This window comes from bacterium (assembly GCA_030697795.1).
Lineage (GTDB): Bacteria > Patescibacteriota > Minisyncoccia > JACQLN01 > JACQLN01 > JACQLN01.
Map to the genome: position 1 here is coordinate 1 of JAUYOV010000016.1, position 54,540 is coordinate 54,540.

The window sequence follows — 54,540 nt, forward strand, 5'->3', positions numbered from 1 at the left end:
GACGCTACACCGCAAGGTAAGTTTATGTTAAATATTGCTTTTGGGCAGAGCAAATACTATGTTGATAATCTTTCAGAGAATGTGAAGCGTGGACTTCGACAAAAAGTAAGACGAGGCGAACAAAGTGGTCAAGCTCCGACGGGATATTTGAATGACAAGTTAAACAAGAAAATTATTCCCGATGTGGAAAGGTTTCGCCTCGTCAGAAAAATGTTCGAAGTCTACGCTACCGGAAATTATTCTCTGAAAGATACAAGGAATTTGCTCGCCCAAAAGGGCTTGGTGTCTAAAAATGGTAAAGTTCTTACTGTTTCAAACACGCAGATGATATTGAAAAATCCTTTTTACTATGGAATGTTTTTATTTAACAAAGAACTTTACCAAGGAAAGCACGAGCCAGCGATTTCAAAGAAACTTTTTGATAAATGCGCGGAAGTATCGGCGAGGAATGCTCATCCGATGAAGCGAGGAATTAACAAACATATTTTCCGCGGAATATTTTTGTGTGAAGAATGTGGCTGTGGTATCACAAGCGAAGTGCAAAAAGGTCACACATATTATCGTTGCACCAAAAAGAAAGGTGTCTGCACACAAAAATATATCCGCGAAGAATTCCTCGCCGAACAAGTAAATGACATTATCAAAAAAGTTTCTTTGCCGTCCGAGTGGAAAGAATTCATGCTCGCTGAACTGGACAAGGAGCAAGCGAGCAGTTTCCACTCTGACGCCCTTTTCATTCAAAATCTGAAAAATCAAATCAAAAGTGTTGAGGAGACGCTAGATAGGCTTCTTGACGCTCATTTAGACAGCACAATTACGAGCGAGGAGTATACCGCCAAAAAGCAAAAGCTCCTCAACCAAAAGATTGATTTTTCAGAGAAATTGAAAGATTTTGAACGAAAAGGCAATCGCTGGCTCGAACTTTCTAAACAATTCATTTTAGACAGTAACCAAGCCATAATTATCGCTTCCGAAGAAAATCTCGAAGCCAAAAGAGATTTTCTTAAAAAGATTGGCTCGAACCCCCGCCTCGCGTCCCGCTCGCTCCTTTTGGATTTCAAAAACCCTTGGCGGATTCTGGCGGAAACCCCCGTCGCGTCGCTTTGCGACGCTCCGAATTTTGGCGAAAAAACGAATTCTGAAACTTGGCTGCGGGACTTGGACTCGAACCAAGATACCATGCTCCAGAGGCATGTGTCCTACCTAATTAGACGATCCCGCAATAATGTAGAAATTAACATAAAATTGCTATTTACGAAAGGGTGTTTTAAGCTATTAGAATAGTAATTAATATATGAGAAAAAGGCTCAAAAAGAAACACCACTCCTGTAAATTATGCAAGCCTCATAAAATGGGGCTGTGCGGAAGGTGGAAAAATAAAGAATTATCACTTTTAAAAGAATTTGAAAAGACTAAATCTATTGAAGTGGAACTTCGATAGATTTTAAGCAGTGTCCTTTTTTGGAATGAGTCAATATAATGATTATAGAAATGAATCCATGAATAGAGAAGACTGGCAAAAATTTTATAGATGGCGCGCAAGAATTCAGTGGGTAATGATCATCATAACGATATTAATGTTTTGGTATTTAAGTAAGCATTAATGATCTAAAGTGATATACCAAACTGAAGGACCGTCCTTCAGTGCAGAAATTATTAAGCAAAAATCAGATGAATGAAAAAATAAATAAATTAGATAGAAAAGAAAAAGAACAGCTTTATATTAAAAAGATGACTGAACTTCAGACTAGATGGGGTAATCCGATTGACGACGATTGGAATCTTAGTGAATGGACAGACAAAGAACTAGATAAAGGATTAGCAGATACGATTGGACAACTAAGATTTGAAAAAAGTGTTTCATTTCTAAAAAAACTTTTCTTATACCCAATCTATATTTTTATTGTACTGGGTATTATTGGGCTTTTAGTTTTTGGCGTAAAACAGCTTAATTAGTTAATCTACCCATTTAGCAAGGGGTTCTTAAGGGTTTATAAATATATCGTGAATCCAAATAAAACTGAAAAAGAAATTTTAGCAAAGCGAGCAATTTTTCGAGCCAGTTCCGGTCTTCATTTTTTAGATCAGTGCCTTATTCATATTCATCGAGGAGCCACTGACCCTGCTTTTTCTAGATCTTGTTACATTCTTTTCTCTTTCAATTTTGAGCTTATCTTAAAATCTTATCTATTACTTACCAGCAAACAGACAGAAAAATCAGAACTAATAAAAGAAATCAAGTCACACAATCTGGATAAGCTATCGAAAAAATTATCAAAAGATGAACTTGGAAATATTGGCATAAAAAATATCCGCACAAAGAAAGATTCCGGTTTTAAAGAGTATTTAATAGCAATGACTACTGGAAATAATATTGTTATCCAAGACTTGATTGATGTACGATATGATTTTGAGAAAGGAAATCTTCGTAATATTGATAAAAATGAATCAACTAGAATGAATAACGAAGTGGATATTTTACTTGAAATGACAAAAAAAGTTATGAAAATGTTGGAATATCAAAATGACTGAATCAAAAACCAAAAAAATATTAATGGGGCTCGGGGTTGTTTTTGTTTTAGCTTTGGTTTCGTTGGTATTGCAATTCTCTACCCCGAACATCGCCGACCCCGATGCTTTTTACCACATGGCACACGCCAAGGTGTATGCCGAACGTGGAGTATTTTATAGCGAATTTCCGTGGGCGCAGTTTTCTATAATTAAAGATTTAAAATCCGATATCTGGTATGGCTTTCATCTTTTCTTAATTCCATTCACCTACATTAAAAACGCTGGAATAAGCATAAAACTAGCCGGCGCGTTTATTACTTTTCTTACGCTAATCGGATTTTATTTTGCCTTAAACAGGTTAAAAATAAAATGGCCTATTTTATGGGCGTTAGTTTTTGTGCTCGCCACACCCGATGTTATGTATCGTTTAATAATGACACGGCCTCATAATTTATCTTTTGCTTTGACCATAGTAACTTTTTCACTATTTTTGACTTCGAGTAAAAAATGGCCACTGATCTTACTGGGATTTACCGCCGCATTTTTACATTCAGCTTTAAGCTGGCTACCTTTAGCCGTTGTTATTATCGCTAGCCTAGTATCAAAATTCCGCCGTGAGCCTATCAGATGGCGTAGCCTACTCTATCTAGCTCTAGGCCTAGTTGCAGGCTTAATCGCCCGCCCAAACCCGTTAGCTGGCTTAAAACTCGTTTATATTCAAGTGATACAGATTATATTCGTTAAAACTCAAAATATTCCATTAACATTTGGCCGAGAATTAAAAACTCCAAATTTTGATTCTATTATAAAAAATATATTGCCAGTTATTTTAATTGGCCTAATTGGGATTGTTTTATATAAAATTGCCATTAAAAAATATCGCGCAAGCGAAATTGGTAATTATAAAAATATCTTTGTATCGGCCTTAACTGTTTCTGCTTTCTTTTTACTAATAACTCTATTTGTCGCCCGCCGCAGTTACGACATCTTTACGGGTTTTACTTTAATAACATCTTCCATGGCTTTAACTCTTTACTTAAATAAAATATCAAACACAAAGCATAAAAATACTGTTGTTTCGGTTTTGATAATAAGCATAGGCATTTTGAGTTTAAATTCTGTGCCCTTGTTTAAAAAATATAACAACGATGCTTGGTCGCCCAACGATCTTAAAGAATCTTCACTCTGGTTAAAAGAAAACGCTAAACCGGGCGAGATAGTTTTTAATACCAGTTGGGATCAATTTGGTAGTTTAATGTATTGGAACCCCCAAAATTATTATATAAACGGTATGGATCCTATTTTCCAATATGCTTTTAGCCCAACACTCTACTGGAAGAATCACTTTATATTGGCCGATGCGGGCTACACCAACACCTGTGGTTTAATTCGCTGTAAAGAGGAAGAAATAGAAACCACGCCTTCGGTTTTGGTAAACGATTTTAAAGCTTCGTATGTGGTGCTTAAAAAATCTCGTAATCCTAAAACATATTTCTATTGGCTAAAAGATAAAACTTTTCCCTTGGTTTTTGAAAATAGCGTTGAAGCGGTATTTAAAATTTCTCCGTCAAATCAAAAATAGATATGTGGATAAGTGATCTATCTATAATCGCCTATACTGCTAAAATTAAGTTATTATAAGCATCTTAATTGCAACAAGTTTTGGTGTGTTTAAACCAAAGCCTATTGTTTAAATAAAAATGGAAGAACAAACAAACTCAAAAATGACTATCGGGGGTATTGTTTTATTATTAGTCGGTGTCGTTATCGGCTACTATGTTGGCTGGACGCGAGCCGGTGGCAGTGCCGCCGCGGATACTAAAAACAAAGCCGAAGCGGTGGCAGAAGCCGCAGAAAAGGTCGCTGCGGAAGCTGCCAACCCATTCAGCAATACCGAGTCTAATCCTCTAAAGGGAGTTCAAACAAACCCGCTGGAAAATGTAAAAATTAATCCATTCGCCCAATAAAATATATGCGAACAATTAAGATAGCTATATTCTCTTTAGCAATTTTTTCAGTTTTTTTGATTTCTGATGCTTCGGCTCAAAATCCTTTTAATGTAAGTTTCCCCGTAGCCGAGCTGGGCAATTGCGGTTCGATGGCAGAATGCAAAACTTACTGCGATGACTCCGCTAATGGCGGAGACTGTTTGGATTTTGCCGAAAAGAATGGCTTGATGAAACCGTCCGAACTTAAAGTGGCCAGAAAAGTTGTAGGTAAAACTGGGCCGGGCGGTTGCCGAGGCATAGAGTGCCAAGAATATTGTGAAGATGTAAGTCACCAAGATGAATGTTTTGAATTTGCGGCTGGCGCAGGTTTAATTCCCGCAGCTGAAGTTAAAAAAATACGGCAGATTAAAGAAAGAATCGGTAGCCTAGAGGGACCGGGCGGGTGTCAAAGTGAAAGCGATTGCCGCGAATACTGCGAAGATACCGGCCATTTGGAAGAGTGTTTAGATTTTGGCGTTAAAGCCGGCTTTATGAGCCAAGAAGAAGCCTCAAAGATTAGAGGCATTGCCGGTAAAGGGCCGGGTGGATGCAAAGGCGAGCGTGAATGCCGCCAGTATTGTGATGACCCGAAACATGGTGAAGAATGTTTGGTTTTTGCCGAAGAGCACGATCTAATGCCTAAAGCAGAAATCCAGCGCGCTAGAAAATTAATAAATCAAGAAGGGCCGGGTGGTTGCCGAGGTATAGAATGCCAAAAACACTGTGAGGATGAAGATAACGCCGAAGCTTGTTTGGATTTTGCCGAAAAAGAAGGCTTGATGCCCCGCGAAGAAATTGAACGCGCCAAAAAGTTTATAAATATAGCTGGGCCGGGTGGTTGCCGCGGCCGAGCCTGCCAAGATTTTTGTAGCGACCCTGCTAATCAAGAAGAATGTTTTGAATTTGCTAAAAAAGAAGGTTTAGTCCCGCAAGCGGAAATTAAAAATATGGAACGCGGGCTTAAATTGCAACGCGAAGTGGAACAAAGCGGCGGGCCGGGCGGTTGCCGTGGCGAAGAAGAGTGTATGGATTATTGTTCCGACTCTACTCATACCGATGAATGTTTGAACTTTGCCGTGGAGAAAGGTTTTTTTTCCAAAGAAGAAGCTCGTGAACAGTTAGATCAATTTACTAAATTTAGAGAATATGGAGATAAAATAAGATCCAACCCTGGAGAGTTTGAAGAATTTGGCGATTTCGGGGGCGGATTTGATCGCGAAGAAATAGAACAGCAATTCCGAAAACAGATAGAAGAGTTTGGTCCGGCAGGGTTTGATCCGGGCAAATTTGAAGAACAATTAAAATTTGGTCCCTCTAGTGGCAAGTTTGGACCACAAGGTTTTATGCCCAGAGGCGGAGGCCTGCCGGCAGGCTTTGATATTGATGAAAACTTGGATCCTCAACAGATTGAACAGCAAATCAGACAACAATTTCAAAAACGTGGTGGCAGCTTCCCTGGTGGACCCGGTTCATTCCCAGGCCAAGGACGTGGTGTTGAGGGCGGGTTTCCTGGCCAAGGCGGTGGTGGTTTCCCCGGTGGTCCTAATTTTGAGGAAGGAGATTTTGAGGGCGGAGAAGGTTTTGATTTTGACGGAGGTAATCTTCCAGAAGGTTTCCATCCACCATCCCCCGAAGACTTTAAAAATTTTAACCAGCAGCAAAATCAAGGCGGGAATAATTTTCCCCAAGCGCAACCTAGCGGGATTAAGGGAGAAATTAATAAACAGATTCAAGGAGAATTCCAAAACCAAGTTCAGCAACAAAACCAACAGCAATTCCAGCAAGAGTTTAACCGACAGTTTGAACAGCAATCCGGTGGAGCTTTTCAAGGCCTGCCCGGTCAGGGTGGAGGTTCACCTGGGCCAGCGCCATCTGGAGGAGGATCATTTCAGCCCCAGCCGACTGGCGGTTTTGAATCAGGCGGTGGGTTTGTCCCAAGCAGTGGCGGAGGTTTTTCTCCTCCCCCGGGAAGTGGCTCATTTAGCCCGCCACCCGGTGCTTTAGCTCCAACCCAACCACTCGGTTTTATCTTAAGCCCGATACTAGATATATTTAGATAAATAAGCGTAAAAAATGCCCCGGATATCAATCGGGGTGTTTTTTGCTTTCGTGATATAATTATATTTAATATTTAATATTTGATTTTTTATTTTATATCGTGCCTCACTATACCTTCGCCTTAAAAGAGAAAAAAACTGTCGCCAAAGAAACTATGTCTTTTGTTTTTGAATATGGCGATCAAGATTTTAATTTTAAGCCCGGCCAGTTTATAGATATTTCTATAGAAAATCCAAAATATAAAGACGATAAAGGCAATGTCCGCGCTTTTTCTATCGCCTCTTCTCCACTGGATAGTTACCTAATGATAGCGAGCCGTTTAACCGATAGCGCCATGAAAAAGAGTTTGTCCGAGCTAGCAATTGGCAGTTTGGTGCACATAGATGGTCCTCTGGGCTCGTTTAAGTTACACAGTGATAAATCCGTACCTGTTGTTATATTAACCGGCGGTATTGGCATTACGCCTTTTAGAAGCATTGTAAAAGATGCCACCGAAAACAATTCCGAACAAAAAATAATTTTAATATATTCTAACCGCACGCCCGAAGACGCTGCTTTTGTGGACGACCTAGAAGAATGGCAAGCCTACAACAATAATTTTAATTTTGTAACGCGCTGGACCAAAGAAGATGGTCATATAGACGAGAAATTTTTAAAACAGCATATTAAAAACCTAGCCGCGCCGTTTTATTATGTCGCCGGCCCGCCCGGCCTGGTGGCAGGCACCACCCAGCTTTTAATAGAAATTGGTGTTAAGGAAGATAATATAAAATTCGAAGAATTCGCTGGGTATTAATCTATGTATAAATGAGCAAAATCCAGTCTTACGAACATTCACCCTTTAACTGTAAGTTTTAGAAGATCGCCTTTCCAAATTGAAAATTGAAATAATTTTATCTTTCGTTACCAAACGATAAAAAATTCTGTAAGAACCAACACGTCTCCTCCACACATTGTCGTAACCTTCCATCTTTTCTAAATCGCCGTAATAAGGATTGAGAGGTAACGAATAGACCACTGCCCGAATTCGTCTAACATCTTTCTGGGGAAGTTTGTTAATAAATTTAAGGACAGCCGGATCAATCCTTAATTCCCAACTTCCTAGTGAATTCTTCAAATGATAGAGTTTTACCTTCTTTTAAGTTTTTAATAGATCGAGCCAACGCTCTTTTGTGGGCTGGTGTAGGTGTGAAAGTTTTAATCTTCTTAAACTTCAAAAAGACCTCGTATTCTCCCCGAGGAACTACTATTAAATCTTCCTTCTCCGAAAGTTTTTTAAGTATAGTTGTGATTGACATACGCCAATACTGTAACAAAAGACAGAGCAACTAGCAAATAATGTGGAATACTACTAAGTGTTTTATTGAATCTCATTGAAGCCGTTGTTAACGAAGACAGCATCCGCTTTGAAGAATTCGCGGGATACTAGGGGTAGCTTTTAGCCACTAGGGGTTAGCTTATTAGAAAACCACGAAGTCGGACTTCGTGGTTTTGCGGAGTTTAATTAAAACCCCCCGAGAAAGCGTTCGCTTTCTCGGGGGGGCGATTTACTCCAACGGAACATAGCGTTGAGGGAGAGCTTTTGCCAACCTATCTGGCAAATTCTTGTTATACATAAAGCGATACCCCAGAGCTTCATGCCACAAATTATACTCTAGCGCCATTCTATGATAATCGGACATCAGCCTAAAATAGCTTTCTCTGGCTTCATACCAATCACTGATTTCTTTTTTCGTCCACAAAGATTTTGGTACGCTTCTTCTATTCGATTCTAAAGAAATCATTTTTTGCTTATGCATTCGTATGCTAACTTTGAGCCCAAAAAGATTACCCGACATAGTTGATAGTTCTTGGTATTCTTTGACAAGAAATCCTTGACCTACCTTAACCTCTGGCTTATCACTAACAAATAAAAAGAAAGCTCCACAGACCAAGGCAATCGATAAAAGAAGAAAGAAAAAAATCAAAGATATTTTCCCAGCATCTCTTAGCAAACCGCCTAAACTAGCCATCCTGCCGACACCCAAAGCGTTCATACTGGCCTCCCCGCCAAGTAAGTTAAAGAACTATAGCGACTACTAACTATTAAGGAAACACCGCTCCGAACAGTATCCCGCCATAGGCGGGCAAGTATGGAGTTTACCTGCCGTAGGCAGGAAGACTATTTTAATATAAATAAAGAGGCTCCATATCGTCTGTGAGGGGCGATGTTTCCTTAGAAATAAATTAAATCTTAAGGTATCGCCTCATGGCAATCAAGCTAGAGATGACGCCTAGAAATACTCCTACTAAAGTTTGAAGCAAAAATATCTGCCAAAAATTATTTCTAAAATACCCAGCAATATCTATACCTGAAAGAAAAGCCGAAATTTTTGGTGAAACAAAAACCAAAATTGGGTAAAAAATTATGGTAGTTACCAAGGAAGCAACTAATCCGTGTAAAATACCCTCTATAATAAACGGCCCGCGGATATACCAATTAGACGCGCCCACTAAGCGCATCACGCCAATCTCTTCGCGCATAGAATAAATTTTTAAGCGAATAGTATTAAATGTAACCAAGACCGCTATAAAACCCAGCACCACAATAGCTATAAAACCCGAACTTCTAACTGTACCCAAAATACTGGAAAGTTTTTCTATAACTTTTTGGTTTTGCCTGTAATTAACTGTATCCACCATACCCGAAAACCTGGTGCTTTCTAAAAACGAAGCGATAGATTCATAGTTATCTATAAGTTTAGCCTTGATGTTGAGCGAAGCCTCTAAAGGATTATCGCCTAGTTCTTCCAAAGATTTAATAATTAAGGGATTATTCTCGTGTTCGGTTTCAAATTTGGCTAAAGCCTCGGCCCGAGAAACATATTCCACGCTTTTTACATCGGAGATTTTTTCTAGTTCGGCTTTAACTTTTAAAACCTCGCTTTCGGTTGTGCTTAATTTAAAGTAAACAGAAATATCAACTTTTTGTTCTAAATCGGTCAGAATACTGCCTGCCACCACCGAAAGCAAAAACAAGCTGGTTATTAAACTTAGGGTAATAACCATAACGCTAATAGTAGCGGTAGAAACCCATTTATTGCGCCAAAAAGAATTAAGGCCTGATCTAGTAACTCTATTTAAAGCCGTTAATATTTTTTCTTTCATTATTTTTAGAAATTAGAAATTAGATATTAGAAATTAGTTTTTTAGATAAGATACTTGCCCTTAAGATCATCTTTAACCACTCTGCCTTTTTCCATTAACACCACTCGGCGTTCCAAATTATTAACAATGCTATTATCGTGCGTAGCCAAAATAACCGTAGCCCCCAATTCGTTTAATTTAAGCAAAAGATTAACAACTTCCCAAGTATTAACAGGGTCCAAGTTGCCCGTGGGTTCATCGGCTACCAAAATATCGGGCCTGTGCACTAAAGCGCGTCCAATGGCCACGCGTTGCCTTTCACCGCCAGAAAGCTGGTAAGGAAAATGGTTAGCCTTATCTTCTAAGCCAACTAAACCCAAGACCTGTGGCACATCTTCTTTAATTTCTTCGTCGTCTTTACCCGCCACCTCCATGGCAAAAGCAATATTTTCATAAGCTGTTTTTGTAGGCAGTAATTTATAATCCTGAAAAACCGTACCTATTTTTCTTCTTAAATAAGGCATTTCCTTATGGCTTAGAGAATTTATAGATACGTCCCCCACAATTATTTCGCCCATACTGGGCGCTTCCTCGCCTATTAACATTCTTAAAAGTGTTGATTTGCCCGCGCCAGACGAGCCTACTAACGAAACAAATTCTTTGGCTTTTATTATTAAATTTATATTTTCCAAAGCCACCATATGCGGCGGATAAATTTTGGAAACGTTTTTAAAATGAATCATGCTTTATCGATAAATGTCTAATATCTAATTACTAATATCTAATCAATATCTAATTTCAAATTTTAAAATTAGTCATTAGGCCTTCGTAATTGATTAGAAATTTGATATTAGTCATTAGATATTTTTAACTCCGCTTCTATAAACCCCTCCAATTCTCCAGCTAAAACTTTTTCCGCTTGTGTAGTTTCAAACCCCGTGCGGTGATCTTTAACCATTTTATAGGGATTTAAAACATAGGAACGTATCTGGTGCCCCCATTCTATTTTTACGTTCTCGCCCTTAAGTTCATCTACTGTTTTTTTATGCTCTTCGTCTAATCTTTGCTGAATTTTCGCATAAAGCAATTTCATCGCTTTATCTTTATTAGAGGCTTGCGAACGTTCGGCTTGCGAAGTTGAAACTAGCCCCGTAGGCAGATGCGTTATTCTTATAGCCGATTCTGTTTTGTTAACATATTGCCCGCCGGGGCCACCGGCTTTATAAGTATCTACTCTAACATCTTGAGGTTTAATTTCTATATTGCCAACGTCTTCTATTTCTGGCATTACTTCAATTAACGCAAACGAAGTATGCCTTAAACCCTGCGCTGAAAATGGCGAAATTCTTACTAAGCGATGCACTCCGCTTTCGCGCCTTAAATAGCCGTAAGCATATTGGCCACGTATTTCTATTATAGCATTTTTTAAACCGGCTTCTTGGCCAGAAGTTACCGCCACCACCTGCGCTTTAAAACCAGTTTTTTCGCAATATTTAAGATACATTTTTAAAAGCATTTCCACCCACTCTTGAGCATCGGTTCCACCTGCGCCAGAATATATGCTTAGTATGGCGTTATTTTTGTCGTATTCACCCGAAAGATAAATTAAAAATTTTTCTTTCTCTATTCTTTCTTCTAGTTTTTGTAAAGATCTTTCAAATTCCTTGTTTAGAGAGTCGCCTTCCCCCACACTCTCCAACAAGCTAACAACCTCATTTAAATGCTTAAAATCGCTTTCATAATTATGCCATTTTTCTATAACATCTTTTATATCGGCCAGTTCCCGGCTAATTCTTTGGGCTCTTACCCTTTCTTGCCAAAAATTTTCTACTACAGTTTCTTTTTCTAACTCTTTGGCTCTTGATTTTTTATGAACAAGGTCAAAGACAGTCCAACAAATGCTGGAGCTTATTTTTTAATTCGACCAATCTATTTTTAAAATCAAGAATCATTAGAATAAGTATAACAAATTATACTCTCTTCAACATCCTAAAATTCTCTTCTACTATATCTTTGGCTCTGTCTAAATCTGCCTTAGCTGGCAGTTTAAAATAAAATAGGCGGCCCAATGGAAAAATTTCCATAGTCACGGCTCCAGTATAATTAAACTTTTTTATAAAAGAGGCAAAACCAGCCCAATCAAATGTGTCTTCTAAAAAACTCTTATGAAAATCACCCTGGTGATCGAACCCGTGGGCATGAATCACCTTTATATTGTTATGGTTTCTTTGAAAAAACTGATATGGATCAAAACCTTTTAAAAAAGATTTAGCTACATCCAGCGTCAGGTTTATATTTCTTGATTTTATAAAACTCTCCAGCTTTTCTGGTTGACCACAATAACTTGGCCAATCTTCTAAGCTTCGCGGAGCGGCATTTTCAAAAGCTATATTTATTTTGCTTTCCGCTTCCCTTTGTTTTACCCAATCAAAAAATTTACTATTAAAACTTCGTCTGACTGTGGCCAAATGCACCACCAAATTCTCGGCATTAAAATCTTTGGCGATAGCTATCATTTTATCCAACTGTTTTTTACCAGTAAAAAGAACATACCAAGGTGGTTGGTGGACATTAACTACAGGCACTTGGTATTTTTCTGAAAGTTTTTTTATGGCCTCAAAACCTAACTTTACAGCCTGCGGAGTTATTACTAATTCTATGCCATCCGCCTTAATATTATGGGCAAATAAAAATACCTCTTCCAAAGGAAAGGGTTCGAAAGTGTAGCTGGATATTAATAGTTTCATAGACTGAGCCGACCCCGGGAATTGAACCCGGAACCTACGGTTTACGATACCGTCGCTCTGCCAATTGAGCTAGGTCGGCCATATAATTGCTTTCATAAAGTAACATTTTACTGCTAGAATGAAAAGGATATGTTTGACTTGATCAGTCTTATAAAAACAGCTGGATATTTAGGCTTATTCGGTATAGTTTTTGCCGAATCTGGTCTTTTTATTGGCTTTTTTTTACCGGGCGACAGCTTGCTTTTTACGGCCGGATTTTTGGCTTCGCAAAATTTTTTAGATATCAAAATTCTAGCCCCGTTAACATTTTTGGCGGCTATTTTAGGCGACAGCTTCGGTTATGCCTTTGGCAATAAGGTTGGCTATAAACTCTTTACCAAAGAAGATTCTTTTTTGTTCCATCGCCATCACTTAGAACGAGCCGAAAAGTTTTATAAAAAACACGGTGGTCAAGCCATAATACTTGCGCGGTTCATGCCTGTGGTTAGAACTTTTGCACCAATACTCGCCGGAGTTGGCAAAATGAAATACTCCACATTTCTTTTTTATAACATAATTGGCGCATTTTTATGGGCTATAGGTTTAACCAGTATGGGTTACTATTTAGGCAGTGCCATTCCCAACATAGATAAATACCTTCTGCCTATAATCGCGCTGATTATTTTTCTTTCTGTTTCACCCTCGTTGATTCATATTCTAAAAAACAAATCCGACCGAGAAAAAATTATCGGGTTTATAAAGTCTAAACTAAAACACTAAAAATGTGACAAGATTATTTACATTATGCAAAAAGATTTTGATAAGTGGAATGAAATAAAAAAAGAAACTCATTCAAGCGACGACTATCTGCCGTTGTATCGTGAACGGCAGATACGATAGTGTCGACTTGGAATAAATGTAGGATTTGAACAAGATGGTACAGGAGAAGGATTTTCACGCCCCGTTTTGATATTAAAAGGATTTAGCCGCCAAGTTTGTCTTGTTGTTCCTCTTACAACCTCAACGAAAAAGAATATTTACCATGTGTCGGCTGGAGTTGTTGATAGGCTCCAAGCAGTAGCAATTATTTCACAAGTTCGTTTAATTGATACTAAGCGTCTATACAAACAAATTGGAACCCTTGATAAAGAGGTTTTTGAGAACATACGAAAAGCCGTCAAAGACATGCTTTAACGGCTTTTCTCTTTTTTGTCCCTCTTTTGCAAGAGGGCCGGCCCGAAGGCATTTGTATGCTTAGTGTAGCGCGGGGGTTACTTTAAGTCAATACACACGGCAGTGTGCTACTATAATCACTTGTCCACTTTTCAGGCGATCACATTAAAAGTGGACATTGTTACTATTTTACTATCAAGGTTTAATCTTAATACGAGCTTTCATTCCACTTATCAAAATCTTCCTGCATGATACTCTATGTCTCGGGCAAAAAATTGCTGGATTTTTAAAATCTAAGTTTACTAATTACCAAGGTTAAATCTAGGTAACAAACTGTTCTATGCACACACATTTGACAAATATCTCATTACTGCATTACACTGTTTAAATCAAACTTTAACCACCATGCTCTTTACATAAAGGAGAAGTAGCTATGAAAATGTTCATTTACACGGAACGTCATAGGGCATTTTGTGGAATAGAAAGGGGGGCACCTAATGGTCCCCGCCATGAAGAATTGATTGTAATCGCAGAAAACAGAAAAGAAGCAAATGAAGCCATCAAGAGAAAGTATATTGAGATAGAGCAAAAAAATAATTTGGGAGCTTATGACGATGATGAAGACGACCAGTTAATCCTATTTACATTTTTTCAATTTGTATCAAGGAAGCTTCCACCAGAAGACAAGAAGAAAATAAAAGTCTACGAGTTCCCTATAGTAAACGGTCTGATCATGGAAATAAGTGAACATTGTGTAGCAGAAATAAAATAAACTCCAATGTACAAAAATTCAAAAACCGATCAATAGATCGGTTTTTTAAATTGAGCGGGTAACGGGAATCGAACCCGTATCTCAACCTTGGGAAGGTCGTATACTACCATTGTACTATAACCGCATTCTAGCTAATTATTAAATACTAATTACAAACTACTTAGCCTTAAGCTCTCCATTCTCCCACTTATACGCCGAAAACCAAACCTTAACCTTGGCTTCTAACTTAGCCGATTTTAGCCAATTATCAAAGTCCTCGCCTTTTTCTTGTGAAACCACTTGCAACAAAGCCTGTGGTTCTAAAATTCTTTCTTTAAATTTATCGGCATCCCATTTATAAACATTTTTTAAAACACCAGAAAGATTAGCTTCGGCCTTAGAATCAAAAGTAACTTCAACTTCTTTTTCGGCTTTTTTAATTTGATCATTGCTAGCCGAAGATTTTACTATTTGATTTATTATAAGACCCTCCAAAGAATTTTTCATAAGTTCTTTTTCCGAACTTTTTTTAAAAAGATCATCCATTTCCTTACTAGAACCAACTAAGCCTTGGCTGTATAATCTGCGCGAAACATCGGCGTTTTCTTTGACCGTGCGCTGGCTTATAAAATTTCCATCTACCGCCACCACCGGAAAATAGCCATTTTGCACCAAGGTATAGCTTAAAAGACCGCCCATCAAAAAAACTAGGGTCAAAATCAAAACTCCAATGTGGTGACTTTTCATGTTATTTTTTTATATTAAAGTATTTTAGCCAATTTTTAAGATTAAACCAAATGCTATTCGGATTATTAAAGGTATCACCAACTTCTGCCTTTAAAAAATTTTCTTCGGGAAAGTTATCTTCGCCCACCACCACCAAAACCGACTCGCCTTCCTTTTTTAAATTTAACCTAGACCTTGCTTCTTTTTCTAACACTTCTGGTTTAGAAAGACTGTCTATTTCGGTTTGAAGTTTTTTGGATTCTTGTTCGTAAGAATCAGTTTTGTTTTTTACTATTTTATATTCGTTGTTTATGCCGTACCACCTATAAAATTCCCGCCCGGCTAAAAATAAAGAAAATAAAAACACTGCGCCCAAGCCCAGCCAAACCAGCCATTTCTTTTTTAATAATATAGCAAATTCTTCGCGCGGCATGATAGTATAATAATATCGTATATGCTTAAATCCAAGAAACTAATTAAAATCTTCTGGCTTATTGGCGCCATAACAATAGCCATCTCTATGGTTCTTTATACTATACTGCCTTTGTTGGTGTATTAAAAAAATGAGCCATTCCGATACCAGATCGGGAATGGCTCAAGCGTCGAGCCTAAGCTCGAGATATTCTGCCGCTCTAGGCGGCTTGGTTTGCCTGCCCTAAGGCAGACGAAAGAACTTATATAGCTTTGGAGTTTTTGGGTGCGTTACCTAAACTTCTAGGCACGCACCCTCATATCTCCATTTTTAATGGACACCTCATCATACAGACTCCCCTCTGTGATGGGCGCATCCTGACGGCGGCTTCCTCTTGATGTCTGGAAGTCCCCGCAAGCTTGATCCTATTCTAACGCAAATAAAAAATCATTGCAACTCGGCAGTGCACCGAGCTTACGATCGTAAGCTCGGTGCACAAAATAACTAATGGTTAATTTGTATCACAAAAACTCAAGGCTAAAAATTATCATACTCTCTAAGCGTTAACTGTGCATTTATCTGGCGCATTGTTTCCAAAACAACCGAAACTACAATCAATAAGGCCGTACCGCCCAAAGTTAAAGTGGTTATGCCAAAAGCTCTTTGGACAATAAGAGGTAAAATAGCTATCAAACCCAAAAATAAAGCGCCCACCAAGGTTATACGATTAACCACGTGGCCAATAAAAGTTGCGGTGGGTTCGCCTGGTCTTATGCCCGGAATAAACCCGCCCTGCTTTTGAACATTCTCGGAAATAGCTTTAGGATCAAACGTCACTGCGGTATAAAAATATGTAAACACCGTAACCAAAAAGAAATATAAAATTCCGTAAGTTAAAGGCTGTTGTAAAAACGCGGCAATGCTTTTCGAAATATTAGCCAGCCACGCAATACTGGAGGTAGATAAAAATTGCGCGATCAAACCTGGAAAAAGCAAAATAGATAAGGCAAAAATTATGGGAATAACGCCGGCTTGGTTAACGCGCAAGGGAATGTGGCTAGAAAAACCGCCAAAAGTTCTTCGTCCCCGCACCCTTTTAGCAAAAGCCACCGGAATATTGCGCTGGCCTTCGGAAATAATTACAATTCCAGCGATAACCACAACCGCCACCGCCATAAAAACTAAATATGTGAAAATTTGGCTAGCATCAAAGGCGATCAAGCTTTGACCCACGCTGGTAGGCAAACCAGCCACAATACCCGCAAATATCAAAAGAGAGGTGCCGTTGCCAATACCCTTTTCGGTAATAATTTCTCCTATCCAAACCAAAAACATAGTGCCTGCCGTCACCGTAATTATTAATGTAATTAAATTGAAAAATGGCAGATCGGTTATTATGCCTTGGCTTCTAAATATAGAAACGGTGGCCAACGACTGAAGCGCAGCCAAAGGAATGGTTAACAATCTGGAAAATTGATTAAACTTGGCCCGGCCTTCCGAACCCGATTCCATATACATTTCCCTTAAGTTTGGGAAAATCATTGTTAAAAGCTGCATTATAATAGACGCGGTAATATATGGCCCTAAACCCAAAAGAATAACTGAAAAATTACCTAGTGTGCCTCCGGTAAACAAACTAACTAAACCCAATAACTGGTTTGAAGAAAAAAGTTCGGCTAGTTTAACTCTATCTATACCGGGCATGGGTATAGCCGAAGCTAATCTAAAAACAACCAACATACCCAAGATAAAAAATATCTTTTTTCTTAGATCTGAGATTTTAAAAATTTGTAGAAATTTATTCATACACAATAGCTTTTTAGGATATTAGCTTTTAGCTTTCTAGTAGGCTAAGAAGCTAGAAAGCTGGCTGGCTTATTTAGCTGGCTTTCTTACTTCCCCACCCACTGCCAATATTTTAGCCGCGGCTTTTTCGGAAACAGCTAAGTTTTCTAAAATTAGTTTTTTGCTAATAGGCCCACCATCAAGAATTTTCACCTTTGGCAAAACTCCTTTGCCTACAACTATTACGCCCTTATCTTGCAGAGTTCTTGGATTAACTTTTTCTCCATTATTAAATTTTTTATCCAAAATAGAAAGTTCAACTGGAATAAAACTCTTTTTAAAACTTTTAAAACTATAGCCCCGAGATTTTGGAATCCTTCTCATTACATCCCTAATGGCTGGCCTTATTCTATGCCCCGCTCGAGATTTTTGACCCTTGGTACCACGACCCGAAGTAGTGCCGCGCTTACCGCCACGGCCAATTCTTTTTTCGTTTTTACCCTTTGTTCTTGGGCTTAAATTATGTAAATCCATATTTTTTATCTTTTGGCTTTAGCAGTAATCAGCTCTAAAGCCTTTAGCGTGGCTCTGGTATTATTTATCTTATTGCCAGAACGGGAAAGAATCTTGCCAATAATATCTTTTAAGCCGGATAGTTCGGAAACAACTCTAACTGCGCCACCAGCGTTTATGCCTCTGCCAGCCGGAGCTGGTTTTAAATAAACAACAGCAGAACTATATTTAACCTTAATTGCCGAAGGAATCGTGCCATTAACAATAGCTATATTTATTAAATGTTTTTTGGCTTGATGCACAGCTTTGGCCACAGATTGAGCCACATCGGAGCCTTTGCCCAAACCAAAACCCACTCTGCCCTTTCTATCGCCAATCACAACAGCCGCCCTAAATTTAAAGCGCTTGCCTCCTTTAACGACTCTAGTTACACGAGCAATTTCTAAAACTTTTTCTTCGAACTCTTTGTCTCTTTTTTCCTTATTAAAGGGCGGTCTGCCACCAGGACCTCCGCGGCCACGGCCCCGCCCACCAAAGCCTCCGCCTGCTGGTCTGTTGTTGCTATTACTATTTGAATTTATTGGTTTTGTTTCCATATTTAAAATTTAACTCCTGATTCTCTTAGCCCGTCTGCCAAAGCTTGTACCCGGCCGTGATATTTATAACCGCCTCTATCAAAAACTATTTTCGTAAAACCCTTTTTAATAATTTCGCCACCCAAAGTTTTTCCTACATCCTTAGCTTTCGTTATACCACCCGTCTTGTTTTTAGCTTTGATTCCTTTTTTAACTAGGTCGCTAAATTGAGCCAATGTTTTTGAATTATCATCGTCTATTAACTGCGCGTAAATATGGTTTATAGATCTAAAAACAGAAAGTCTGGGGCACTCCTTCGTGCCTTTTACTTTTGCCCTTACCCTAACGTGGCGCTTAATTCTATTTAATCTTATTACGTTTTTCATTTCTTTATTCTTTAGGCTCCGGCGCTTGCTTTCTTACCAGCTTTGCGTCTAATTATTTCACCAGAATAGCGTATGCCCTTGCCCTTGTATGGTTCTGGTTTTTTAAAATTTCTTATTTTAGCAGCAACATGTCCCACTAAAAATTTATCAAACCCGCTTACAAAAATACTATTTTTTTCAACTCTTAATGTAACACCAACCGGAGATTCAAATTCAACAGGATGTGAAAAACCAATATTTAATATCAACTTATTGCCCTGAAGCTGGGCTTTAAAACCCACGCCTTCAATATCAAGTTTTTTTTCATAACCATTAACAACTCCGTAAACCATCCCATCTATTATAGATCTAGAAGTACCCCACGAAGGATTAGTTTCGTTTTTAGCGGTAATTGTTAATTCCTTTTCTTTAAGAGATATGGCTATACCTCTTGGCAACCTAAAAGACAAATCGCCTTTTGGACCCTTAATCAAAACAAAACCATCCTTCTCTTCTACAGAGACTTTTTCTGGCAAAATTATTATTTTTTTACCTATCCGGCTCATAATTTTAACTATGAAATCTCACAAACAACTTCCCCACCCAATTTACTTCTTCTGGCTTCGGCATCCACCATAATACCCTTGGAAGTTGAAATTATTTTTATTGTTCCATCCTTTTTTGGAAAAATTTCGTTATGTTTAATATAAATTCTTTGGCCTGGTTTAGATATTCTTTTAGCGCTAGCTATAGCCGGATACGATTCTATATATTTCAATTTTAATTCCAATTTCTTACCAGAAATATTTCTGCCTTTCTTTTCAAAATCTAAAATCAAGCTAGCCTTTTTTAAAACATTGGCTATTTCTTGTTTCATTTTAGAAAAAGGCATACTAACCGTTTCTTTATTAACGGCTCCAGCGTTCCTTATTCTTGTTAACATGTCTGATATGGGGTCTACCATGATGATTTTTTAATTCCTGGTATTTCGCCTTTGTTCGCTAACTCTCTAAAGCAAATCCTGCACAAACCAAAATCTCTCATAAAGGCTCTTTTACGGCCGCACTTCCAACACCTATTAACCTGTCGGGTTGAAAACTTAGGCTTCTTTTTGGCTCTAGCAATAACGGATGTTTTTGGCATAATTTTATTTCGTTTTCTTTTCGAATGGAAAACCTAATGCTTTAAAAAATTCTAAACTTCTTGCCTTATTCGAATTCAAAACCTTAACTGTAAATTGGAAACCAAACGAGTGAGCCGCATCGGCCGAAGTTTCAGGAAAAACCGTATGATCTTTAATTCCAACGTTAAAATTACCATGACTATCTACACAGCTTTCTTTTAGGCCTCTAAAATCTCTGGTTCTGGGCAAAGCTGTTCTTACAAATTTTTCCAAAAAGTCATACATTTTAGAACCATGCAGAGTTACTTTAACGCCCAGAGGCATACCAAGTCTTGTTTTAAAAGAAGCGATAGCTTTCTTTGCTTCTGTGGTCACTGGTTTTTGTCCGGTTATACGCGAAATTTCTTCCGAAACTCTTTTAATAATATCTTCGGGTTTGGCACTGGCTACCACAACCCTGCCCAAGCCAACATTAACCACAATCTTGGTGATTCTGGGCAAAGCCCAAATATTGGCTGTTTTTAGCCTTTCTTGTAAAACCTTGGTTTCCTTTTGAATTTTATCTTTTAAACCTGTCATATGCCTGTTTTGTCTAAATTTTAAAGCTTCTTTGTAGCGAATAAAATTTAGCTACAAAAGAGAGCACCCCGCCCTTTATGTTGGTTATTTGTGATTTAACTGAATTGTTTTCTATTAAATTTGATTTCATGATTCCTTATTCTATATTTTGCTTAAAGGGCGGGGTAAGGTTTGGCCACCAATCGCTTTGCCCGGTTCAGCTGGGCTCCGCTCTTGGGCCAAGCCCTTACTTATAACGTTTGTTTACATTTTTTGCAAATCCTTGTTTTATCTCCAGCAGTAACCGAATAACCAATTCTGGTGGGCTTATTACAAGAAGGGCAAACAATCATAATCTTGGCAACAGCAATTGGTTTTGGAATTAAAATAATTTCACCTTTTTTATCTTGCTGACGAGATTTGGCATGTTTTTTAAACAAATTCAAACCTTCCACTAAAACTTTATTGTCTTCGGGGAAAACTTTGGTAACTTTTCCAGATTTACCTTTATCTTTACCAGACACTATTTTTACTTGATCTCCTTTTTTTATTTTCATGCCAATTATTTGAAGCAAACATCATTCCGAGCAGCATCATGGAGATGACCAATTACTACAATTGAGAGGACTCCATGTCGTCTGCGAGGAGTGATGTTTGCGGAAATATTTATACCACCTCTTCCGCCAAAGAAATTATTCTATCAAAACCTTTTTCCTTAAGCTCTCTTGGTATTGGACCAAAAATTCTTCCGCCCTTAGGTTCTTTATTATCCACTAAAACAACAGCGTTATCGCTAAACCTAAGATATGTCCCGTCTTTTCTTTTAAATTCTTTTCTTTGACGAACAATAACCGCTCTAACCACCTCTTTCTTGTGTACCGATTTTCTTGGTTCAGCCTCTTTTATAGACACAACAATAATATCGCCCACTTGAGCAATCTTTCGGCCGGACCCACCCAAAACCTTAATACACTGGACCAATTTGGCTCCACTGTTATCGGCTACATTTAACATTGTGCGTAACTGTATCATTATTTTTATTTAATATTTTCTTCCGAACTAGATGAAATACTCCTGACCACATCCTTTAAAATCCAGTTTTTATTTTTAGATATAGGCTTTGATTCTTCAATCATAACGGTGTCTCCAATATTTAAGGCTTCACCCTCGTAATGAGCCTGATATTTTTTTGTTGATTTAAATCTCTTTTTATATTTTGGATGCGCCTTAATAGAAGTAACCGCCACCACTACGGTTTTTTGCATTTTATTACTTACTATTTTTCCGGTTAAAATTCTTTTAGGCATTTTTTTCGTTTATTATTGTAGCTAAAACCGCAATATTCTTTTTTATCTTGCTAAATTCACTAACATTCTTAAGTTGAGCGCCGACTAATTTAAAATTAAGATCACTTAACCTAACCCTTTCTTCGTGTAAGGTCTTGGTTAGTTCTTCAATATTCCTTTGTCTTAACTCTTTGGCTTTCAACATAAATTTATCTTGAAATTATTTTTGTCATTACCGGTAACTTGTGCGCAGCTAATCTTAAGGCTTCCTCTGCTGTATCTTTGGCTAAACCATCTATTTCGAAAATTACATGACCCGGCTTTAACGGAAAAACAAAATGATCCACCGCGCCTTTGCCTCCGCCCATACCTACTTCTGCGCCTTTCTTTGTAACTGGTTTAGACGGAAAAACCCTAATCCAGACCTTACCACCTCTTTGCATATGATGCGTCATAGCGCGTCTAGCGGCTTCAATTTGTCTTGAAGTTAACCAACATGTTTCGAGCGATTTTAAGCCAAAACTACCAAAATCTAGTTTGTTTCCGCGTGAAGCTACACCGCGACTGCGGCCCCTATGCCATTTCCTGTGTTTTACTCTTTTAGGTAGTAACATATGCCTATTTTGTCTAAATTTTAGAGCTCATCTGTAGCGAATAAAATTTAGCTACAAAAGAGAGCACCCCGCCCTTTAGACTAGTTATCCTTGAGTTAACTAAATTGATTTTTATTAAATTTGATTTCATGTCTATTTCTCAATATTTTGGCTTAAAGGGCGGGGTTCTCGACAATATAGCCATCACTACCGTTCTTGGATATTGTCGGAAAACTTATCGCCTTTATACAGCCAAACCTTAACCCCAATAACACCATAGGTTGTATGTGCTTCTTCGTGGGCGTAATCTATGTCGGCTCTAAGATTTTGCAACGGAATCTTACCTCTTGTCAACTGTTCTCTTCTGGCAATCTCGGCGCCACCCAGTCTGCCTTTGGCCAAAATTTTAATACCTTTAATACCGGGTTCGGCCATAACCTTCTCTGCCATCATCTTCATAGCACGCCTAAAGGGAATTCTTTTTTCTAACTGTTCAGTAATATTTTTTCCAACTAATCTGGCAAATAATTCTGGTTTTTTAATTTCTTCTATTTCTAGCTTTATGGTGGAATTAAATTTTGTTTTTCTCTCGGCGTGTATTTTCCCAAGAACTTTTTTTATACCCTGCTGTAATTCGTCTAAACCCTTGCCACCTCGGCCAATAATCATACCCGGGCGAGCTGATCTTATACTTATAGAAATAGAGTTGCCCGATCTAACAATATCAACACCATCCACCGAAGCTTTAATCAATTTCTCTTTTAGAAATTCTCGTATAGAAAAATCTTCACGCAAAAAGATTATGCGATTTTTTTCGCTATACCACCTCGAGCTCCAATCTTTTTGTATGCCTAGTCTAAAGGCAACTGGATTTATTTTATGTCCCATCCTTCGCTCCTCGCTTCGCTCGTAGCTACGGATGGCAAGCCATCTCTTGTTGAAGGAATCAATCGCCTGTACTTTTGGCGAAGGATGTCCTTCCGTAGCTTTAGCGAAGGAGGACTACATTAATTTTTTAAATTGCCTTACGCTGAAACATTCTTTTAACAAAACTCGAACCTTTTTGCTTAGAACCTTTTCTTGCACCTAAATCTCTCTTCTTGCTAATTTCCGATGTTTTTGTATTTGATATTTTTTCGGAAGAATGTGAATAACCTTCGTGCTCATCTGTTTCTTTTTTAACCCCATCTGTTTTAATTCTTTGACCTTCCAAAACTAAAGTTACATGCGATGTTCTTCTTTTTAATGGAGCAGCTCTACCTTTAGAAGCTGGCCTAAATCTTTTAAATACTGGACCACCATCTACTTTAAATTCTGAAATTTTAAGGCCAGCCACATCTAAAGAAAAATTATTTTCAGCATTGGCTATGGCCGATTTAATTAATTTAGTTAAAGGTTGAGCCGCAATATTTGGGATAAATTTAAGTTGAGACATAGCGTCTGCCGGATTCATTTTTTTAACAACGTCAACCACCGCCCTAACTTTTCTTGGGCTTATATGCAGATAATTTAATTTGGCGATGACCTTCATTTTCTTAATTACTTAATTACCAATTACTTTTTACCAGCTGGCGTTTCGACAGATTTCGTAGCTTGAGCTTTAGCAGTATCGGCCGCTTTTTGAGTAGCTTCTAGTTCGCGTTGCATTTTACCGCCATGTCTTACGAATTTTCTGGTTAAGGAAAACTCTCCTAATTTATGCCCAACCATTTCTTCCCCAATTGAAACAGGGATATGCACCTTACCATTATGAACACCTATAATGTAGCCCACCATTTCAGGCGTTATGGTTGAGGCTCTCGCCCATGTCTTAATAACCTCTTTGCCACCAGGCTTTATGGTCTTTAACTTCTTCATTAAGTTTTCGTCCAAATATGGACCCTTTCTTAAACTTCTGCTCATGATAGTTATTTGCGTCTTTCAATTATAAAAACATTTGATCTCGCCTTTCTGCGTCTAGTTTTGACTCCGCGCGTACCCTTACCCCAAGCATTCTTAGGTCTTCTTAAACCTCTCATCTGTTTACCTTCACCGCCACCATAAGGGTGATCCACCGGGTTCATAGCCGAACCTCTAACTGTTGGCCTTGTACCCATATGACGCGCTCGGCCAGCTTTACCAATAACAACCATTTTGCTTTCTGGGTTAGAAACAGAACCTAAAGAAGCTAAGCACATATCTAAAACTTTTCTGACTTCACCCGAAGGCAATTGCAAACTTATATAATTTCCTTCTTTGGCCATAACCTTAACGGCGGTACCTGCGGATCTGGCCAACTTTCCACCTTGGCCTGGTTTTAGTTCAACATTATAAACAAAAGAGCCTAAAGGAAAATCTTTTAAGGCCAAACGATTGCCAATTTTTATATCAGCAATGTCGTTAGAAGTTTTTACAATATCGCCCACGTTAAGTCCTTGTGGCGCAATAACGTAACTTCTAGCTCCGTTGGTGGAAAGAACTTTAGCAATAAAAGCGTTGCGATACGGATCGTATTCTATAGTTTCAACTTTAGCGGACTGGCCCAAAATAGATTGTTTAAAATCAATAATACGATAACTTCTCTTAGCTCCAGAACCCTGATGCCTCACAGTGATCCTGCCTTTATTGTTTCTACCGGCTTTAGCCTTTAATTTAATGGTCAGAGCTTTTTCTGGGTTTTTTTCCGTAATAAACTTACGGTATTCAATACCGCTCATTTGTCTGACTGCAGGGGATGTAGGTCTATAAAATCTCATGATAAAATACGAAATTCGAATATCGAAATCCTAAACAATAACTAAACTCTAAATAATAAATTATAAACTGTTTGGGATTTGTGATTTTAATCATTGGAATTTGTTTCGGATTTAGTGCTTCGTGCTTCGGATTTAATTATTATTTAGGTAGGACTTCTATTTTATGCCCAGCCACCAATTTAACCATCGCCTTTTTAAATCCTGTTCGTTCGCCAACTTTACCTCTAAACAAAACTCGTTCTGGTTTGTAAACCATCATATTTACCTTTTCAACCTTAATGCCATATTTCTTTTCTACTTCTTTTTTAACTTCTGGTTTGGTAGCAAAAGATTCAACCATAAAAACATATTTTCCGTGAGATTCCAAACCTAAAGCTTTTTCAGAAATTATTGGTCTTTTTAAAACCTTTAAAGTCATAACATTATTAACACCTTTTTCTTTTCCGACGCTTCGGCTCGCCTCGCTGTAGCTTTGGCGAAGCGGGTCGGAACCCCGACTCTTTGGCGTCGGGGTGGTAACAATAGATGCTTTGCTTTCTTTTTTATTTGATCCAAATAATGACATGTTATTTATTTAAAGCTTCAACAGCTGTTTTAGTAAAAACTATCTTCTTAGCCTTAAGCACATCCAAAAAGCTTAAGCCCAAAACGCTGTTAACCGAAACCTCCAAATTTCGGCTAGCTTTCAAAATATTCTCGTCTCTTGAAGGTAAAACAAAAAGCAGGCTTCTGGCATCACCGCCTGCGATTTTATTCGACAATTCTTTAAATGATTTTGTTTTGGCATCGTTTAAAGAAAAATCTTCTACAACTTTTATTTGACCACTCTTAAACTTCGAACTTAACAAAGTATTCAGAGCCTTCTTCAACATTTGGGCGTTTATTTTTTTAGTATAATTTTTATCGTTTCTTGGCCCATGCGCCACCCCACCCCCTACCCAAATAGGCGATCTTCTAGAACCGTGTCTAGCGCGACCAGTTCCTTTTTGTCGCCAAGGTTTTTTACCTGTACCACTAACTTCGGCCCTGGTTTTGCTGTGAGCTACTGGTTTTCTTCGATTAGCTAACATGCCCACTCTAACTTGATGGATTAAATCTAAATTTTGTGGCAAACCAAAAACTCGCTCGGATATATCAACGTTCCCAGTTTCCATTCCTTCCTGATTGTATAATTTGGTTTCCATAATTTTATATAAACAATGTCCAATATCTAATTACTAATATCTAACCAATTTCTAATGCTCAAATACCTAATGTCAAAAATATTTTTAACTATTTGTCATTAGACATTAAGGTTTGATTAGAAATTAGAAATTTGTCATTTATGTCCTTATCTCCACTACTGTTCCATTCTTACCCGGCAAAGCGCCCTTTAAAGCAATAATTTTTCTTTCGGCGTCAACTTTAACAACTTCAATATTTTTTGTTGTGATTCTATTTTGACCCATGCGTCCTGCCATTCTTTTGCCTTTTAAAACTCTCTGAGGAAAACGTCCGCCAATAGAACCTGGTTTACGTAAAACATCGCGGTGACCATGCGAAGCCGGACCACCTTTAAAACCGTGTCTTCTAACTCCGCCCTGAAAACCTCGGCCAATAGTTTTACCACTTACCTTTACATAGTCCCCTACAATAAAATTAGAAACAGCTATTCTGTCGCCTACATTATATCCAGAAGTATCTGCAATTCTAAATTCCTTAACGACTCTAAAGCTACCCAAACCTTTAAAGTGTCCCATCATAGATTTATTTACATTCTTTTCTTTTTTAGAAATAGAACCAACTTGTACGGCTGTATAACCATCTTTTTCTTGAGTCTTGATTTGTAAAACAACAGCGTCTTCAGCGTTAACCAAAGTCACAGGGGTTATTTCACCCTTGTTGTTTAATATCTGTGTTGAGCCAATTTTCTCTCCTATTATATATTTCATATTTTTGTCTCCGACGTCTCGTCGGAGCTACAAAATATGACCCCGCCCTTTAGAGGCGAGGCCATCGCTGCTAAGCACAAAAGTCACACACTACTCCAAACTCATTTTCAATCGGCGATAACCATAGGTAAAGGGCGGGGTAAGGTTTTGTTCCTAAAAATTCGCCTCGTGAAACACGGGACAAATTTTTAGGCAAAGCCCTTACATCTTAATCTCAATATCCACGCCCGCCGGCAAATTCAAGTTCATCAAGGCGTCAATAATTTTGGGACTGGGATTTAAAATATCAATTAATCTTTTATGCGATCTCATTTCAAATTGTTCTCGGGAATCTTTATGCACGAAAGTTGATCTGTTCACTGTATATTTATGAATTTCTGTCGGCAAAGGCACGGGACCTACAATTTCTGCGCCATTACGTAAAGCAATATCAACTATCTGGCGGCAAGACGAATCTATTATCTTACTGTCGTAAGCTTTTATTTTAATGCGTAATCTTTGTTTAACTTCTTCAACTATTGTCTTCTTTGTTGTCGTAGCCATTTTAGTAAAGTGCAACTTTCGCGTTTAGCGTTACTTTATTATTTTAGTAACTGCGCCCGCGCCTACCGTCTTACCTCCTTCTCTTATAGCAAACCTTTGCTTTTCTTCCAAAGCCACCGGAGCAATCAATCTGACCGAAAGCTTAACTGTATCGCCCGGCATAACCATTTCGGTACCTTCCGGTAAAAGAACTTCACCCGTAACATCTGTGGTTCTTACATAAAATTGAGGTTTATAGCCCTTAAGAAAAGGTGTATGCCTACCGCCTTCTTCTTTGGTTAAGACGTATATTTCGGCTTCAAATTCGGTGTGAGGCGTAATAGAACCGGGTTTAGCTAAAACCTGTCCGCGTTCAATTTCTTCTTTTTTAACACCACGCAGCAAAATACCAGCATTGTCTCCGGCTTGACCTTCGTCTAAAGATCGATTGAACATTTCAATACCGGTCACCACTGTTTTTTGAGTTGGACGCAAACCTACAATTTCTATTTCTTCATTTATTTTAACTTTGCCACGCTCAATTCTACCGGTAACCACCGTGCCTCGGCCTTCAATAGAGAAAATATCTTCGATAGGCATAAGGAAAGGCTTGTCGGCTTCTCTTTTTGGTTCTGGAATAAATTCATCCATGGCTTTTACCAATTCCACAATTGGCTTAGCGCTTTCATCATCGGCAGTTTTAGCTTCAAGAGCTTTTAAAGCCGAACCTCTAATTATAGGCGTGGTATCGCCTGGATATTCGTATTTATTTAATAGTTCTCTTATTTCAGCTTCTACCAAATCTACTAATTCAAGATCATCAACTTGATCCACTTTATTTAAAAAGACAATAACCGCCGGCACGCCCACTTGGCGAGCTAAAAGAATGTGTTCTCGGGTTTGAGGCATAGGACCATCAGCCGCCGAAACCACTAAAACCGCGCCATCCATTTGAGCGGCACCAGTGATCATGTTCTTAATATAGTCGGCGTGGCCCGGAGCATCGATGTGGGCATAGTGGCGCTTTTCTGATTCATATTCGGAATGGTGCAAAGCGATGGTAATACCGCGAGCTTTTTCTTCTGGAGCGTTATCAATATCGTCAACTTTTTCAAGCCTTTTCACAAGGCCTTTCATATGTTGGACATGCAAAATAGCCGCGGTTAATGTGGTTTTGCCGTGGTCGACGTGTCCTATTGTGCCGACGTTAACGTGCGGCTTAGTGCGTTCAAATTTATCTGCCATATTTGTCTAAATTTAATTTATTAAATTTAGTTACAAATATGTGTCCTGCGAAGCTCCGAAGGAGCGAAGTAGGACCATACTTATAACTATTTCTTTTAATTTGACTTTTATACGATGCAATGGACACCCCACAAAATTTAAGCGGAAAGCCATTCTCTAATTTAATATTTATTGCGATAAAAAAACGAGGTAAAAACTACCCTATCCCAGATGCTTGATGCCTATTTATACCAGCGAAATATTCGCAAGACAATTGTAATATATCAGACCCTCCCTAGTCAACCCAGTAGAGCAACCTTGAGCGTCGCCTCGGTGTTAGACCTCCACCAAGCCTAAACTAATTTCTAAAGCCCGATCAACATCTATCATTAGACTCTCATTTATGATACCTACCTTTTTTATCAGCCGTTGTTTATCAATGGTTTTAATTTGATTCAATAACACCACTGAATCTTTTTCTAAACCACTTTCTGACTTTTTAAGAAAAACATTGGTAGAATAATCTCTGCCACCAATAACAGAAGTAATGGCGACCACAATCGTTGTTGGGCTATATTTGTTGCTGATATTGTTTTGCACAACTAAAGCCGGCCTCGTCTTTTTTATTTCAGAACCAAAGGCTAGATCAAACTCAACTAAATATATTTCGCCTCTAGCGGGTGTTTTTATTTCTTGGGCCATACCTCTTCTTCTAAATGAAACCATTCCTTGGCAATATCCAAATCCCTTTGAGCGTTTCTAATGCAACCCTCTTTTAAAAGGCGCTTGAGATTTGTGTACCCTTTCTCTTTAACATAAAAATTAACAGCTTCATTAAGAAAACGGCTTCTTTCTCTTTTTTGGGAAAGTTTATCAATAAGTTTAAGCGTTTCTTTGGGCAGAGTTATATTAACTCTTTCGTATGTTGAGGCTTTGTTCATAATATTTATATTATACACACTGGCAGTGTGTAGTCAATCCAATGTTATGGTTTAACATCAATGTTAATACACCAAACGATCGTTTATTATATTAACAATGATATTTTTATGCTTTGGCGATGATTTTTAAAGGATAATTAAGCGTTTCTTCTATGGTGGTTTGATTTTCGGCAACAGCGTCAAAAAGATTGTTAACCAAAGATTCCCGCTGGTGATACAAACTTAGTTGGGCACGACGCGGGAGGGTAGGATCGTCTAATAATGCTTTGACTATAAAAGGCATAACCATGGAATAATCTGCTTGCAGGCTTTCGGTTTGTTGGCGGTATGTTTCGGGGTTGACCTTGCCCCATGAGACGGCTTCGGAAGGAAAACACGAAGACAAACTGCCATCGGTTACTGGTGAAGAAACAATTTGAACATCATAATCGTAGCCGCGAATATTGTTTAGTAAAAATATTTGAGACAACGTAGGTTCGGGCTGTAAACTATAATTTTTTGGAACTCCGCCACCTAAAATTAACGCACCTAATGATTTTGATTCAGAATTAAACAAACCCCAATAATGGTAGGCACAAGATTCAAAAACATCAGCATGCAAATCGTAATCAAACCAGTACGGCCGATTAGATATCCGATTGAGTGCCCAAAGTTTAACCGAATTTAAAAAAGCACTGCCATCGGCCGGCGCACCCACAAAAACAGGCAGGCCTAAACGCGAACAAGTAGAAAGCAATCCTGGGCGAACACCTACCTCTTTTTCTTGAACTTCATAGTATTTACCCAATAAATAATTTCTTTCGGTGGTGGTCATTCTTTTTTGAAATTCTGGACGCTGCAAAATCGCGCTTATCATTCTGTCTTGATCAAAAAGAACTTCTTCTTTAAAACCAGTGTCGGCCACACGAATAATTCCGGCTTCGCGATAAGCCCCGTCGTCGCCAAAAATATCTACTTCTTTTATAGAACGATTGCCCGCTTCGGCCTTATACAAAGCATCATGCCCATCGTGATAGCAAATAGCATCGGTAACTGTTAGGTAAGCCACCCAGCCTGTCTCTAAGAGCGGAATCAGCCAAGCGCGATGTTGGTCGGAAACGGTTATGGGGCCTGCCACCGTAATTACCAACGGCACATTATTTAAAATAGCTTCGCGCAAAATTGAATAGACTCTTCTTAAATATGCCCCACCGAAAGCTGGCAAGGCATTTTCAAAAACCTCTCTTAAAGAATCTAATCTATCTACAGCTTGCGCAATTACGGGCTTACCTTGTAATTCCTTTTCATCTAAAAAACCACTTTCAGAATTATAGTCCTCTGCCCTAACTTCTTGATATGAATCTTCTGAATTATTAAATTCAAACTCTGCCTCGTCTTTTGCCTTATCCATATTTTTTCTTGTTTTGTAAGCTATTAAAGAATAACAAATTTGAGCCGCGCCATATTCTGTCAAAGTATCCCCTGCGCGTGGAGCAACTTCTACAATATCGGCACTAATAATATTTTTAAATCTGAATAATTCGTCTAATAACCCATAAAGATATTCCCAATCCAGCCCGCCCTGAACCGGCGTACCAGTTGCTGGCATATGCACCGGATCTATGCCATCTACATCTAGTGTTAAATAAACCTTGTCTGTTTTTATGGAATTGATAATTTCGCGATACGATGGCACATATCCTTTGCCCCACTCAAAAACTTTTAAATTATTTTTCTTAGCAAAATCATATTCATCTTGAGAGTAAGCTCTTATACCCACATGAACAGTGTCAAAACCATTTTCAAAAACACGGCGCATAACACAAGCATGAGAATATTTTCCGTAAGGCATATCGTTAAAATCTGCATCTGTATCGCGCAAATCAAAATGCGCGTCTATTTGCAAAACCGTAACGCTCTCGGCTAAACCTTGCCGAGCTAAAGATTGTATCGGACCATTCGCAACAGAATGTTCACCGCCCAAAACAATTACAAATTTTCCTAAGGCAAAATAATGTTCGTGTACACTGCGCACATATTCCACCATTTCTTCTGGCGATAAATAATTAGTATCGCCTATATCGTGGTAAGCAATTTTTAAACTTTCGGCAGGAGAGGTTTGGGTCTGGCGTTCAAAAAATTCTACTTGCGTATGCAAACACTCAACTATGGCCCACGGGCCTTTGTCGGCACCCTTGCCAAAAGACGACGTGGCGTCATAATTAGCGCCAATCAAAACCACATCGGCTTCTTCGGGCTTAGCACAGTTTATAATTGAGGCAGACATTTTCGTTAAAGAATACTATAACGAAACGTATTGTGATTTCAACTCTCCAAATTTACCCTCGGCTATGGACCGACGGATTTTTTCCATCAAATTATTAAAAAAATAAATATTATGAAAAGAAGCCAAATAGCCAGCTTCAAAGTTTTTTGTTTTAAAAAGAGAATGTAAATATGCTTTGGTAATTTTTTTTGTTGCGCAAACTTCGCAACTACATTCGAGATCTAAAACAGAATCATCTTCGCGATATAAACCCTTGGTCATGTCTAGCCTGCCCTGCAATGTATAAATATTGCCGTGTCGGCCTTCGCGTGTGGGCACCACGCAATCAAACGTGTCTATGCCTTTCGAAACTCCAATAAATAAATCTTGAACCAAACCTATGCCCAATAAATGCCTTGGTTTGTTTTCCGGTAAATGCGGAATAACCCAGTCTAATTCTCGGAAGGACCGCCCTTCCCCACCAAATGATGTACCGAAAGACCCGCCTATGGCTACACCATCAAAATCCAGCGAACCGACAAATCTTGCGCTTTTTTCTCTTAAATCTTGGAATAAACCTCCTTGAACAATTCCACATAAAAACTGGTTAGATTTTTTGACCTTGAGTGATTCCACTGCCCAGCGATGTGTCCGTGCTAACGCTTGTTGATTATATTTGTAATCGTGTAGGGGCGAAGTTGGTTCGTCAAAAGCTAAAATAATATCGGCGCCAAGTTTTTCCTGAATCCATATTGATTTTTTAGCATCCAAAAATTGTTCTTCATCCTCCGAAGCTTCAGCGAAGGAGGACTTCCTTACTTTAAAATAAACTCCATCTTCTGTGACCCTAACCAAATTTTCTTTATAATTTGTTAAACCTCCGACGTTTAACATCTTACCTGCGCCAGATTGGCGCGCAAAACCTAAACTAAAAACTTGAAACCCGCCTGAATCTGTCATCAGCGGGCGTGGCCAATCCATAGCTTTATGCAAGCCAGCATATTTTCCTAAACCAGCGTCACCCAACACCTGCCACATGTGGTAGGTGTTGGCAATAATTAATTGAGTTTTTGTTTTTTCTAAATCTTCTGTAGTTAACTCTCTAACTTTGGCGTGCGTGCCCACCACTACATAGCTGGGAGTTTCTACTATGCCGTTGGGAGTTTCTATAACACCTAATCTCGCTCTAGACAAAGAATCCTTTTTTAAAACCTTAAACATTTCTATCTATAAGATCAGCACGAGGATCATCGGCCTTAATTAATTTTCGGATAGCGCGCATAACCGTAACCTTTTTATCTATTTCGTCTTTGCCTAAACCCCTATTCCTTAAAAGTTCTTCATACATACCAATATATTTTTCGAAAGATTCGTCACTACCAGAAAGAACGGTTTTCTTTTCATATGTAGCAAGTTTCTCCCAAACCTTAGCCACTTGTTCGGCATTTATGTCTTTAACTTTTTCTTCCACTGCTAAATCATAATTCTCTAACATACCCTCTAAATCAGCATCGGATAACACTTCTGGCGCTCCAGTCTTGGGTTTTTCGTCTTCACCAAAAATTGCCGAAAGATCTTCTTTTTCGGGTTGACCGTAATTTTTTATTGCTTCTGGTCCTGATGGCATAATTTTGTCTATGAAACGTAGCTGAATAGCTACAAAATTATAGCCCTGTTAGTGAATTTCCAACTTATCTTTTTGGTTTTCCGAAGGAAAATCTTTTGGAAATTCTACTACGGGGCATAATTCATTTTATTAATTTATAACGCGGTGGGGGTGAGATTCGAACTCACGAGGGGCTTGCACCCCTTCCAGTTTTCAAGACTGGCCTATTCAACCGCTCTAGCACCCCACCCTATTGCTTAAAATACCATAATTGATTTGATAAGTGTAGGCAATTAAAGTAGTATATTAAGAAGAAATTGGAGGCGTGGCTGAGTGGTTTAAAGCAGCATCCTGCTAAGATGTTGGGGGAGTAATCCCCCCGAAGGTTCGAATCCTTCCGCCTCCGCCAGTTAGGAAATGAAATAATTTTCATATGAAATCGTACAAACCTCAAGAATGGTACAATTTAATAAAAGACCTTCACGGGTTAATTATCGAAGAAATAAATACCGTCTTCCCCGATACCCTACCCGAGCTTTACCCTAAACTTGTTGCGATGTATGAATTTTTCCGATTGGTTCGAGGCGAGGCTTTCAATTATTCTCGTCCCGCTGATATGGGCAATTTTCAGAAAGAAATTTATAAAATGGAAGATGAATTAAAAAAACATTTGAAGCAACTTGAAAATAAGCTAGACGTAGATGATGAAAAAACCTCGTACAATCTCGACTTAATGAAAAAGATGTTTAGTCTTAAGTATTTTAATCAAGACTAACTTCTCTTAAAATGTGAGCAAATTAACTTGGCGAGCATTTGAATTTGAACAACCAGAACGGCATCCTAACTGGTTTGTTTCTTTGTGGATTTTGGCTTTGGCTTTAGTGGTAGTGGCTATAATTTTAAAAAGCTATCTTATGGCTGTTTTTGTAATAATTTCGGCAGCTCTAATAAATATTTATGCGGTTAAAGAACCTAACGAATATAGTTTTTCCTTAGATACAGAAAACCTAACGATCGGAGAAAAAACACATAAATTAATAGACTTTAAATCCTTCTGGATTTTCGAACGCGCGGATGGTAATGTTCTAAGCTTAGAGGGTAAAAATATAATGAATTCGCATTTAGAAGTTCCTTTGGCAGAAATTAACCCAGACATAGTTAAAGATATCTTATCGCCAGTAGTAACCGAAAAAGAACACAACGAATCCATAACAGATATTCTGGCCCGCCTTCTTAAATTTTGATATTTGAGATTTAATTTTTGAATTTTAATGCCCTCATAGTTCCCTCCTTCGCTCGAATGTCATTCGAGCTTCGGAAGGGCAAGTAATTGTCTATCCGACTCAACTTGTCCTGCGAAGCTCGGCTGATAAGCCGAGCGTAGTAGGGCCCCCATAGTTCAATGGATAGAATGCGAGATTGCGGATCTCGTGATTCAGGTTCGAATCCTGATGGGGGCACAAAATTAAACATATGTATGATTCAATCAGATTCCTCTATTAGCATTCTTCCCGGCATTGGTGAGAAAGTTTTAGAAAAACTTAGCAAGCTTAAGATTAAGAAGGTTCGCGACCTTCTTTTTCATTTGCCATTTAGATACGAAGACTTTTCTAACATAAAAAATATTGCCGATTTAGTGGCTGGCGAAAAAGCTACCGTAACTGCCAAAATTTTAAACATCGGCCAAAGAAGGGTTTGGAAGCGTAATATGACAATTACCGAGGCGCTGTTAGAAGACGAAACCGCGCCCATAATGTCTGTTTGGTTTAACCAGCCCTATTTAACCAATACATTAGAAAAAGGCTTATGGGTAAATATTTCTGGGAAAATATCTCTGGGCAAACGCGGTTTGTATTTTTCTAATCCGGCTTTTGAAGTTTTGGATTCGGAAGGACCGCCCTTCCAGGAAGGGCGGTCCTTCCTTGGATTACACACCGGAGGATTGATTGCAATTTACCCCGAAACACAGGGTTTAACTTCGCGCTATTTACGTTTAAAAATAAAAACTGTTTTAGATAATTTAACAAACATTCCAGATTTTCTGCCCAACTTTATTGCCAAAGAATTTAATTTAATAAATCTGCGCCGAGCGCTCCAGCAAATTCATTTTCCTAAAAACCAGAAAGAAATAGCCGAAGCCCAAAAAAGACTAGCCTTCCAAGATATTTTTTTGCTTCAAGTTTATTCCCGAAACGAAAAGGAAAAAATAAAATCTAAACTGGCCAAAAATATTCCGATTGATCTTTCATTAATAAAAAAATTTATAGAATCCTTGCCTTTTCAATTAACTAATTCACAAAAATTAGCCTCTTGGCAAATTTTAAAAGACATAGAAAAACCAACCCCTATGAATCGCCTTTTAGTGGGCGATGTCGGTTCGGGCAAAACCGTGGTAGCCGCTATCGCCGCGTCAAACGCGGCGAGCCAAGGATACCAAGTCGCCTTTTTAGCACCGACCGAAATTTTAGCTATTCAACATTTTAAGACCTTAACCGATCTTTTTAAAAGCTGGCCAATTAAGATAGGGCTAATGACCGCATCACATAAATTAAAATCCAACCTAGATAAAATAAATATTACAGTTGGCACGCACGCGCTGATTCAGAAGGGAGTGCGATTTGATAATTTAGCTCTAGTAGTTGTAGACGAACAACATCGTTTTGGCGTGGATCAACGCGCTGCCCTACTTCGCGGATCAACGCAGATATCAGCGCAGATCGGCGCGGATAAGAATCAGCGTGAATCAGCGTGTCTGCCGCATTTGCTATCTATGAGCGCTACACCCATACCCCGAACATTAGCTTTAACCTTATACGGCGACTTAGATTTATCGCTCTTAAAAGAACTGCCTAAAGGCAGGAAAAAAATAATTACTAAAGCCGTTTCGCCTGCTAACCGAGAGAAAGCCTATCAGTTTATAGAAAGCCAAATAAAACTTGGGCGCCAAGCTTTTGTTATATGTCCCTTAATAGAAGAATCCGAAGCCGCTATTATGAGTGAAGTAAAAAACGCCACGGCCGAATACGAAAAATTATCTAAAAATGTTTTCCCTCATTTAAAAATTGGTTTATTGCATGGCCGCCTCAAACCGCCAGAGAAAGAAAAAATAATGCAAGAATTTAAAAATAAAAAAACAGATATTTTAGTTTCAACTTCAGTGGTAGAAGTTGGCGTAGATATACCTAACGCTACTGTAATGATGATAGAAGGCGCCGATAGATTTGGTCTCGCGCAACTACACCAATTTAGAGGCCGAGTGGGACGGGCTGAACACCAAAGTTATTGTTTTTTATTTACCGAATCTTTTACAAAAAACACAGCTGAGCGTTTAAAAATATTGGTGGAAAGCGAAGATGGTTTTAAATTGGCCGAAAAAGATTTAGAAATTCGCGGCCCGGGCCAATTTTTTGGGCGTGAACAGTCTGGCCTGCCCGACCTGGCTATGGCCTCGCTCAAAGACACCAGTTTAATAGAAGAGGTTCAACAAGCTGTAAATTTATTTTTTGAAAAAGATAAAATAGAAAACCATCCCCTGCTTTCTGCCAGACTTTCGGAATTTAAAGAAAATATACATTGGGAATGAAGCGAAGCGGAATCCTTCCGTAGCTCTAAAAGAGCGAAGGAGGATAAAAAACACCCCGATACGAATCAGGGTGTCGGAGTTCTGTCAAAATGGCAAGGTAGTTTGAACCACCTCGGAAGGTTTTTGTTTCCTGACGGTCCATTTTGTGAAAATAGGGTGCCATTCACCTCCTTGGGCAGCCCTCATTGCGCCGTAAAGCCGAGTCGGTGTAAACTCCCGCAAAAATTCCTTGGTAAGTTCTAACGAGAGTTTTTCTTTGGCAAATTTCTGAACTTTGCCGATGAGCTCATCTTTGCCCATCCCAAAGATTTTATAGCGATGGGCATTCTGCGTTTGAATTCTCATAATACCCTCCTTTTTCCTTAGGTTTGGAAAGAGCTAAAAAGAACAATTTGAAAAGTAACTATATTATACTATCCTAATTCTTGTTTGTCAATCTAAATTTTGGGGTTACCTAAAATCATCGTCGCTCAAGAAATTTCGCTCCTCTTTAAAACCACTCGGTTTTAATATTTCCTCCGCGGGAAACTACCGTTTCCCGACCCCTTCCCTGAATTTTGGGGTTACCCAAAAGCCCATATATTTGCCCAACATCAACCGTGTTTGCGCTTCTAAAGCCGGAATTGAACCAAAAACCACTGTGGTAAACGGAACCAACAGCCACTGCAATAACATCCAAGCATATTTGCCTTTGCCATAACGTGGTGGACGCGGTGGCAGAAGGTTCATACTAATTACGGCCGATGAAATAAGCCCCACCATCGCTAATGTCATTATTACGCGTGTGATGCGTGGCAAATTATACGAAAGCACTGTTAAATTAAAAATTGATCCGCCCAAAAGCACCGGTAGCCAACCCATTAAAAAAATAATTAAAGCATTGGTTGCCCAAGAATAATAGCCTTCCACCAAATTAAAGCCGTGACGCAATTTTTTGCCTAAAGATAAATCTTCGTTTTTAATAAAGGCAAATAAAACATACACCAAGTTTTCGGCACCCCAAGCCCAACGCCGTTGCTGTTTATAAAGAGCTTTCATACTCTTCCAAAATGTTTTATCCACCGCGGCGTCCATATAAACCGGCGCATACAAAGAAACAGTTTCGTAGTTACCATTATAAAAATTATAACACTGCCAGAAAATTCTGGAATCTTCCGAAACTATATTGGCCTGCCAAAAACCAACTTCTACCAAAGTTTTAAAACTCATAGAATGACTAGAAAAAGTAACCTGCCTTTCTGGGCGCTCTTGTTGCATCGTTAACCAAAAAGTAGAAGAAAAAGAAACCACGCGAGCCAGCGCCGGCGCTTCCCAAATATTATTGGTAAAAATAGAAACCGGTTGGAAAGAGGCCCTCTGGGGGTTAGGATGCGAAATATATTTATGCGTCAGCAAGGCAAAATATTGATCCCAAACATTTGTATCTACATCGAAAACCGAAACTATTATTTTTTCGTACGGTAAATGAAGCGGGTCTATAACTTCTTCTTTAACGCGCTTGCCTGCCCAAGTTTCGTTGGAACCCTTACCCGCCAGTTCGCCAGCAATATTATCGGGATGAACTGTTACTAAAAATTTAAAAAATTTACTTCCAAATTTATTGCGTAAAAACTCTGCAGTTTTTTTTGACTCTGCTCCGCCTCGTTCTTCTAAAGCCAAAACCACTATCATTTTCTGTGTATCGTATTTTGAATTTACCAAAGCCTCAAAAGTTGGCTCGACCACTTCTAGGGGTTCTTTATACATTGGCAAAATTATTAAGTGCCAATAATCTTCCCAATTAGAATTTTCTTTTAAACGACTCCACCAATCTATTTTTAAATTCTCTTTCATTCGTTTGTAGCCCGAACGCAAATGAAACGAAAGATACAAAACTTTTATAAACCAATAAGTATCAAAAAGAATAATAAAAACAGCCACCCAAGCTGGCTTAAAAACTGAAAGTAAAACTAAACCAATTATGGTGCTCCAAGCCAAAACACCGGGCATAATTTCTAAAGCTCGGTATAATCTTCTATCGCTTTTATTTTCAATCTCTGTAGCGCGACCAATGCGCAAGTACCATTTACTATCCATATGTATTAGCCCATAATATAGCAGGAACTTGATTATAATGTAAAAAGCGGGTTAAATAATTGATAGGCTTATGTTTTTTCAGGGCATGATAAAAGAGAATGGCTTGCCCTGCGAAGCTTTAGCGAAGTAGGGCGCCATCGTCTAGCCTGGTTAGGACGCAGGGTTTTCAACCCTGTAACACGGGTTCGAATCCCGTTGGCGCTACGACAAAACGAGCCGATTGATCGACTCGTGTCGGGATGAGAAAAGCGCAGGCGCGACGGCGCCGAGCTGGGGATCAAAAACAAACTGCTTTGTTTTTGATCCAGTTCGTAGAAATTTCCTTTATCGAGCAAAGCGAGATAGGAAATAGGAGGAACGCAGAAATTTTCAGCAGAAAATTATCTGTGACCGAATCCCGTTGGCGCTACAAGAAAAAAGCCCTCCGATATCAGTCGGGGGCTTTTGCAATTAAAGGAGAAAATCAAGTAACAACCTCACAAAATTTCTTTCCAAACACAAGGTGTTCAATTCCACCTAGGTTTACATTCTTTTTCCACCAGTTTGCTGCCTCTGGGCTTTTAGCAAAAAGAGCTTCAATAGCTTTTCGAGTTTGAACATGAAATCCTCCCATATTATCTGGATCAGGAGGACCCCCAAGCGATCCTCTATACTTTCCTTCTAATACTTCTTCCGTAAATGTATCGCGAGTACCCTCCCAGTTAATTGTGGTTGGCAATACAAGACCCACCCATTCCTTCCTTACCCATTCCGGAGCCTCGCCAGTTGGTATACTGGTAATTCTGATCTGTGCCATACCCCTTCTCCTTGTTAAAGGTTAAAGATCTAGGTTAATCTAAGCATAAATCACAATGAAAATACTAGCTATAGAGACAAGTTGTGACGAGACGGGCATAGCATTAATAGAATCAGATAAAAAAAACGGAATCCAGGTTCTAGCTAATTTGGTGTCCTCGCAGATAGAAACCCACCGCCCTTTTGGTGGTGTAGTTCCTTTTTTAGCCAAGCGTGAACACGAAAAAAACCTCCCTCTCCTTTGGCAACAACTTCAACGTATCCCGAGCTTACGATCGTATGCTCAAGACACGTTTTCAGATTTAGATATTATAGCAGTTACTCAAGGACCTGGGCTTGCTCCATGCTTATGGACTGGCGTTAATTTTGCACAAAAAATTGCACAAGAATTAAATAAACCATTAGTTGGAATAAACCATCTTAAGGGGCATATCTACATTGCTCTCTTAGAACAACAAATTTCTAATTACCAATTTCTAATTTCTAAACAAAATCTAAATCATAAATCACAAACTAAAACCACATTAAAATCTAAGTTTCCGGTTTTATCACTGATAGTCAGTGGCGGGCATACCCAATTAGTGTTTTCTAAAAAACTGGGGCATTACCAAGTTATTGGCGAAACTTTAGACGACGCCGCTGGCGAAGCTTTCGATAAAGTAGCTAAACTTTTAAAACTTCCCTACCCCGGTGGGCCAGAAATTTCTAAACTGGCTACGAAGGGTAACCCTTCACGATTTGATTTTCCGCGCCCAATGTTAAACAGCAAAAACTTTGATTTTTCTTTTTCTGGTTTAAAAACTTCTGTTTTGTATTTAGTTAATGGCGTCCCACTGAAGGGCGGTCCTCCGCTGAAGGACCGCCCTTCAGTTTTGCGCTTGACCCAAAAAACCAAAGCCGACGTCGCTGCTTCTTTTGAACAAGCTGTTGTAGATGTTTTAGTTTCGAAAACACTTCGTGCAGCTAAAGAATTTAAACCTAAAACCCTAGTTTTAGGAGGAGGTGTTGCGGCTAACAAAAAACTTAGAGAAACTTTAGAACTAAAATTTAAAATAGATTTCCCTAATATTGCTTGTCTATTATCGCCTATCGCGATGACTGGAGACAACGCGCTCATGATCGCCCTCGCCGCTTTAGCGGAAAGAAAATTGTTAAAGCCTGTTAAAGACTTAAAAGCAGAAGCTAATTTGCGTTTAGATTCATAATAGTACTAAATTCTAGACTATAGTATTAATAATCACTTATAACATTTACCTCACGATCGTAAGAAAAATGTTATAAGTCAAAAACCCAAAAATATAATTTGGTAGTAAAAAAAGCCCCGAGCGCGTTGGCCCGAGGCGAAACCGAACTTAGCTCGGTGGAACTTCGATGAGTTTCTTCAACCCCGCAAATGGATAGAACTTCGGTATTGGAGTGATTCTTTTTGAAAAGTGACCGGAATACCTCCCTCTCCTATGCGCTAATTTACCCTCCGTCACAACAACCCGCCCAAATCTTCGAGCGAGTCTTCTGATGGTGCTCTCTGCCATACCCACATTGAAGCTTTCTTCAAAACTATTTGGTGTAGGAATAACCACCACCTTCCTAGAAGACATGAGCCAGTATTCATACGGCTCTACTGCAAAACTCCAGTCGCCATAAGCCAATCCATCGATTAGCCCCAAAGGGATAACACTAACCTTTTTCATCTTTTCCACCTTTCTGATTATTGAGGTGGGGCTTCAGTAGAATTCGTCTCATTCAAAACGGTTCTGACGTGATATTCAGACACCTGTTCGACACTTCTTTCCTTTTTCCTTCCCTTCCCTTTTTTCTCAACATTTCTTTCAACACTCCCTTTGAAAACAGCTCGCACCTTAGACACAACAGCTAAAGAAAGACCCTTTACTTCGCCTGTTGAGATATCTTCTAAAACCTTGTTACCTTGTTCATCTTTTGATCTAAAAATAAATCCCTCCAAAATAAAGACTCCATCCAATACCCCTATTTTTAATTCCGCTTCAACTTTGATAGAAAGTGGCATAACAAGTCTCCTTTTTTAGGGAACATTTTAGGAACAATCTATTGCACGAATAGTAACATTCAAGCAAATATACACCAACTTGTCAAGTGCACAGTTTTATCTGCAAATGTTAAGCTAGTTAAATGCAAGAACTCAATAAACCCTACAATCCAAAGGACCACGAGGAAAAAATATACAAAGAATGGGAAAAATCGGGATACTTTGCGCCCGAGGCACATCAGCCTAGGGCTGATAACCCTGATAGCGATAAAACATTCTGCATGGTAATTCCCCCGCCAAATATTACCGGTTCTTTGCATATGGGCCATGCTTTAAACGCCACCACCCAAGATATTTTAATTCGCTATCACCGCATGAAAGGTTTTAAAACTTTGTGGCTCCCGGGCACCGATCACGCCGGTATTGCTACGCAGTATGTGGTAGAAAAAGAATTAAAAAAAGAGGGTAAAACACGGTTTGATTTAGGCCGAGAAGAATTTTTAAAACGAGTTTGGGAATGGCGCGAAAAATATGGCTTTATAATTTTGGATCAACTTAAAAAACTAGGTGCTTCGTGTGATTGGTCGCGCACGCGTTTTACTTTAGACCCAGAATATACCAAAGCTGTAGAAACCGCTTTTTTGCATTATCATAAAAAAGGTTTAATTTACCAAGCCAACAGGGTTGTTAACTGGTGTTCACGCTGCGCCACCAGCTTGTCGGATTTAGAGGTGGAATACAAAGAAGAAGAAGCTGAACTTATTTTTATTAAATATCCCCTCGACTCCGCTCGGGGTAAACCCCTAACCAACAAATCCGATTATATTGTTGTAGCTACTACTCGCCCCGAAACAATGTTAGGCGATTCTGCCGTTGCGGTTAACCCTAAAGACGAAAGATATAAAAAACTTATTGGAGGAAGGGCGGTCCTTCCGATAAAAAACCTAGAGATTCCGATTATAGCCGATGATTCCGTAGATATGGAATTTGGCACGGGCGCTGTAAAAGTTACACCGGCCCACGATGTAGCCGATTTCGAAATCCACGAACGCCACAACTTACCTATTTACCAAGTTATAAACGAGAAAGGCAGAATGACGGAAGAGGCAAAATTTTGCGTTGGTTTAAAAACAAAAGAATGCCGAGAAAAAGTTGTAGAAGAATTAAATAAACTTGGTTTAATAGAAAAAAGAGAAAAGTTTATACATAACATTGCTAAGTGTTACAGATGTGACACTGTAATTGAACCTTTAATTTCTAAACAGTGGTTTTTAAAAATGGAAGACTTAGCCATTAAAGCCAAGACCGAAGTTGAAAACGGGAATATAAAATTTCATCCAGAAAATTTTACCAAAACTTATTTAGACTGGCTAAGTAATATTCGAGATTGGTCTATTTCACGCCAACTTTGGTGGGGTCACCGCCTGCCTGTTTTTTGTTGCAAAAAACAGGCAGGAATTTCTAATTTCCAATTTCTAATTTCTAAACAAAACTGTGTCGCTAGCGCGACAAAACCAGAAAAATGCCCAATTTGCGGAGAGTGCGAAATGATACAGTCTAATGATGTTTTAGATACTTGGTTTTCTTCGGCCTTATGGCCTTTTGCAGCCCTGGGCTGGCCATCCGAAGCCTTGGCGAAGGAGGCCCACCACAACTCTGATTTAGAAACCTTCTACCCTACTCAAGTACTATCTACCGCTCGCGACATTATTAACTTGTGGGTATCTAGAATGATTTTTTCTGGTTTAGAATTTACCGGCAAAAAACCTTTTTCCGATGTAATTATTCACGCCACGGTTTTAAATAAAGAAGGCAAAAGAATGTCTAAATCTTTAGGCACAGGCCTTGATCCATTAAAACTTATAGAAGAATTTGGCGCCGATGCTACGCGTTTTGCTTTAATATGGCAAGCTATGGGTGGCCAAGATATTAAATGGCAACAAGAAGCTGTTATGGCTGGTAAAAAGTTTTTAAATAAATTGTGGAATGCTAGCCGATTCGTTATGCAGAAAATCGGGAGCACGAAATCCGAAATCCTCCCACTTCGCCAAGGCTTCGAGGGACAAGTAAATCCGAAACAAATTCTAAATTCCAAAATCCAAAATAAAGAAAACAAAAACATTATAGAAAAATTCGAAGAAACTAAAAAATCAACCGAAGAACTTATTAAAAGTTACGAATTCGGCCCAGCGTTGCATTTGCTTTACGAATTTTTCTGGCATGATTTTTGCAACAAATATTTAGAAGAAAGTAAAAAAATGGAAAGCAGCGAAACCAGTGAAACCCTTTTATATATTCTCGCAGGAACCCTGAAATTACTACACCCATTCACTCCCTTTATTACCGAAGCTATTTGGGGAAAAATAAATAAAGAAAATAAAAAGCATCTCATCGTAGAATCATGGTAAAATAATCCCATGACCTTAGGATTAATAGCTCTCGGCATTATACCCAGCATAGTCTGGCTTTCTATTTACTTGCGCGAAGACGACCGCCCCGAACCTAATCGCTTTATATTAAAAATATTTTTTCTAGGCGCTTTAATGGCGCCGATAGCCGCTGGGGTAGAATTTTTGCTTATTGGTTCGTTAAAAAACTTTTCTTTTTCGCCCCTCTTAACAAATTTTTTAATATTTTTTGTGTTTGTAGGCATAGTTGAGGAATTAGCTAAATTTATGGCAGTAAAACTGGGCATAGAAAGAAATTCTGTTTTTGACGAGCCCGCAGACGCGATGATATACTTGATCGTATCGGGGTTAGGTTTTGCCGCGCTGGAAAACATCTTGGCACTTTTTAATTTTACGGATATTTCAAGGGGTGTAATTGCGGGCGAAGCTTTCCAAATTGCGGGGTTACGCTTTATAAGCTCGACCCTGCTTCATGTTTTGGCTTCTGGAATTGTAGGCTACTCTTTAGCGCAAAAACATTTTTTTTTAAAAAAATATTCTGTATTGAAAGGAATAATTATTGCTGGATTCTTGCATGGCACATACAATACCTTAACCCTGGCTTCTGACAGCTTTAGAAAAATTATTCCAACAATAATTGTAATAAGCCTGCTGGGAATTATGGCGATACTGGTAAATTCACTTTTTTACAAACTGAAAAAAGACTTCTACAGGTAGCGTAATACCAATCTACGAATTCGTGCGAATGATACGAATAGACAACAAATATTATAGTATTCGTGAAGTTATTAGTATAATTCGTATGCATTCGTAAATTAGCATTGCATTTATGTCGAAAAAATCATTTTTCCAATTACTAACCGGCCGTGAACCAGAAAACGACGAAGAAGAATACGAAAAAAGGTATAAAGAAATTTTGGCATCCGCCGGAAATACTTCTGCAAAAAATCATACAAAAAACGAAATCCCTGTAGCTAAGCAGGATAAAAAGGCCAGTGCTGTAAAAGTTAATTTCGACGCAGAAGAAGATCACTCCGATGCTCCAGATGAAGAGGGTCAACTGACTATAGACGTATACCAAACCACCGACGAAATGGTTATTAAATCTACCATTGCCGGTGTTAAACAAGACGATTTAGATATAACCATCGCTACCGATATGGTTACGATTCAAGGTTCTAGGCGCAAAGACGAAAGCATCTCGCCCGAAGATTACTATTACCAAGAACTGTATTGGGGACCATTTTCTAGATCGGTAATACTGCCTCAAGAAGTAGACACCGAAAGCGCCAAAGCCTCTTTAAAAGATGGCATACTAACCATACGCTTGCCTAAGTTTGAAAGAGGTAGAACTAAAAAACTAAGAATAAATTCGGCTTAACAAAAAATCCTCCATTTTGGAGGATTTTTTAAATATTCTTATTCAAGTTAACAAAATCTCTTAATGATAATCCTTTTTTTAACTCCTCTGCAATTATTAGTCTAGATTCTTCTAACCTTTCTGGACCAAACCTTTTCAATAAGAAAAAGAACGACTTGTCCGATCTTTCTTGAATAGCCATAGCGAAGTCTTTTTGAGTTTTTATATTTTGATAATTTTCGGCCATAAATTCATTATAAAAATTAACAACCTCAGTTATTTTCTTATCAATAAAATCCAAGTAACGCTCATAGGAACGAAAATGTATTTCATAACCCATCATAACCTCTTCTGGCAAATCAGGATATTTTTCGTGAAGTTTTTCTCGGAGAACTTCCCATGTTTTTGTCTCTAGAGCATCAACCAATTCTTTTGTTTTATTAAGCGTACAAGGCTTCATAGCTCTCATGAGCTGTAAATATTCGGGAGATTTTACCTTTATCCGAAATACCACTTCACCATTTGATTCAACTGTCACAACCGTCCCTTCTTTATCGGTTCCTTGCCACATTGCTTGAAGCTGTTGCAATGTTTCATCCCAATTATTTATATCTATTTTTATTGTATCAACAAGATTTAGTTTATATTGCTCTGCAAATTCCTCTAATTCTTTTCGAGTTAGTTCACGACATGCCTGATCTTTATCAAAAACAGAAAGCAGTACTAAATCTTTTCTATCGCCATAATTTGTAACTATACGATTTTCTGGATGAATTAATTCAAATACTGGTGTAAAACGACCAAGTAACCCTTGATCCAAAACATTGGGAAACTTTTCTTTAGCAATTGCTAAAGTCTCATTTCCAAAATGGATATTTGCGCCACTAAGATCCCCTCCTTCTTTTCCTCCATCAATCATGTTTCTAGTGGCAGCAGAAAACTCTTGAGTATCTGGATTAACATACAAACGTATATTGGTGCCATCTACCTTTTCTGGCAAATAAATAACCGAGCCTTCCTGTTTAAGAAGTTGGTAAAATTTCTGGTCATTTTCCTCTTTTTCACCAAGGTTGTAAAACTTAGAAAAACACGGAGCAATAATCTCTAATTCTTGACTCTCCCTACAAACCAACCCTTTTAAACATTCCTGTTCGGGTTTGTATCCCTCGTACGTAAGCATTTCGTCCGCGTTAAAAATACGCAATGAACCACTCTCACGCATCACAATTCCCTGCATTTCGCCCCCTAAAACCATTCTTGCAGATTCCTGAAACTGTTCTGCCCTATTTTTGGGTTCTGCTGTTTCTTGTACAGTATAATTTTTTTCCCTTTGTAATTGTTCCGACATAACTATTTGATGGAACAGTTGGGTTTGAACCAACGCTACCAGACAAACGGCTGGTGTTCTGCCATCTAAACTACATTCCACATTTTAGATTCTAGCAGTTTTAAAATATTTTTCAACTAAAATATAAGGCCTTGCACTTAAATAGTGTTATAATTGCAGTATATAGCATAACTTCTAGACTCAATAACTTATGGGTATAAAATATTTTGTAAATGAAAACTTTTTTAAAAAATGGAGTAAAGAGATGGCCTATGTTCTCGGATTAATTACAGCTGATGGCAGTCTGGAAGATGCAAGTTATCTAAGGGGGAAATATATAAGATTCAGCAACACCGATAAAGAACTAGTATATCTGGTTAAAAAATATCTTGAATCTAAACACAAAATAATAAAAATTAACCCTCCAAATGGAAAAGAACATAGAAAAACAAGATACTTTATAAGAATAGGAAGTCATAAGTTATTCAACGATCTAGTGTCATTAGGCATAACACCAAAAAAATCTCTAACCATGACATTACCCAGAATACCTAAAAAATACTTTTGGCACTTTACGAGAGGTTATATGGATGGAGATGGTTCCGTTTATGTGGAAAAGAAAAAAAATAGGATATTATTAATATTTACATCAGGAAGCCTAAAATTCTTATCCGAATTAGCTTCAGAAATATCCAAAAACACAATGGTTACAGATAAACCAATATTTAAAGGAAACCGATCTTTTCAGTTGAAATATGGTATGAAAAACGCTATGGTAATATTAAAAGAGATATACAAGGATTGCGCTGGTAAGTTACTCTTGGCTAGAAAACATAAGGTATACAAAGAATTCATACGAGATAAGGCGCGGTGGCGAAGTAGCTAACGCTGCGGTCTGCAAAACCGCTATACAGGGGTGCAATTCCCCTCCGCGCCTCAAATAAGATATATTTTGTAATAAGCTCGGGTGGTGGAATGGTATACACGAAGGACTTAAAATCCTTTGCCGCAAGGCTTGCGAGTTCGAGTCTCGCCCCGAGCACCAGAATCAAAGTAAGGTCAGTTTTAGAAATTTTTTCTTTGGCGTTCGCCAAAGAAAGCCAATGGTTTTGGGCAATTCCGAACGCTCCGCGTTTTTTTAAGGTGAGTTTCACGAAAATACAAATACGAAGATTTTTGGAGGGAGATTTTTTTGGAGGGGAGGTCGTAACGCAAGACATAACACTTGCCCCACCCTTCCCGTGCGCGTGTTAAAAACTTTTGCCGTCTTAGAAGACCGGCAAACTCCCTATTCAGTTTCAATACTAATCTTTAAAGTTTCAGTAATCCAACTTATCAATGTTTTTAGAGTGGTAAATTCTTTTTTATCAAGTTTTCCAACGGGAATCCTTGATAATTCCTCTTCAAAGTGGCGAGCGATATTCAATTTTGAGATTTCTTCTATACCCAAACTATTATCGCTGATATATTTTTCTAACTGTTCCATTACTCCATTTTTAACTTTTGAATCAAATTCCTTCGGCGGTTTATTACATACTCCGTCGTCAACGAGTTCTTGAATATATGCGTTCACGGCAGAAATAAAATACTTACGAGGTAACAAATCTTCTATGGTAACAGCGTCGTCCTTAAAATCACTAACTTCTTTAACTTTCTCCGGCTCTGTAAATTTTACTATTGCGGTTTTTGCTCTTTTGCCTGACTTATCAGAATCAACAAGTGCTACATAAGGCCTTTCTTCTGAATAAATAATACGGCACATTGACGGCGTGTTTGGTGCTCCACCTGAATCAATAATGGACAAAATATTTAGATCGGCCTTGATAAGTCCGTTTTCTTGAAATGTTTTCAAAAGGGTAAGTAGATAGAGCCTATCTGATGGACCTTCAACAACTAAGTTGTTATCAGCGTAATAAAAGCTATCGGCCAACATCATTCCGAGCGAGGCGCGTAATGACTTCCAATTATGAATATAAGGTTTTATATCAACCTGCGTTCCTTTTTCTTTATCTTTACTAACCACACGCACTCTAAAATTGTTGAGACGATTGATCATAAATGGCGAGTGCGTCGTATAGATCATTTGGTTAAATTCAGACAGACTTTCGAGATAAAGCAATAAATCTTTTTGCCCTCTTGGATGTAAGAAAATTCCGGGCTCGTCAATTAGAAATATAAAATCCTTCAAATCGCCATCGTGGTATTCCTTAAATTTGAGTATAAAAGATAGAAAGAAAAGAAACCCCCTACTACGAGTTGATATATCGCCATAAGTGTTGAAGTCTTCAATATCTACATTTAAGAAATTACCGTCGTTGCTTATATTTAATCTTATTTGTATATCATCTTCTTTTCCTTGAATCCATAGGTTCTTTAGTTGTTTTGTAAGCTCTTTCGCCCCGTTAAGTATAAGTTGCCGGGCAATCGGAGTGTCTTCAAAAATTGATGCCTCTTTTGTATTTAGGCCAGCAAGTTTGATAAGTCCATTTGTTACATCGTTTGTCTTTCCTGTTATCTCGGCTTTCGCAATTCTGTGACTTAGACGATCTTCAAAAGTATCAAAATAAAAGATATTCTTTTCTAATTTTCCTTGAAGAAAATCTGTTAGGGCTTGTTCATATTTTTCTGGTAATTCTTGTGGATTAGTTATTGAATATGAATTTTCTTTGCCGTCGTGATAACTAATTTCTAACTCAATATCTTTACCCATACTAAAATCTTTTTTCTTCGGCGATTCAACAACTACATTCTCAAGAGCGTTTCCCTCCGCCTGCGGTTCGGTCTTTGCTGGTTCCTCTGTCTCGGTTAAGGTTGCGAATATACCCTTAATGTCTTCAACATCTTTATCGGAGAGAGTAAATTCATAGAAAATGCTCGTCTCCTCAACTTTATCGGTGATAGGATTTTTTGATATACGCTTATCTGAATCTTGTATTGGCGTGTTGAAATCCAATAATTTTATTGCTTTAAGCAAGTTAGTCTTACCGTGTTCATTCGCACCAACCACAGTGGTCAGATTTTGGTCAATAGGAAAACCCGCTTCCGCTACCGACTTATAGTTTCTTATTTTTATTCTGCTTAATTTCATATTTCCTTTTAGATAAAGCTCAAGTGGAGAGCTACTCCCACTCGGTTAAACCCCAAGTAGCTGGGGCGACTTTCACGAAGCGGGGCTTGACTCCTTGTTTGGCTCTGCGTCTGTTTTCCAAAAGCATATCCACCGCAAGAGTAGAGTCGGGGGTTTTCCCTTTAGTTTTGATGAGCTTCTTAGCGAGTGCGGTCTTAATAATGTCCCCAACATAAAGCGGTTTCTTCGCCTCTTTTAATATTTTATACGCAGCTTCAGTTTTGCTTAACATAATTTACATTAAAGTCTATTTTGGGTTATTAGTCAACTAAATTTACAGCGTCAACCGTTTTACGGTATAATACCAATATAGGTTATGAAACAAGCTAAAAATCTAGGACAATATTTTACCCCCGCTTATGTTGCTGATTTTATGATCGGGCTTTCAGAAGCACCGAGATCAGCGAAGATTTTAGAACCGGCCTGTGGCAGGGGGGTTTTCTTAAAACTTTTGAAAGAAAAAGGGTATAAAGATATTATCGGTTATGAAATAGACAAAACTCTTGAACCCGAAACTGACGCTAAAATAATCTTCAAAAGTTTTGTTAGTGAACAAATCAAAGAAAAGTATGACTTAATAATCGGTAATCCACCTTATATTAGATGGAAGAATCTTGACCAAGAATTAAAGGATGAGCTAGACAAAAACGAACTTTGGCAAAAGTATTTTAATAGTCTTTGTGATTATCTTTGTATCTTTATTCTCAAATCAGTTGAGCTTCTTAAAGATGGTGGCGAACTAATATTTATTACACCTGAATATTGGATCAACACTAAGCACGCAGAAATTTTACGAAATTATCTTGTAGAAAAGGGGTACTTCACCGACATTATCCATTTTAATGAAACACCCATATTTGATAAAGTTGCTTCCTCAATTTTAATTTTCAAATTCATAAAATCTAAAACTTCACCGACACAAGACAATAAAATTAAAGTTGTAAAGTATCTTTCAACACAACGGCTGACCGATGATATCTTGAAAAAAATCAAAAATGGTTTATCGGATAAAAAAATAGAGAGATTTACCCGCGATCAATTTTTACCGAAAGAACGATGGATGCTTGCGTCTAATAAAGTTGGAAAAAAATTAGAAGCATTTGAAAATAAATGCGCGGCTGTAGTTTCTACATCTCTATTTGGGAACGAGAGAAAATATTTTACTCTTGGAGATGTAGCCGACATCGGTAATGGAATGGTTAGCGGGCTAGACCGTGCATTTCAAATACCTCAAGAAACAAAACTCACAAAAAAAGAGAGGGGGGCAACAATCTCTGTATTAAAAGCAAAAAATATAAGTCAGTATCTACACGGTGATATTACTACTTACATTTTTCTCAATGGTGATGTAAAAACCGAGAGAGACCTTGAAGAAAAATATCCGGCATTTTATGGACTATTAAATTCATATAAGGATCAACTTGAAAAAAGATATAACTATAACCGACAAATAAATTTTTGGGAGTGGGTTTTCTTGCGTAGTTTCAAGATGTTTCGGCAAGAAAAAGAAAGGATTTTTGTTCCTTGCAAAGAGCGTATATCTCACAAAAACTATTTTCGGTTTTCTTATGTTTCAAGTGGTGTTTTCCCAACGCAGGATGTAACGGCTATCTTTTTGAAGCCGGAGACTAAAGAAAGTATTTACTACATTCTTGCATTACTAAATAGCGAATATATATTTGAATGGCTAAAACACAAAGGAGTAGTAAAGGGTAATATTGTTGAGTTCTCCGAAAAACCACTTGCTAGTATCCCAATCAAGAGAATTGATTGGGAAGATAAACACGAAGTAAAGCTCCACGATGAAATAACAACTTGGTGCAAAAGTTATATCTCAAATCCGAACAAAGAAGGGTTAGTTGCTCTCAACGAGAGGGTCGCCGCTTTATTTTAGAAATTTCTCAAACGGCTTTATGAATTTCCGTACCATTGTGTCTGCTCGCCCTTTTGCCTGAACTACAAAAGTTCGCAGGTAATCTGTGCACCATTGTTCAATAGAACCACGATAAGTTTGATCTAGTGTTTCTACATGAAATTGTATCTGCATAGCTGCCGCCCAGTTTATATACAGTCTCGCAGGATCGGTTTTGAATAATTCTTTAACAGTAGCATTTGTGCATTTCAAATTTTTGCCGTCAATCTCCCATGTTATCCCAACATATGAAATGTCGTGCGATATAAAATTTCCTGTTTCAAGCATTAGCGCACACATTTTCGCCACTTTGTAGGCAGAAATTATATTGGGCGGCTGACCATTTCTAGCAATATTGAAAGTTTTTACATCAATCAAGTTAGAGAACCCGTCGTGAATAACTAAAATATCAGCCGTATCATTTTGCTTCTCCACAAATAGATTAGTTGGGCTCCACGCTTCGGTAGCGTCTTTGCCTCTATTTAAAAGGAAGGCAAGAGACGGAGTGGTAATCAGCCTCCATCTATCCTCAACTAAAACAGCACGGGGATTATCAAAATATAATTTGTTCAAAAATTCATATTGCCGAAAAGTTTCGCTTGCATAGTGATCCTTAATGATTTGATAAGCGTGCTTATCAAATGGTTCGCCAGCCGCATGGCCGGAAAGAGTACCCGAAACAGGTTGAGGTACAGTTGTTCCGACAAGCTTACTTTCTAAGAATTTGATATCTATATTCATAGTTATTTTACAAAAAAATCAATAGATTTTTGATACAATTTCGCAAAAAATTTAATTTCTGCGATATCAACACGACGCTCGCCCCTTTCTATTTTTGAGACATAGGATTGAGGTTTTCCAAGTCGCTCCGCAACTTCTTCTTGTTTCAAACCAGATTCAATTCGCGCCTCTTTGAGGCGTTTTATTACATTTTGATACTCCTTTGAATAAATTGATTCTGTCATACATTTATACATATATGTTATAACCTATTGCGGTATAACCCAAAATCGGTTATGATTAGTTTGCTATGACCCCTTACTTTCTTTATTGCCGTAAATCAACCGATGTCGAGGACAAGCAAGTCCTCTCCATTGAAAGCCAACTCGCCGAACTGCGGACACTCGCCAAGCGTGAGGGTCTTAATGTTGCCGACGAGTTTATCGAAAAGCGTTCGGCAAAAATGCCCGGTCGCCCGATCTTTAGCGATATGCTCCGACGCATACAGACGGGCGAAGCACAGGGCATTATTTGTTGGAAGATAGACCGCCTCGCTCGCAATCCGGTGGACGGCGGACAGATTCAATGGCTTCTGCAACAAGGCGTAATCGCACACATACAAACGCACGACCGAAGCCATTATCCCAATGACAATGTTTTAATGATGTCCGTCGAGTTAGGCATGGCGAACGAATATATCCGCCAACTAAGCGCGAACACCGCACGAGGATTAAGGCAGAAAGCACGGCAGGGAGATTTCCCCGGCCTTGCTCCACTTGGCTACATCAACAATTCCAATATCAAGAAAATTGCTGTCCATCGTAAAAATGCGAAGCTCGTCAAAAAGATGTTTGAACTTTACGCAACGGGAAGTGTCCGCCTTGAAAATCTTTCCGTGGTTTTAGAACAGGCGGGTATCTATTCCAAAAATAATAATCGTGTTCATATCTCACGCATATCAAATATGCTCACGAACCCGATTTATTACGGACACTTCCGCCACGCAGGGGAAATATACGAGGGCAAGCACGAACCGATAATCACGAAAGACCTCTTTGACAGGGCTAACGCTGTCTTACGAGGCCGAGGCCGCACCCCCGCCAAAAAGACCGACCCGAGGCCGTTTTGTGGCCTCCTGTCGTGTGGGAGTTGCGGTATGGGGATTACCGGAGAAATAAAGATAAAGAGGCAGAAGAACGGCAACACCCACCGCTACGTCTATTACCATTGCACCAAGAAATCCAAGACAAAGAAATGCCCCGAACCCTGTATCCGAGCGGAGGAGCTAGACCGCCAGTTGTCGGTCATGCTTACCGGATACGCTATGCCGAAAGATTGGGTAGCCCCACTTTCCGCCATGCTCGACAAAGAGGAGCACGACACTAAAAATTCCGCGTCGGGGGCTGTTCAAGAAATGCGAGGGCAAGTCAGCGACTTTTCCCGCAACGTCGCCAGACTTACCGATGTCTATGTAGCCCAAGACATAGAGCGGGACGACTACCTTGAAAGGCGTCGTTCGCTTATGTCCGACAAGAAGTCCGTCGAGGAGCAAATAGCCCGTCTTGAACATACCCCCTCCGCGTGGATCGAACCGACCCGAGACTGGATTAAAGACGCTTCCATACTGGAAGAAACAGCAAAAACAGACGACCTCCCCTCCAAAAAAATCTCCCTCCAAAAAATCTTCGGCTCGAACCTCACCTTAAAAAAACGCGGAGCGTTCGGAATTGCCCAAAACCATTGGCTTTCTTTGG

General features: G+C 38.7%; 64 protein-coding genes, 10 tRNA genes and 1 pseudogene. 24 read left to right on the forward strand and 51 right to left on the reverse strand.

Going from position 1 to position 54,540, the window contains the following annotated elements; genetic code table 11:
* Positions 1-1,146: 1,146 nt before the first annotated feature.
* A tRNA-Gln gene (locus Q8Q95_04195) sits at positions 1,147-1,222 on the reverse strand.
* Between the two features lie 449 nt (positions 1,223-1,671).
* On the opposite strand from Q8Q95_04195, the gene Q8Q95_04200 reads away from it, so the two are divergent.
* The 6 genes from Q8Q95_04200 to Q8Q95_04225 all read left to right on the forward strand — a co-directional run bounded on the left by Q8Q95_04200 (position 1,672) and on the right by Q8Q95_04225 (position 7,353).
* Positions 1,672-1,956, forward strand: coding sequence for a hypothetical protein (locus tag Q8Q95_04200; protein ID MDP3764790.1), 285 nt, complete (start codon positions 1,672-1,674; stop codon positions 1,954-1,956).
* Between the two features lie 48 nt (positions 1,957-2,004).
* Complete coding sequence (locus tag Q8Q95_04205; GenBank protein ID MDP3764791.1) at positions 2,005-2,532, forward strand: hypothetical protein; 528 nt, start codon at positions 2,005-2,007, stop codon at positions 2,530-2,532.
* Positions 2,525-4,093, forward strand: a complete 1,569-nt coding sequence (locus tag Q8Q95_04210) for a hypothetical protein (GenBank protein ID MDP3764792.1) — start codon at positions 2,525-2,527, stop codon at positions 4,091-4,093. The genes Q8Q95_04205 and Q8Q95_04210 overlap by 8 nt, the downstream gene beginning before the upstream one ends.
* A 118-nt stretch (positions 4,094-4,211) precedes the next feature.
* Positions 4,212-4,478 (forward strand): hypothetical protein, encoded by a 267-nt coding sequence (locus tag Q8Q95_04215; protein MDP3764793.1) that lies wholly within the window; start codon positions 4,212-4,214, stop codon positions 4,476-4,478.
* Between the two features lie 5 nt (positions 4,479-4,483).
* Positions 4,484-6,559 carry a hypothetical protein gene (locus Q8Q95_04220; GenBank protein ID MDP3764794.1) on the forward strand — a complete coding sequence of 692 codons (2,076 nt, stop codon included), beginning with the start codon at positions 4,484-4,486 and terminating at the stop codon, positions 6,557-6,559.
* A 98-nt stretch (positions 6,560-6,657) separates the two neighbouring features.
* Positions 6,658-7,353 carry an FAD-dependent oxidoreductase gene (locus tag Q8Q95_04225; protein MDP3764795.1) on the forward strand — a complete coding sequence of 232 codons (696 nt, stop codon included), beginning with the start codon at positions 6,658-6,660 and terminating at the stop codon, positions 7,351-7,353.
* 45 nt (positions 7,354-7,398) lie between these two features.
* On the opposite strand, the gene Q8Q95_04230 is transcribed toward Q8Q95_04225, so the two are convergent.
* The 8 genes from Q8Q95_04230 to Q8Q95_04265 form a co-directional block, all read right to left on the reverse strand.
* A complete protein-coding gene (locus Q8Q95_04230; GenBank protein MDP3764796.1) occupies positions 7,399-7,674 on the reverse strand; it encodes a type II toxin-antitoxin system RelE/ParE family toxin in 276 nt (91 codons plus the stop codon).
* Positions 7,637-7,855: a hypothetical protein gene (locus Q8Q95_04235; protein ID MDP3764797.1), complete on the reverse strand. Its 219-nt coding sequence runs from the start codon at positions 7,853-7,855 to the stop codon at positions 7,637-7,639. The genes Q8Q95_04230 and Q8Q95_04235 overlap by 38 nt, the downstream gene beginning before the upstream one ends.
* A 249-nt stretch (positions 7,856-8,104) precedes the next feature.
* The gene (locus Q8Q95_04240; GenBank protein ID MDP3764798.1) at positions 8,105-8,593 is read right to left on the reverse strand and encodes a hypothetical protein; all 489 of its coding nucleotides are present in this window, start codon (positions 8,591-8,593) and stop codon (positions 8,105-8,107) included.
* A 190-nt stretch (positions 8,594-8,783) separates the two neighbouring features.
* Positions 8,784-9,704: a permease-like cell division protein FtsX gene (locus Q8Q95_04245; GenBank protein MDP3764799.1), complete on the reverse strand. Its 921-nt coding sequence runs from the start codon at positions 9,702-9,704 to the stop codon at positions 8,784-8,786.
* 41 nt (positions 9,705-9,745) lie between these two features.
* On the reverse strand, positions 9,746-10,426 hold the full coding sequence (gene ftsE / locus Q8Q95_04250; protein MDP3764800.1) for a cell division ATP-binding protein FtsE: 681 nt from the start codon (positions 10,424-10,426) through the stop codon (positions 9,746-9,748).
* A 107-nt stretch (positions 10,427-10,533) separates the two neighbouring features.
* Complete coding sequence (gene prfB, locus Q8Q95_04255; GenBank protein ID MDP3764801.1) at positions 10,534-11,583, reverse strand: peptide chain release factor 2; 1,050 nt, start codon at positions 11,581-11,583, stop codon at positions 10,534-10,536.
* Between the two features lie 70 nt (positions 11,584-11,653).
* Complete coding sequence (locus Q8Q95_04260) at positions 11,654-12,430, reverse strand: sugar phosphate isomerase/epimerase (GenBank protein MDP3764802.1); 777 nt, start codon at positions 12,428-12,430, stop codon at positions 11,654-11,656.
* 6 nt (positions 12,431-12,436) lie between these two features.
* Positions 12,437-12,509: transfer RNA gene (locus tag Q8Q95_04265), tRNA-Thr, on the reverse strand.
* 50 nt (positions 12,510-12,559) lie between these two features.
* Between Q8Q95_04265 and Q8Q95_04270 the strand changes: the two genes are divergently transcribed.
* From Q8Q95_04270 to Q8Q95_04280, 3 genes are all read left to right on the forward strand, one after another.
* On the forward strand, positions 12,560-13,189 hold the full coding sequence (locus Q8Q95_04270; GenBank protein MDP3764803.1) for a VTT domain-containing protein: 630 nt from the start codon (positions 12,560-12,562) through the stop codon (positions 13,187-13,189).
* 132 nt (positions 13,190-13,321) lie between these two features.
* On the forward strand, positions 13,322-13,603 hold the full coding sequence (locus Q8Q95_04275; GenBank protein MDP3764804.1) for a type II toxin-antitoxin system PemK/MazF family toxin: 282 nt from the start codon (positions 13,322-13,324) through the stop codon (positions 13,601-13,603).
* A 412-nt stretch (positions 13,604-14,015) separates the two neighbouring features.
* Positions 14,016-14,354, forward strand: a complete 339-nt coding sequence (locus tag Q8Q95_04280; GenBank protein ID MDP3764805.1) for a hypothetical protein — start codon at positions 14,016-14,018, stop codon at positions 14,352-14,354.
* A gap of 53 nt (positions 14,355-14,407) precedes the next feature.
* Here the strand turns inward: Q8Q95_04280 and Q8Q95_04285 are convergent.
* The 31 genes and pseudogenes from Q8Q95_04285 to Q8Q95_04435 form a co-directional block, all read right to left on the reverse strand.
* Positions 14,408-14,478 (reverse strand) — tRNA-Gly (locus tag Q8Q95_04285).
* 32 nt (positions 14,479-14,510) lie between these two features.
* Positions 14,511-15,080: a SurA N-terminal domain-containing protein gene (locus Q8Q95_04290; protein ID MDP3764806.1), complete on the reverse strand. Its 570-nt coding sequence runs from the start codon at positions 15,078-15,080 to the stop codon at positions 14,511-14,513.
* A 1-nt stretch (position 15,081) separates the two neighbouring features.
* On the reverse strand, positions 15,082-15,492 hold the full coding sequence (locus Q8Q95_04295) for a septum formation initiator family protein (GenBank protein MDP3764807.1): 411 nt from the start codon (positions 15,490-15,492) through the stop codon (positions 15,082-15,084).
* A gap of 516 nt (positions 15,493-16,008) precedes the next feature.
* Positions 16,009-17,277, reverse strand: a complete 1,269-nt coding sequence (secY, locus tag Q8Q95_04300) for a preprotein translocase subunit SecY (GenBank protein ID MDP3764808.1) — start codon at positions 17,275-17,277, stop codon at positions 16,009-16,011.
* A 69-nt stretch (positions 17,278-17,346) separates the two neighbouring features.
* On the reverse strand, positions 17,347-17,790 hold the full coding sequence (locus Q8Q95_04305) for an uL15 family ribosomal protein (GenBank protein ID MDP3764809.1): 444 nt from the start codon (positions 17,788-17,790) through the stop codon (positions 17,347-17,349).
* A gap of 5 nt (positions 17,791-17,795) precedes the next feature.
* Positions 17,796-18,365: a 30S ribosomal protein S5 gene (locus Q8Q95_04310; protein MDP3764810.1), complete on the reverse strand. Its 570-nt coding sequence runs from the start codon at positions 18,363-18,365 to the stop codon at positions 17,796-17,798.
* 2 nt (positions 18,366-18,367) lie between these two features.
* Positions 18,368-18,730: a 50S ribosomal protein L18 gene (gene rplR, locus Q8Q95_04315; protein MDP3764811.1), complete on the reverse strand. Its 363-nt coding sequence runs from the start codon at positions 18,728-18,730 to the stop codon at positions 18,368-18,370.
* 11 nt (positions 18,731-18,741) lie between these two features.
* The gene (gene rplF, locus Q8Q95_04320; GenBank protein ID MDP3764812.1) at positions 18,742-19,275 is read right to left on the reverse strand and encodes a 50S ribosomal protein L6; all 534 of its coding nucleotides are present in this window, start codon (positions 19,273-19,275) and stop codon (positions 18,742-18,744) included.
* Between the two features lie 8 nt (positions 19,276-19,283).
* Positions 19,284-19,673, reverse strand: a complete 390-nt coding sequence (rpsH, locus tag Q8Q95_04325; protein ID MDP3764813.1) for a 30S ribosomal protein S8 — start codon at positions 19,671-19,673, stop codon at positions 19,284-19,286.
* Entirely contained in the window at positions 19,667-19,852 is a 186-nt protein-coding gene (locus Q8Q95_04330; protein ID MDP3764814.1) for a type Z 30S ribosomal protein S14, read from the reverse strand. The genes rpsH and Q8Q95_04330 overlap by 7 nt, the downstream gene beginning before the upstream one ends.
* 4 nt (positions 19,853-19,856) lie before the next feature.
* Positions 19,857-20,411: a 50S ribosomal protein L5 gene (gene rplE / locus Q8Q95_04335; protein ID MDP3764815.1), complete on the reverse strand. Its 555-nt coding sequence runs from the start codon at positions 20,409-20,411 to the stop codon at positions 19,857-19,859.
* A gap of 230 nt (positions 20,412-20,641) precedes the next feature.
* On the reverse strand, positions 20,642-20,947 hold the full coding sequence (gene rplX, locus Q8Q95_04340) for a 50S ribosomal protein L24 (GenBank protein MDP3764816.1): 306 nt from the start codon (positions 20,945-20,947) through the stop codon (positions 20,642-20,644).
* A gap of 109 nt (positions 20,948-21,056) precedes the next feature.
* Complete coding sequence (rplN, locus tag Q8Q95_04345) at positions 21,057-21,422, reverse strand: 50S ribosomal protein L14 (GenBank protein MDP3764817.1); 366 nt, start codon at positions 21,420-21,422, stop codon at positions 21,057-21,059.
* A 5-nt stretch (positions 21,423-21,427) separates the two neighbouring features.
* Positions 21,428-21,697: a 30S ribosomal protein S17 gene (gene rpsQ / locus Q8Q95_04350; GenBank protein ID MDP3764818.1), complete on the reverse strand. Its 270-nt coding sequence runs from the start codon at positions 21,695-21,697 to the stop codon at positions 21,428-21,430.
* Positions 21,690-21,881 carry a 50S ribosomal protein L29 gene (gene rpmC, locus Q8Q95_04355; GenBank protein ID MDP3764819.1) on the reverse strand — a complete coding sequence of 64 codons (192 nt, stop codon included), beginning with the start codon at positions 21,879-21,881 and terminating at the stop codon, positions 21,690-21,692. Before rpmC ends, rpsQ begins: the two co-directional genes overlap by 8 nt.
* Before the next feature lie 4 nt (positions 21,882-21,885).
* The gene (gene rplP / locus Q8Q95_04360; protein MDP3764820.1) at positions 21,886-22,290 is read right to left on the reverse strand and encodes a 50S ribosomal protein L16; all 405 of its coding nucleotides are present in this window, start codon (positions 22,288-22,290) and stop codon (positions 21,886-21,888) included.
* 186 nt (positions 22,291-22,476) lie between these two features.
* Positions 22,477-23,157: a 30S ribosomal protein S3 gene (gene rpsC / locus Q8Q95_04365; protein ID MDP3764821.1), complete on the reverse strand. Its 681-nt coding sequence runs from the start codon at positions 23,155-23,157 to the stop codon at positions 22,477-22,479.
* 313 nt (positions 23,158-23,470) lie between these two features.
* Positions 23,471-23,800 (reverse strand): annotated as a pseudogene (gene rplV, locus Q8Q95_04370) (50S ribosomal protein L22).
* 23 nt (positions 23,801-23,823) lie between these two features.
* Complete coding sequence (gene rpsS / locus Q8Q95_04375) at positions 23,824-24,171, reverse strand: 30S ribosomal protein S19 (GenBank protein ID MDP3764822.1); 348 nt, start codon at positions 24,169-24,171, stop codon at positions 23,824-23,826.
* Between the two features lie 5 nt (positions 24,172-24,176).
* The gene (gene rplB, locus Q8Q95_04380) at positions 24,177-25,004 is read right to left on the reverse strand and encodes a 50S ribosomal protein L2 (GenBank protein ID MDP3764823.1); all 828 of its coding nucleotides are present in this window, start codon (positions 25,002-25,004) and stop codon (positions 24,177-24,179) included.
* A gap of 139 nt (positions 25,005-25,143) precedes the next feature.
* Positions 25,144-25,569 carry a 50S ribosomal protein L23 gene (rplW, locus tag Q8Q95_04385; protein MDP3764824.1) on the reverse strand — a complete coding sequence of 142 codons (426 nt, stop codon included), beginning with the start codon at positions 25,567-25,569 and terminating at the stop codon, positions 25,144-25,146.
* A 1-nt stretch (position 25,570) separates the two neighbouring features.
* Positions 25,571-26,188 carry a 50S ribosomal protein L4 gene (gene rplD, locus Q8Q95_04390; GenBank protein MDP3764825.1) on the reverse strand — a complete coding sequence of 206 codons (618 nt, stop codon included), beginning with the start codon at positions 26,186-26,188 and terminating at the stop codon, positions 25,571-25,573.
* A gap of 138 nt (positions 26,189-26,326) precedes the next feature.
* A complete protein-coding gene (gene rplC / locus Q8Q95_04395; protein ID MDP3764826.1) occupies positions 26,327-26,935 on the reverse strand; it encodes a 50S ribosomal protein L3 in 609 nt (202 codons plus the stop codon).
* Positions 26,936-27,136: 201 nt separating this feature from the next.
* Positions 27,137-27,478, reverse strand: a complete 342-nt coding sequence (gene rpsJ / locus Q8Q95_04400) for a 30S ribosomal protein S10 (protein MDP3764827.1) — start codon at positions 27,476-27,478, stop codon at positions 27,137-27,139.
* A 30-nt stretch (positions 27,479-27,508) separates the two neighbouring features.
* Positions 27,509-28,702, reverse strand: coding sequence for an elongation factor Tu (gene tuf, locus Q8Q95_04405; GenBank protein MDP3764828.1), 1,194 nt, complete (start codon positions 28,700-28,702; stop codon positions 27,509-27,511).
* Between the two features lie 315 nt (positions 28,703-29,017).
* Entirely contained in the window at positions 29,018-29,383 is a 366-nt protein-coding gene (locus Q8Q95_04410) for a type II toxin-antitoxin system PemK/MazF family toxin (protein ID MDP3764829.1), read from the reverse strand.
* Positions 29,368-29,622, reverse strand: coding sequence for a ribbon-helix-helix domain-containing protein (locus tag Q8Q95_04415; protein MDP3764830.1), 255 nt, complete (start codon positions 29,620-29,622; stop codon positions 29,368-29,370). The genes Q8Q95_04410 and Q8Q95_04415 overlap by 16 nt, the downstream gene beginning before the upstream one ends.
* Positions 29,623-29,728: 106 nt before the next feature.
* Positions 29,729-31,888 carry an agmatinase gene (speB, locus tag Q8Q95_04420; GenBank protein MDP3764831.1) on the reverse strand — a complete coding sequence of 720 codons (2,160 nt, stop codon included), beginning with the start codon at positions 31,886-31,888 and terminating at the stop codon, positions 29,729-29,731.
* 15 nt (positions 31,889-31,903) lie between these two features.
* Entirely contained in the window at positions 31,904-33,088 is a 1,185-nt protein-coding gene (tgt, locus tag Q8Q95_04425) for a tRNA guanosine(34) transglycosylase Tgt (protein MDP3764832.1), read from the reverse strand.
* Positions 33,081-33,494, reverse strand: a complete 414-nt coding sequence (locus Q8Q95_04430; GenBank protein ID MDP3764833.1) for a hypothetical protein — start codon at positions 33,492-33,494, stop codon at positions 33,081-33,083. Before Q8Q95_04430 ends, tgt begins: the two co-directional genes overlap by 8 nt.
* A 142-nt stretch (positions 33,495-33,636) precedes the next feature.
* Positions 33,637-33,723 (reverse strand) — tRNA-Ser (locus tag Q8Q95_04435).
* A gap of 69 nt (positions 33,724-33,792) precedes the next feature.
* Here Q8Q95_04435 and Q8Q95_04440 point away from each other — a divergent pair.
* The 5 genes from Q8Q95_04440 to recG all read left to right on the forward strand — a co-directional run bounded on the left by Q8Q95_04440 (position 33,793) and on the right by recG (position 37,056).
* A tRNA-Ser gene (locus tag Q8Q95_04440) sits at positions 33,793-33,882 on the forward strand.
* Positions 33,883-33,906: 24 nt separating this feature from the next.
* The gene (locus Q8Q95_04445) at positions 33,907-34,248 is read left to right on the forward strand and encodes a hypothetical protein (protein ID MDP3764834.1); all 342 of its coding nucleotides are present in this window, start codon (positions 33,907-33,909) and stop codon (positions 34,246-34,248) included.
* Between the two features lie 13 nt (positions 34,249-34,261).
* Positions 34,262-34,717, forward strand: a complete 456-nt coding sequence (locus Q8Q95_04450; GenBank protein MDP3764835.1) for a hypothetical protein — start codon at positions 34,262-34,264, stop codon at positions 34,715-34,717.
* A 144-nt stretch (positions 34,718-34,861) separates the two neighbouring features.
* Positions 34,862-34,933 (forward strand) — tRNA-Arg (locus tag Q8Q95_04455).
* Between the two features lie 17 nt (positions 34,934-34,950).
* Entirely contained in the window at positions 34,951-37,056 is a 2,106-nt protein-coding gene (recG, locus tag Q8Q95_04460) for an ATP-dependent DNA helicase RecG (GenBank protein MDP3764836.1), read from the forward strand.
* A gap of 84 nt (positions 37,057-37,140) precedes the next feature.
* Here recG and Q8Q95_04465 read toward each other — a convergent pair whose 3' ends face one another.
* Both Q8Q95_04465 and Q8Q95_04470 read right to left on the reverse strand, forming a co-directional pair.
* Positions 37,141-37,401 carry a hypothetical protein gene (locus Q8Q95_04465; GenBank protein MDP3764837.1) on the reverse strand — a complete coding sequence of 87 codons (261 nt, stop codon included), beginning with the start codon at positions 37,399-37,401 and terminating at the stop codon, positions 37,141-37,143.
* Positions 37,402-37,584: 183 nt separating this feature from the next.
* Positions 37,585-39,132, reverse strand: a complete 1,548-nt coding sequence (locus Q8Q95_04470; protein ID MDP3764838.1) for a glycosyltransferase family 2 protein — start codon at positions 39,130-39,132, stop codon at positions 37,585-37,587.
* Positions 39,133-39,262: 130 nt separating this feature from the next.
* Between Q8Q95_04470 and Q8Q95_04475 the strand changes: the two genes are divergently transcribed.
* Positions 39,263-39,336, forward strand: a tRNA-Glu gene (locus Q8Q95_04475).
* Between the two features lie 259 nt (positions 39,337-39,595).
* Here the strand turns inward: Q8Q95_04475 and Q8Q95_04480 are convergent.
* On the reverse strand, positions 39,596-39,928 hold the full coding sequence (locus tag Q8Q95_04480; GenBank protein MDP3764839.1) for a hypothetical protein: 333 nt from the start codon (positions 39,926-39,928) through the stop codon (positions 39,596-39,598).
* A gap of 55 nt (positions 39,929-39,983) precedes the next feature.
* Between Q8Q95_04480 and tsaD the strand changes: the two genes are divergently transcribed.
* The gene (tsaD, locus tag Q8Q95_04485; protein MDP3764840.1) at positions 39,984-41,132 is read left to right on the forward strand and encodes a tRNA (adenosine(37)-N6)-threonylcarbamoyltransferase complex transferase subunit TsaD; all 1,149 of its coding nucleotides are present in this window, start codon (positions 39,984-39,986) and stop codon (positions 41,130-41,132) included.
* Positions 41,133-41,279: 147 nt separating this feature from the next.
* Here the strand turns inward: tsaD and Q8Q95_04490 are convergent, their stop codons facing one another.
* Both Q8Q95_04490 and Q8Q95_04495 read right to left on the reverse strand, forming a co-directional pair.
* A complete protein-coding gene (locus tag Q8Q95_04490; protein ID MDP3764841.1) occupies positions 41,280-41,618 on the reverse strand; it encodes a hypothetical protein in 339 nt (112 codons plus the stop codon).
* 17 nt (positions 41,619-41,635) lie between these two features.
* Positions 41,636-41,953 (reverse strand): hypothetical protein, encoded by a 318-nt coding sequence (locus tag Q8Q95_04495; protein MDP3764842.1) that lies wholly within the window; start codon positions 41,951-41,953, stop codon positions 41,636-41,638.
* A 122-nt stretch (positions 41,954-42,075) separates the two neighbouring features.
* Between Q8Q95_04495 and Q8Q95_04500 the strand changes: the two genes are divergently transcribed.
* The 3 genes from Q8Q95_04500 to Q8Q95_04510 all read left to right on the forward strand — a co-directional run bounded on the left by Q8Q95_04500 (position 42,076) and on the right by Q8Q95_04510 (position 45,721).
* Positions 42,076-44,340: a valine--tRNA ligase gene (locus Q8Q95_04500; GenBank protein ID MDP3764843.1), complete on the forward strand. Its 2,265-nt coding sequence runs from the start codon at positions 42,076-42,078 to the stop codon at positions 44,338-44,340.
* A 9-nt stretch (positions 44,341-44,349) separates the two neighbouring features.
* The gene (locus Q8Q95_04505) at positions 44,350-45,057 is read left to right on the forward strand and encodes a PrsW family intramembrane metalloprotease (GenBank protein ID MDP3764844.1); all 708 of its coding nucleotides are present in this window, start codon (positions 44,350-44,352) and stop codon (positions 45,055-45,057) included.
* A 112-nt stretch (positions 45,058-45,169) separates the two neighbouring features.
* Complete coding sequence (locus tag Q8Q95_04510; GenBank protein MDP3764845.1) at positions 45,170-45,721, forward strand: Hsp20/alpha crystallin family protein; 552 nt, start codon at positions 45,170-45,172, stop codon at positions 45,719-45,721.
* 28 nt (positions 45,722-45,749) lie between these two features.
* Here the strand turns inward: Q8Q95_04510 and Q8Q95_04515 are convergent, their stop codons facing one another.
* Both Q8Q95_04515 and Q8Q95_04520 read right to left on the reverse strand, forming a co-directional pair.
* Positions 45,750-47,048 (reverse strand): RNA ligase, encoded by a 1,299-nt coding sequence (locus tag Q8Q95_04515; protein MDP3764846.1) that lies wholly within the window; start codon positions 47,046-47,048, stop codon positions 45,750-45,752.
* Between the two features lie 9 nt (positions 47,049-47,057).
* Positions 47,058-47,128 (reverse strand) — tRNA-OTHER (locus Q8Q95_04520).
* Positions 47,129-47,238: 110 nt separating this feature from the next.
* Between Q8Q95_04520 and Q8Q95_04525 the strand changes: the two genes are divergently transcribed.
* The 3 genes from Q8Q95_04525 to Q8Q95_04535 all read left to right on the forward strand — a co-directional run bounded on the left by Q8Q95_04525 (position 47,239) and on the right by Q8Q95_04535 (position 48,072).
* A complete protein-coding gene (locus Q8Q95_04525; protein MDP3764847.1) occupies positions 47,239-47,913 on the forward strand; it encodes an LAGLIDADG family homing endonuclease in 675 nt (224 codons plus the stop codon).
* A tRNA-Cys gene (locus Q8Q95_04530) sits at positions 47,892-47,964 on the forward strand. The genes Q8Q95_04525 and Q8Q95_04530 overlap by 22 nt, the downstream gene beginning before the upstream one ends.
* 24 nt (positions 47,965-47,988) lie before the next feature.
* Positions 47,989-48,072: transfer RNA gene (locus tag Q8Q95_04535), tRNA-Leu, on the forward strand.
* A gap of 243 nt (positions 48,073-48,315) precedes the next feature.
* Here the strand turns inward: Q8Q95_04535 and Q8Q95_04540 are convergent.
* Together Q8Q95_04540 and Q8Q95_04545 are read right to left on the reverse strand one after the other, a co-directional pair.
* A complete protein-coding gene (locus Q8Q95_04540) occupies positions 48,316-50,115 on the reverse strand; it encodes an AAA family ATPase (GenBank protein MDP3764848.1) in 1,800 nt (599 codons plus the stop codon).
* A gap of 31 nt (positions 50,116-50,146) precedes the next feature.
* The gene (locus Q8Q95_04545; protein ID MDP3764849.1) at positions 50,147-50,386 is read right to left on the reverse strand and encodes a winged helix-turn-helix domain-containing protein; all 240 of its coding nucleotides are present in this window, start codon (positions 50,384-50,386) and stop codon (positions 50,147-50,149) included.
* A gap of 84 nt (positions 50,387-50,470) precedes the next feature.
* On the opposite strand from Q8Q95_04545, the gene Q8Q95_04550 reads away from it, so the two are divergent.
* A complete protein-coding gene (locus tag Q8Q95_04550) occupies positions 50,471-52,048 on the forward strand; it encodes an Eco57I restriction-modification methylase domain-containing protein (GenBank protein ID MDP3764850.1) in 1,578 nt (525 codons plus the stop codon).
* On the opposite strand, the gene Q8Q95_04555 is transcribed toward Q8Q95_04550, so the two are convergent.
* Both Q8Q95_04555 and Q8Q95_04560 read right to left on the reverse strand, forming a co-directional pair.
* The gene (locus Q8Q95_04555; protein ID MDP3764851.1) at positions 52,040-52,807 is read right to left on the reverse strand and encodes a HincII family type II restriction endonuclease; all 768 of its coding nucleotides are present in this window, start codon (positions 52,805-52,807) and stop codon (positions 52,040-52,042) included. The genes Q8Q95_04550 and Q8Q95_04555 overlap by 9 nt on opposite strands.
* Positions 52,808-52,809: 2 nt before the next feature.
* The gene (locus Q8Q95_04560; GenBank protein MDP3764852.1) at positions 52,810-53,031 is read right to left on the reverse strand and encodes a helix-turn-helix transcriptional regulator; all 222 of its coding nucleotides are present in this window, start codon (positions 53,029-53,031) and stop codon (positions 52,810-52,812) included.
* Positions 53,032-53,096: 65 nt separating this feature from the next.
* Here Q8Q95_04560 and Q8Q95_04565 point away from each other — a divergent pair.
* The coding region (locus Q8Q95_04565; GenBank protein MDP3764853.1) for a recombinase family protein at positions 53,097-54,540 on the forward strand (1,444 nt) is incomplete at its 3' end.

What these genes read in the sequence shown, in the direction of transcription:
- Q8Q95_04240 (MDP3764798.1), bottom strand. Translation starts at nt 8,593, where the DNA reads ATGAACGCTTTGGGTGTCGGCAGGATGGCTAGTTTAGGCGGTTTGCTA.
- Q8Q95_04545 (MDP3764849.1), bottom strand. Translation starts at nt 50,386, where the DNA reads ATGTTAAGCAAAACTGAAGCTGCGTATAAAATATTAAAAGAGGCGAAG.
- rplB (MDP3764823.1), bottom strand. Translation starts at nt 25,004, where the DNA reads ATGAGATTTTATAGACCTACATCCCCTGCAGTCAGACAAATGAGCGGT.
- rplC (MDP3764826.1), bottom strand. Translation starts at nt 26,935, where the DNA reads ATGAAATATATAATAGGAGAGAAAATTGGCTCAACACAGATATTAAAC.
- rpmC (MDP3764819.1), bottom strand. Translation starts at nt 21,881, where the DNA reads ATGTTGAAAGCCAAAGAGTTAAGACAAAGGAATATTGAAGAACTAACC.
- recG (MDP3764836.1), top strand. Translation starts at nt 34,951, where the DNA reads ATGATTCAATCAGATTCCTCTATTAGCATTCTTCCCGGCATTGGTGAG.
- Q8Q95_04560 (MDP3764852.1), bottom strand. Translation starts at nt 53,031, where the DNA reads ATGACAGAATCAATTTATTCAAAGGAGTATCAAAATGTAATAAAACGC.
- rplN (MDP3764817.1), bottom strand. Translation starts at nt 21,422, where the DNA reads ATGATACAGTTACGCACAATGTTAAATGTAGCCGATAACAGTGGAGCC.
- Q8Q95_04280 (MDP3764805.1), top strand. Translation starts at nt 14,016, where the DNA reads ATGAAAATGTTCATTTACACGGAACGTCATAGGGCATTTTGTGGAATA.
- ftsE (MDP3764800.1), bottom strand. Translation starts at nt 10,426, where the DNA reads ATGATTCATTTTAAAAACGTTTCCAAAATTTATCCGCCGCATATGGTG.
- secY (MDP3764808.1), bottom strand. Translation starts at nt 17,277, where the DNA reads ATGAATAAATTTCTACAAATTTTTAAAATCTCAGATCTAAGAAAAAAG.
- tuf (MDP3764828.1), bottom strand. Translation starts at nt 28,702, where the DNA reads ATGGCAGATAAATTTGAACGCACTAAGCCGCACGTTAACGTCGGCACA.
- rplR (MDP3764811.1), bottom strand. Translation starts at nt 18,730, where the DNA reads ATGAAAAACGTAATAAGATTAAATAGAATTAAGCGCCACGTTAGGGTA.
- tgt (MDP3764832.1), bottom strand. Translation starts at nt 33,088, where the DNA reads ATGTTTAAGGTTTTAAAAAAGGATTCTTTGTCTAGAGCGAGATTAGGT.
- Q8Q95_04510 (MDP3764845.1), top strand. Translation starts at nt 45,170, where the DNA reads ATGTCGAAAAAATCATTTTTCCAATTACTAACCGGCCGTGAACCAGAA.
- Q8Q95_04470 (MDP3764838.1), bottom strand. Translation starts at nt 39,132, where the DNA reads ATGGATAGTAAATGGTACTTGCGCATTGGTCGCGCTACAGAGATTGAA.
- Q8Q95_04500 (MDP3764843.1), top strand. Translation starts at nt 42,076, where the DNA reads ATGCAAGAACTCAATAAACCCTACAATCCAAAGGACCACGAGGAAAAA.
- rplE (MDP3764815.1), bottom strand. Translation starts at nt 20,411, where the DNA reads ATGACAGGTTTAAAAGATAAAATTCAAAAGGAAACCAAGGTTTTACAA.
- rpsS (MDP3764822.1), bottom strand. Translation starts at nt 24,171, where the DNA reads ATGAGCAGAAGTTTAAGAAAGGGTCCATATTTGGACGAAAACTTAATG.
- Q8Q95_04410 (MDP3764829.1), bottom strand. Translation starts at nt 29,383, where the DNA reads ATGGCCCAAGAAATAAAAACACCCGCTAGAGGCGAAATATATTTAGTT.
- Q8Q95_04215 (MDP3764793.1), top strand. Translation starts at nt 4,212, where the DNA reads ATGGAAGAACAAACAAACTCAAAAATGACTATCGGGGGTATTGTTTTA.
- Q8Q95_04430 (MDP3764833.1), bottom strand. Translation starts at nt 33,494, where the DNA reads ATGCCATCAGGACCAGAAGCAATAAAAAATTACGGTCAACCCGAAAAA.
- Q8Q95_04305 (MDP3764809.1), bottom strand. Translation starts at nt 17,790, where the DNA reads ATGGATTTACATAATTTAAGCCCAAGAACAAAGGGTAAAAACGAAAAA.
- Q8Q95_04525 (MDP3764847.1), top strand. Translation starts at nt 47,239, where the DNA reads ATGGGTATAAAATATTTTGTAAATGAAAACTTTTTTAAAAAATGGAGT.
- Q8Q95_04465 (MDP3764837.1), bottom strand. Translation starts at nt 37,401, where the DNA reads ATGAGAATTCAAACGCAGAATGCCCATCGCTATAAAATCTTTGGGATG.
- Q8Q95_04260 (MDP3764802.1), bottom strand. Translation starts at nt 12,430, where the DNA reads ATGAAACTATTAATATCCAGCTACACTTTCGAACCCTTTCCTTTGGAA.
- Q8Q95_04330 (MDP3764814.1), bottom strand. Translation starts at nt 19,852, where the DNA reads ATGCCAAAAACATCCGTTATTGCTAGAGCCAAAAAGAAGCCTAAGTTT.
- Q8Q95_04220 (MDP3764794.1), top strand. Translation starts at nt 4,484, where the DNA reads ATGCGAACAATTAAGATAGCTATATTCTCTTTAGCAATTTTTTCAGTT.
- Q8Q95_04505 (MDP3764844.1), top strand. Translation starts at nt 44,350, where the DNA reads ATGACCTTAGGATTAATAGCTCTCGGCATTATACCCAGCATAGTCTGG.
- Q8Q95_04200 (MDP3764790.1), top strand. Translation starts at nt 1,672, where the DNA reads ATGAATGAAAAAATAAATAAATTAGATAGAAAAGAAAAAGAACAGCTT.
- tsaD (MDP3764840.1), top strand. Translation starts at nt 39,984, where the DNA reads ATGAAAATACTAGCTATAGAGACAAGTTGTGACGAGACGGGCATAGCA.
- Q8Q95_04515 (MDP3764846.1), bottom strand. Translation starts at nt 47,048, where the DNA reads ATGTCGGAACAATTACAAAGGGAAAAAAATTATACTGTACAAGAAACA.
- Q8Q95_04555 (MDP3764851.1), bottom strand. Translation starts at nt 52,807, where the DNA reads ATGAATATAGATATCAAATTCTTAGAAAGTAAGCTTGTCGGAACAACT.
- rplW (MDP3764824.1), bottom strand. Translation starts at nt 25,569, where the DNA reads ATGTCATTATTTGGATCAAATAAAAAAGAAAGCAAAGCATCTATTGTT.
- Q8Q95_04480 (MDP3764839.1), bottom strand. Translation starts at nt 39,928, where the DNA reads ATGGCACAGATCAGAATTACCAGTATACCAACTGGCGAGGCTCCGGAA.
- Q8Q95_04245 (MDP3764799.1), bottom strand. Translation starts at nt 9,704, where the DNA reads ATGAAAGAAAAAATATTAACGGCTTTAAATAGAGTTACTAGATCAGGC.
- Q8Q95_04445 (MDP3764834.1), top strand. Translation starts at nt 33,907, where the DNA reads ATGAAATCGTACAAACCTCAAGAATGGTACAATTTAATAAAAGACCTT.
- rplD (MDP3764825.1), bottom strand. Translation starts at nt 26,188, where the DNA reads ATGGAAACCAAATTATACAATCAGGAAGGAATGGAAACTGGGAACGTT.
- Q8Q95_04540 (MDP3764848.1), bottom strand. Translation starts at nt 50,115, where the DNA reads ATGAAATTAAGCAGAATAAAAATAAGAAACTATAAGTCGGTAGCGGAA.
- speB (MDP3764831.1), bottom strand. Translation starts at nt 31,888, where the DNA reads ATGTCTGCCTCAATTATAAACTGTGCTAAGCCCGAAGAAGCCGATGTG.
- rplP (MDP3764820.1), bottom strand. Translation starts at nt 22,290, where the DNA reads ATGTTACTACCTAAAAGAGTAAAACACAGGAAATGGCATAGGGGCCGC.
- Q8Q95_04295 (MDP3764807.1), bottom strand. Translation starts at nt 15,492, where the DNA reads ATGCCGCGCGAAGAATTTGCTATATTATTAAAAAAGAAATGGCTGGTT.
- Q8Q95_04495 (MDP3764842.1), bottom strand. Translation starts at nt 41,953, where the DNA reads ATGCCACTTTCTATCAAAGTTGAAGCGGAATTAAAAATAGGGGTATTG.
- Q8Q95_04210 (MDP3764792.1), top strand. Translation starts at nt 2,525, where the DNA reads ATGACTGAATCAAAAACCAAAAAAATATTAATGGGGCTCGGGGTTGTT.
- Q8Q95_04310 (MDP3764810.1), bottom strand. Translation starts at nt 18,365, where the DNA reads ATGGAAACAAAACCAATAAATTCAAATAGTAATAGCAACAACAGACCA.
- rpsH (MDP3764813.1), bottom strand. Translation starts at nt 19,673, where the DNA reads ATGGTAGACCCCATATCAGACATGTTAACAAGAATAAGGAACGCTGGA.
- Q8Q95_04290 (MDP3764806.1), bottom strand. Translation starts at nt 15,080, where the DNA reads ATGAAAAGTCACCACATTGGAGTTTTGATTTTGACCCTAGTTTTTTTG.
- rpsQ (MDP3764818.1), bottom strand. Translation starts at nt 21,697, where the DNA reads ATGCCTAAAAGAATTTTAACCGGAAAAATAGTAAGTAATAAAATGCAA.
- rpsC (MDP3764821.1), bottom strand. Translation starts at nt 23,157, where the DNA reads ATGGGACATAAAATAAATCCAGTTGCCTTTAGACTAGGCATACAAAAA.
- rplF (MDP3764812.1), bottom strand. Translation starts at nt 19,275, where the DNA reads ATGAGCCGGATAGGTAAAAAAATAATAATTTTGCCAGAAAAAGTCTCT.
- Q8Q95_04235 (MDP3764797.1), bottom strand. Translation starts at nt 7,855, where the DNA reads ATGTCAATCACAACTATACTTAAAAAACTTTCGGAGAAGGAAGATTTA.
- rplX (MDP3764816.1), bottom strand. Translation starts at nt 20,947, where the DNA reads ATGAAAATAAAAAAAGGAGATCAAGTAAAAATAGTGTCTGGTAAAGAT.
- rpsJ (MDP3764827.1), bottom strand. Translation starts at nt 27,478, where the DNA reads ATGGCTACGACAACAAAGAAGACAATAGTTGAAGAAGTTAAACAAAGA.
- Q8Q95_04550 (MDP3764850.1), top strand. Translation starts at nt 50,471, where the DNA reads ATGAAACAAGCTAAAAATCTAGGACAATATTTTACCCCCGCTTATGTT.
- Q8Q95_04415 (MDP3764830.1), bottom strand. Translation starts at nt 29,622, where the DNA reads ATGAACAAAGCCTCAACATACGAAAGAGTTAATATAACTCTGCCCAAA.
- Q8Q95_04270 (MDP3764803.1), top strand. Translation starts at nt 12,560, where the DNA reads ATGTTTGACTTGATCAGTCTTATAAAAACAGCTGGATATTTAGGCTTA.
- Q8Q95_04490 (MDP3764841.1), bottom strand. Translation starts at nt 41,618, where the DNA reads ATGAAAAAGGTTAGTGTTATCCCTTTGGGGCTAATCGATGGATTGGCT.